This window comes from Amycolatopsis stemonae, assembly GCF_054781455.1.
The window spans coordinates 395095-452765 of the sequence record NZ_BAAGUJ010000004.1 but is presented as its reverse complement, the minus strand read 5'-3'; the positions used below and the strand labels follow the sequence as shown (position 1 = coordinate 452765).

General features: G+C 71.7%; 51 protein-coding genes (2 of these 51 only partly in view). 14 read left to right on the top strand and 37 right to left on the bottom strand.

Translation table 11 applies throughout. The annotated features are described in order from the left end of the window. Positions 1-433: the start of a glycoside hydrolase family 15 protein gene (locus ACYVLJ_RS17880; RefSeq protein ID WP_460439436.1), read on the bottom strand. The gene continues 1787 nt to the left of window position 1, outside the view; only the first 433 of its 2220 coding nucleotides appear in the window; it begins with the start codon at positions 431-433; its stop codon lies beyond the left edge, outside the window. A gap of 256 nt (positions 434-689) precedes the next feature. Continuing rightward, positions 690-1385: a TetR/AcrR family transcriptional regulator gene (locus ACYVLJ_RS17875; RefSeq protein WP_460439435.1), complete on the bottom strand. Its 696-nt coding sequence runs from the start codon at positions 1383-1385 to the stop codon at positions 690-692. 87 nt (positions 1386-1472) lie between these two features. Between ACYVLJ_RS17875 and ACYVLJ_RS17870 the strand changes: the two genes are divergently transcribed. Continuing rightward, entirely contained in the window at positions 1473-2465 is a 993-nt protein-coding gene (locus ACYVLJ_RS17870; protein ID WP_460439434.1) for an aldo/keto reductase, read from the top strand. Position 2466: 1 nt separating this feature from the next. On the opposite strand, the gene ACYVLJ_RS17865 is transcribed toward ACYVLJ_RS17870, so the two are convergent. The 14 genes from ACYVLJ_RS17865 to ACYVLJ_RS17800 form a co-directional block, all read right to left on the bottom strand. Further along, a complete protein-coding gene (locus tag ACYVLJ_RS17865; protein WP_460439433.1) occupies positions 2467-3570 on the bottom strand; it encodes a glycerate kinase in 1104 nt (367 codons plus the stop codon). Beyond that, complete coding sequence (locus ACYVLJ_RS17860; RefSeq protein WP_451973011.1) at positions 3567-3944, bottom strand: allophanate hydrolase-related protein; 378 nt, start codon at positions 3942-3944, stop codon at positions 3567-3569. Before ACYVLJ_RS17860 ends, ACYVLJ_RS17865 begins: the two co-directional genes overlap by 4 nt. A gap of 10 nt (positions 3945-3954) precedes the next feature. Next, complete coding sequence (locus tag ACYVLJ_RS17855; RefSeq protein ID WP_460439432.1) at positions 3955-5406, bottom strand: NCS2 family permease; 1452 nt, start codon at positions 5404-5406, stop codon at positions 3955-3957. A 109-nt stretch (positions 5407-5515) separates the two neighbouring features. After that, positions 5516-5998: a nucleoside deaminase gene (locus ACYVLJ_RS17850; RefSeq protein ID WP_460439431.1), complete on the bottom strand. Its 483-nt coding sequence runs from the start codon at positions 5996-5998 to the stop codon at positions 5516-5518. A 1-nt stretch (position 5999) separates the two neighbouring features. Then, on the bottom strand, positions 6000-8291 hold the full coding sequence (pucD, locus tag ACYVLJ_RS17845) for a xanthine dehydrogenase subunit D (protein ID WP_451973017.1): 2292 nt from the start codon (positions 8289-8291) through the stop codon (positions 6000-6002). Beyond that, the gene (locus ACYVLJ_RS17840; protein ID WP_460439430.1) at positions 8288-8758 is read right to left on the bottom strand and encodes a (2Fe-2S)-binding protein; all 471 of its coding nucleotides are present in this window, start codon (positions 8756-8758) and stop codon (positions 8288-8290) included. The genes pucD and ACYVLJ_RS17840 overlap by 4 nt, the downstream gene beginning before the upstream one ends. After that, a complete protein-coding gene (locus ACYVLJ_RS17835) occupies positions 8749-9618 on the bottom strand; it encodes an FAD binding domain-containing protein (RefSeq protein ID WP_460439429.1) in 870 nt (289 codons plus the stop codon). Before ACYVLJ_RS17835 ends, ACYVLJ_RS17840 begins: the two co-directional genes overlap by 10 nt. Positions 9619-9812: 194 nt before the next feature. Next, a complete protein-coding gene (gcl, locus tag ACYVLJ_RS17830) occupies positions 9813-11501 on the bottom strand; it encodes a glyoxylate carboligase (RefSeq protein WP_460439428.1) in 1689 nt (562 codons plus the stop codon). Between the two features lies 1 nt (position 11502). Next, on the bottom strand, positions 11503-12390 hold the full coding sequence (locus ACYVLJ_RS17825; protein ID WP_460439427.1) for an NAD(P)-dependent oxidoreductase: 888 nt from the start codon (positions 12388-12390) through the stop codon (positions 11503-11505). Further along, entirely contained in the window at positions 12387-13199 is an 813-nt protein-coding gene (locus ACYVLJ_RS17820) for a hydroxypyruvate isomerase family protein (RefSeq protein WP_460439426.1), read from the bottom strand. Before ACYVLJ_RS17820 ends, ACYVLJ_RS17825 begins: the two co-directional genes overlap by 4 nt. Positions 13200-13339: 140 nt before the next feature. Beyond that, complete coding sequence (locus ACYVLJ_RS17815) at positions 13340-14197, bottom strand: 2Fe-2S iron-sulfur cluster-binding protein (protein WP_460439425.1); 858 nt, start codon at positions 14195-14197, stop codon at positions 13340-13342. Beyond that, entirely contained in the window at positions 14194-15936 is a 1743-nt protein-coding gene (locus ACYVLJ_RS17810; protein ID WP_460439424.1) for an NAD(P)H-dependent oxidoreductase subunit E, read from the bottom strand. The genes ACYVLJ_RS17815 and ACYVLJ_RS17810 overlap by 4 nt, the downstream gene beginning before the upstream one ends. 2 nt (positions 15937-15938) lie before the next feature. Continuing rightward, a complete protein-coding gene (locus tag ACYVLJ_RS17805; RefSeq protein ID WP_460439423.1) occupies positions 15939-17852 on the bottom strand; it encodes a molybdopterin oxidoreductase family protein in 1914 nt (637 codons plus the stop codon). Between the two features lie 13 nt (positions 17853-17865). Beyond that, a complete protein-coding gene (locus tag ACYVLJ_RS17800; RefSeq protein ID WP_460439422.1) occupies positions 17866-18861 on the bottom strand; it encodes a 2-dehydropantoate 2-reductase in 996 nt (331 codons plus the stop codon). Between the two features lie 260 nt (positions 18862-19121). Between ACYVLJ_RS17800 and ACYVLJ_RS17795 the strand changes: the two genes are divergently transcribed. Then, the gene (locus tag ACYVLJ_RS17795; RefSeq protein WP_460439421.1) at positions 19122-19859 is read left to right on the top strand and encodes a GntR family transcriptional regulator; all 738 of its coding nucleotides are present in this window, start codon (positions 19122-19124) and stop codon (positions 19857-19859) included. 31 nt (positions 19860-19890) lie between these two features. On the opposite strand, the gene ACYVLJ_RS17790 is transcribed toward ACYVLJ_RS17795, so the two are convergent. The 4 genes from ACYVLJ_RS17790 to ACYVLJ_RS17775 are packed head-to-tail and all read right to left on the bottom strand — an operon-like array spanning position 19891 to position 26408. After that, positions 19891-21267, bottom strand: coding sequence for an OFA family MFS transporter (locus ACYVLJ_RS17790; protein WP_460439420.1), 1377 nt, complete (start codon positions 21265-21267; stop codon positions 19891-19893). Positions 21268-21282: 15 nt separating this feature from the next. Further along, positions 21283-23427: an acetate--CoA ligase family protein gene (locus tag ACYVLJ_RS17785; RefSeq protein ID WP_460439419.1), complete on the bottom strand. Its 2145-nt coding sequence runs from the start codon at positions 23425-23427 to the stop codon at positions 21283-21285. Next, positions 23428-24657, bottom strand: coding sequence for a formyl-CoA transferase (gene frc, locus ACYVLJ_RS17780; protein ID WP_451973317.1), 1230 nt, complete (start codon positions 24655-24657; stop codon positions 23428-23430). A 14-nt stretch (positions 24658-24671) separates the two neighbouring features. Further along, positions 24672-26408: a thiamine pyrophosphate-binding protein gene (locus ACYVLJ_RS17775; RefSeq protein ID WP_460439418.1), complete on the bottom strand. Its 1737-nt coding sequence runs from the start codon at positions 26406-26408 to the stop codon at positions 24672-24674. A 269-nt stretch (positions 26409-26677) separates the two neighbouring features. On the opposite strand from ACYVLJ_RS17775, the gene sucC reads away from it, so the two are divergent. Genes sucC through ACYVLJ_RS17760 form a run of 3 tightly spaced genes read left to right on the top strand, consistent with a single transcriptional unit; the run spans position 26678 to position 29490 of the window. Further along, a complete protein-coding gene (gene sucC, locus ACYVLJ_RS17770; RefSeq protein WP_460439417.1) occupies positions 26678-27823 on the top strand; it encodes an ADP-forming succinate--CoA ligase subunit beta in 1146 nt (381 codons plus the stop codon). A gap of 3 nt (positions 27824-27826) precedes the next feature. Continuing rightward, positions 27827-28708, top strand: coding sequence for a succinate--CoA ligase subunit alpha (gene sucD / locus ACYVLJ_RS17765; RefSeq protein WP_460439416.1), 882 nt, complete (start codon positions 27827-27829; stop codon positions 28706-28708). After that, positions 28708-29490: a LysR family transcriptional regulator gene (locus ACYVLJ_RS17760; protein ID WP_460439415.1), complete on the top strand. Its 783-nt coding sequence runs from the start codon at positions 28708-28710 to the stop codon at positions 29488-29490. The genes sucD and ACYVLJ_RS17760 overlap by 1 nt, the downstream gene beginning before the upstream one ends. Here the strand turns inward: ACYVLJ_RS17760 and fdhD are convergent. The 3 genes from fdhD to ACYVLJ_RS17745 form a co-directional block, all read right to left on the bottom strand. After that, positions 29478-30311, bottom strand: a complete 834-nt coding sequence (gene fdhD, locus ACYVLJ_RS17755; protein ID WP_460439414.1) for a formate dehydrogenase accessory sulfurtransferase FdhD — start codon at positions 30309-30311, stop codon at positions 29478-29480. The two genes, ACYVLJ_RS17760 and fdhD, sit on opposite strands and share 13 nt — an antisense overlap. A gap of 1 nt (position 30312) precedes the next feature. Next, the gene (locus ACYVLJ_RS17750; protein WP_460439413.1) at positions 30313-31614 is read right to left on the bottom strand and encodes an OFA family MFS transporter; all 1302 of its coding nucleotides are present in this window, start codon (positions 31612-31614) and stop codon (positions 30313-30315) included. Positions 31615-32126: 512 nt separating this feature from the next. After that, entirely contained in the window at positions 32127-32537 is a 411-nt protein-coding gene (locus ACYVLJ_RS17745) for a histone-like nucleoid-structuring protein Lsr2 (RefSeq protein ID WP_451973054.1), read from the bottom strand. A 218-nt stretch (positions 32538-32755) separates the two neighbouring features. Between ACYVLJ_RS17745 and ACYVLJ_RS17740 the strand changes: the two genes are divergently transcribed. Then, the gene (locus ACYVLJ_RS17740) at positions 32756-33655 is read left to right on the top strand and encodes a class I SAM-dependent methyltransferase (RefSeq protein WP_460439412.1); all 900 of its coding nucleotides are present in this window, start codon (positions 32756-32758) and stop codon (positions 33653-33655) included. A gap of 14 nt (positions 33656-33669) precedes the next feature. Here ACYVLJ_RS17740 and dinB read toward each other — a convergent pair whose 3' ends face one another. Continuing rightward, positions 33670-34860 (bottom strand): DNA polymerase IV, encoded by a 1191-nt coding sequence (gene dinB, locus ACYVLJ_RS17735; protein ID WP_451973058.1) that lies wholly within the window; start codon positions 34858-34860, stop codon positions 33670-33672. 156 nt (positions 34861-35016) lie between these two features. Here dinB and ACYVLJ_RS17730 point away from each other — a divergent pair, with 156 nt between their 5' ends. After that, positions 35017-35436: a hypothetical protein gene (locus tag ACYVLJ_RS17730; protein ID WP_451973060.1), complete on the top strand. Its 420-nt coding sequence runs from the start codon at positions 35017-35019 to the stop codon at positions 35434-35436. A gap of 30 nt (positions 35437-35466) precedes the next feature. Beyond that, positions 35467-35985, top strand: coding sequence for a 2'-5' RNA ligase family protein (locus tag ACYVLJ_RS17725; RefSeq protein ID WP_451973062.1), 519 nt, complete (start codon positions 35467-35469; stop codon positions 35983-35985). Here ACYVLJ_RS17725 and ACYVLJ_RS17720 read toward each other — a convergent pair. The 5 genes from ACYVLJ_RS17720 to ACYVLJ_RS17700 form a co-directional block, all read right to left on the bottom strand. Further along, on the bottom strand, positions 35969-37054 hold the full coding sequence (locus tag ACYVLJ_RS17720) for a hypothetical protein (RefSeq protein ID WP_451973064.1): 1086 nt from the start codon (positions 37052-37054) through the stop codon (positions 35969-35971). The genes ACYVLJ_RS17725 and ACYVLJ_RS17720 overlap by 17 nt on opposite strands. A gap of 9 nt (positions 37055-37063) precedes the next feature. Further along, a complete protein-coding gene (locus ACYVLJ_RS17715; RefSeq protein WP_451973066.1) occupies positions 37064-37654 on the bottom strand; it encodes a hypothetical protein in 591 nt (196 codons plus the stop codon). A gap of 19 nt (positions 37655-37673) precedes the next feature. Continuing rightward, complete coding sequence (locus tag ACYVLJ_RS17710; RefSeq protein WP_451973068.1) at positions 37674-38108, bottom strand: XRE family transcriptional regulator; 435 nt, start codon at positions 38106-38108, stop codon at positions 37674-37676. A gap of 81 nt (positions 38109-38189) precedes the next feature. Beyond that, positions 38190-39278 (bottom strand): helix-turn-helix domain-containing protein, encoded by a 1089-nt coding sequence (locus ACYVLJ_RS17705; RefSeq protein WP_460439617.1) that lies wholly within the window; start codon positions 39276-39278, stop codon positions 38190-38192. Positions 39279-39546: 268 nt separating this feature from the next. After that, entirely contained in the window at positions 39547-41679 is a 2133-nt protein-coding gene (locus ACYVLJ_RS17700; protein WP_460439411.1) for a discoidin domain-containing protein, read from the bottom strand. A 213-nt stretch (positions 41680-41892) separates the two neighbouring features. On the opposite strand from ACYVLJ_RS17700, the gene ACYVLJ_RS17695 reads away from it, so the two are divergent. After that, on the top strand, positions 41893-42825 hold the full coding sequence (locus ACYVLJ_RS17695; protein WP_460439410.1) for a DUF1996 domain-containing protein: 933 nt from the start codon (positions 41893-41895) through the stop codon (positions 42823-42825). Then, positions 42822-43343: a DUF305 domain-containing protein gene (locus tag ACYVLJ_RS17690; RefSeq protein WP_460439409.1), complete on the top strand. Its 522-nt coding sequence runs from the start codon at positions 42822-42824 to the stop codon at positions 43341-43343. Before ACYVLJ_RS17695 ends, ACYVLJ_RS17690 begins: the two co-directional genes overlap by 4 nt. Before the next feature lie 131 nt (positions 43344-43474). Here the strand turns inward: ACYVLJ_RS17690 and ACYVLJ_RS17685 are convergent, their stop codons facing one another. The 3 genes from ACYVLJ_RS17685 to ACYVLJ_RS17675 all read right to left on the bottom strand — a co-directional run bounded on the left by ACYVLJ_RS17685 (position 43475) and on the right by ACYVLJ_RS17675 (position 48959). Next, positions 43475-46681, bottom strand: coding sequence for a TIM-barrel domain-containing protein (locus tag ACYVLJ_RS17685; RefSeq protein WP_460439408.1), 3207 nt, complete (start codon positions 46679-46681; stop codon positions 43475-43477). A gap of 216 nt (positions 46682-46897) precedes the next feature. Beyond that, the gene (locus ACYVLJ_RS17680) at positions 46898-47833 is read right to left on the bottom strand and encodes a hypothetical protein (protein ID WP_460439407.1); all 936 of its coding nucleotides are present in this window, start codon (positions 47831-47833) and stop codon (positions 46898-46900) included. Positions 47834-47927: 94 nt separating this feature from the next. Then, positions 47928-48959 carry a LacI family DNA-binding transcriptional regulator gene (locus ACYVLJ_RS17675; RefSeq protein ID WP_451973082.1) on the bottom strand — a complete coding sequence of 344 codons (1032 nt, stop codon included), beginning with the start codon at positions 48957-48959 and terminating at the stop codon, positions 47928-47930. A 121-nt stretch (positions 48960-49080) separates the two neighbouring features. Here ACYVLJ_RS17675 and ACYVLJ_RS17670 point away from each other — a divergent pair, with 121 nt between their 5' ends. The 4 genes from ACYVLJ_RS17670 (at position 49081) to ACYVLJ_RS17655 (ending at position 51826) form a co-directional block, all read left to right on the top strand. Beyond that, the gene (locus tag ACYVLJ_RS17670) at positions 49081-49470 is read left to right on the top strand and encodes a hypothetical protein (RefSeq protein ID WP_460439406.1); all 390 of its coding nucleotides are present in this window, start codon (positions 49081-49083) and stop codon (positions 49468-49470) included. Between the two features lie 10 nt (positions 49471-49480). Then, positions 49481-50557: a sensor histidine kinase gene (locus tag ACYVLJ_RS17665; protein WP_460439405.1), complete on the top strand. Its 1077-nt coding sequence runs from the start codon at positions 49481-49483 to the stop codon at positions 50555-50557. After that, positions 50554-51162, top strand: a complete 609-nt coding sequence (locus ACYVLJ_RS17660) for a response regulator (protein ID WP_451973088.1) — start codon at positions 50554-50556, stop codon at positions 51160-51162. The genes ACYVLJ_RS17665 and ACYVLJ_RS17660 overlap by 4 nt, the downstream gene beginning before the upstream one ends. 67 nt (positions 51163-51229) lie before the next feature. Then, a complete protein-coding gene (locus ACYVLJ_RS17655) occupies positions 51230-51826 on the top strand; it encodes a mycothiol-dependent nitroreductase Rv2466c family protein (protein WP_460439404.1) in 597 nt (198 codons plus the stop codon). Between the two features lie 3 nt (positions 51827-51829). On the opposite strand, the gene ACYVLJ_RS17650 is transcribed toward ACYVLJ_RS17655, so the two are convergent. The 5 genes from ACYVLJ_RS17650 to rhaI all read right to left on the bottom strand — a co-directional run. Then, the gene (locus ACYVLJ_RS17650; protein ID WP_460439403.1) at positions 51830-52588 is read right to left on the bottom strand and encodes an NPP1 family protein; all 759 of its coding nucleotides are present in this window, start codon (positions 52586-52588) and stop codon (positions 51830-51832) included. 161 nt (positions 52589-52749) lie between these two features. After that, a complete protein-coding gene (locus tag ACYVLJ_RS17645; protein WP_460439616.1) occupies positions 52750-54135 on the bottom strand; it encodes a rhamnulokinase in 1386 nt (461 codons plus the stop codon). A 5-nt stretch (positions 54136-54140) separates the two neighbouring features. Beyond that, a complete protein-coding gene (locus tag ACYVLJ_RS17640; protein ID WP_460439402.1) occupies positions 54141-55562 on the bottom strand; it encodes an arabinose isomerase in 1422 nt (473 codons plus the stop codon). Between the two features lie 10 nt (positions 55563-55572). Then, on the bottom strand, positions 55573-57591 hold the full coding sequence (locus tag ACYVLJ_RS17635) for a bifunctional aldolase/short-chain dehydrogenase (protein WP_460439401.1): 2019 nt from the start codon (positions 57589-57591) through the stop codon (positions 55573-55575). Positions 57592-57593: 2 nt separating this feature from the next. Further along, positions 57594-57671: the end of an L-rhamnose isomerase gene (gene rhaI / locus ACYVLJ_RS17630; protein WP_451973098.1), read on the bottom strand. 1086 nt of this gene lie beyond the right edge of the window; 78 of the gene's 1164 nt are visible here — the last part of the coding sequence; its start codon lies off the right edge, out of view; its stop codon occupies positions 57594-57596.

Sequence of the window (57671 nt, the reverse complement as noted above, 5' to 3'; positions counted from 1 at the left end):
TGTTCGTGACCAGCGTCGAACGTGCCGGGTCTGTCACGTAGTCCGTTGTGATGCGGTACTTGCCGCTCTTCGCCGTGTTCGTGATCGTGTACTGCAGGGCCTTTTCGTCGGGCATCGTCACGACGTGGTTCGTCGCGTCGCGTTCCAGGTCCACGAACGTGCTTCCGTCCGTGACGACGTACTGCATGTCCTGCATGTTCGGGACGTCTGCGCGGGGGTAGAAGACCTCCGACGTCACGCCGTCGGCGACGGTGAACCAGACTGGGCTGGTTGTCGTTGACGTGCCCAGGGCTGATTTGTTGCCGGTCGCCCACGAGGCTCCGCCGCCGCAGCAGTCCGTCGCCGTGCCGGTCGCGAGGGCCGTGCCGGGGAGGGCTCCGGCCAGGAGGAGTCCTGCTCCCGTGCAGGCCAGGATCGCTTTCCACCTGATCATCTCGGACCTCCGACGGCGTTGTCGTTAATATGTTGTGGGCCGCAACATATTGCGGGACGTTCCGGTGACAGGCAATGTCCGATCGGTCTTTATCGATTAAGTCCGTTGCCTCGTGGCCGCACCCCCGAAGCTGTGAGTGTGACTACGGCCGGCAGCACCGCGTCAAGGCGGGAAAGCGTGCCTTGACCCGGCGTTGCCGGCCGTGTTGCGGCTTCGGATCGGGGTTGCGGGGAGGGCTGGGCTGCCGCGGGTCGCGCTAGGCGTTCGCGATGCGGTCCAGCCATTCGGCCAGCAAGGTCCGCTCCGCCTCCGTCAGCGTTGTTGCGCCTTCTAGGCCTGCTCGGAGTGCGATTGCCCGCTCTGGCAGCGCTGAGTCCGGCTCCTTCTCGGCTCCGGTCAGGATTCTTGCCAGGACCGTCTCCCTCGCCGTTGACGACAGCTCCGGGTCGCGCTCCTCGGGTGGGGTTGCGATCAGGGACAGCACCACGCCCATTCCTGTGGCGTGGACCAGTTGTGCCGCGCGGTCGACACTCACCCGCAGCCTGCCCGCTGCTGCCACTCGCTCCACTATCGCGTGCAGCATTCCTTCCGCTTCGCGTGCCGCCGGTGACGTTCGGCCCGGGCGTGCGTCGCCGTACATCAGCACGTAGAACTCCGGGCGGGATACGCCGAACTCGATGTGCAGGTCCCAGCCCCTGCGGAGGTCTTCCACCGCGTCGCCCGTCGAGCCCATGGCACGCTTGCTTTTCAGGTACTCGTCGAATCCGTACGCCGCTACCGCGTCCAGCAGGCCGTCCTTGTCCCCGAAGAGGCGGTACAGCGCCGGGGGCTGGACGCCCGCCGCCGCGCTCACTGCGCGCGTCGAGAGGCCGTCGCGGCCCTCTGCCGCCAGCAGTGCGGCCGCCGCTTCGAGGATTCGCTCGCGGGTGTCCGCCGCCGTCTTCGTTGCCATGGTTCCGATGATAACAAGACCTGGGTAGCAGCCGTTCGATATCAGTGCTACCTTTACATAGGTATCGACGGAAACAGGGAGAATCCTATGCGTACCCGCACCCTCGGGCGGTCCGGTCCGGCCGTCAGCGCCCTCGGGCTCGGCCTGATGGGCATGTCCGACCTCTACGGACCCGCCGACGAAGCCGAGTCGGTCGCGACCATCCACGCCGCCCTCGATGCCGGGGTCACTCTGCTCGACACCGGTGACTTCTACGGCATGGGCCACAACGAGCTCCTGCTGCGCGACGCGCTGCGTGGCCGTGCTCGCGACCAAGCCGTGATCAGCGTCAAGTTCGGCGCCCTGCGCGGGCCCGACGGCAGCTGGCTCGGCTACGACAGCCGGCCCGAAGCCATCAAGACGTTCCTCGCCTACAGCCTGCGGCGGCTCGGCACCGACCACGTCGACGTCTACCGCCCGGCGCGGCTTGATCCCGGCGTGCCGATCGAAGACCAGGTCGGCGCGCTCGCCGAGCTGGTGCAGGCCGGGTACGTCCGCCACATCGGACTGTCCGAAGTGGGCGCGGACACCCTGCGCCGCGCCGCCACGGTGCACCCGATCTCCGACCTGCAGATCGAGTACTCGCTGCTGTCCCGCGGCATCGAGGCGGAGATCCTGCCGACCGCCCGGGAGCTGGGCATCGGCGTCACCGCGTACGGCGTGCTCTCACGCGGGCTGCTCAGCGGGCACTGGACGCCGTCGCGCGAGTTGTCCGCGGGGGACTTCCGCGGCCACAGCCCGCGTTTCCAGGGCGAAAACCTCGATCGCAACCTCGCGCTGACCGAGGCGCTCGGCAAGCTCGCCGAAGCCAAGGGCGTCACGACCGCGCAGCTCGCCATCGGCTGGGTCGCCGCGCAGGGCGAGGACGTCGTTCCGCTCGTCGGCGCCCGCACCCGTGCCCGGCTGGCCGAGTCCCTGGGCGCCGACCTCGAGCTGACGGACGACGACCTCGCCGAGATCGAGGCCGCCGTCCCGGCCGACGCCGCCGCGGGCGACCGCTACGCCGCCGCGCAGCTCCAGCTGCTGGACAGCGAAAAGTAGGTCACGGGCCTCGCACGTGGTCCACGGCCACCCGGTGGGCGAGGCGACGCAGCAGCGGGGCCGCCTCCGCCATGCACCGTGACGGGTCCGGTTCCAGGTCGGTCAGGGCGTAGGCGGCCGAGATGCCCGCGTCCGCCAGCTCCACAGCGGACAGCTGGCAGCGTCCGGACACCGCGACGCACGGAATGCCCTTCGCCGCCGCGGCGCGGGCCACCCCCGCCGGGGCCTTGCCGGACAACGTCTGGCCGTCGAGGGAACCCTCGCCGGTGACGACCAGGGCGGCGCCGGCCAGGGCCGCGTCGAACCCGAGCAGGTCGAGCAGCAGCTCGATGCCCGGGCGCATCCGGGCACCCAGCGCGGCCATCGCCGCGAAGCCCACTCCCCCGGCCGCGCCCGCGCCCGGGGACTCCGCGAACTCCGGTCCGGCGTAGGACGCCCAATGCCGCAACGCGGAGTCGAGCGCCTCGACGTCGTCCGGGGACGCGCCCTTCTGCGGGCCGTAGACGTGCGCCGCCCCGCGCGGCCCGTAGAGCGGGTTGTCCACGTCGCTCGCCAGCTCGATGTCCACTCCGGACAGGTCCACTTCGGACAGATCGAGCGAGGCGAGCCGGGACAACGCCGCGCCACCGGGCGGGAGGTCGCGGCCGGCGCTGTCCAGGAGCCGGGCACCCAGCGCGGCCAGCATGCCCGCGCCGCCGTCGGTGCACGCGCTGCCGCCGACGCCCAGGACGAACCGGCGGCGGCCGGCCAGCACCGCGGCGGAGAGCACGTCGCCCGTGCCGGCGCTGGTCGCGGTGAGCGGCGCCGGTGCGCCCGGCAGCCGGTGCAGCCCGGACGCCTCGGCCAGCTCGACGACCGCCGTATCCCCCCGCACGGCGTAGGACGCGGTCACCAGCGCGCCGGTCGGGCCGCGCGCCGGGACGCGCACGCGGCGGAACCCGGCGGCGACGGCGGCGTTGACCGTGCCGTCGCCGCCGTCCGCCACCGGGAGGGTCTCCACCGCGAGGCCGGGGTGGACGTCGGCGAGGCCCGAAGCCACCGCCGACGCCACCTCGGCCGCGGTGAGCGACCCCTTGAACTTGTCCGGCGCGACGAGGACGTTCACGCGCTCGCCTTGTACGCCCGCCAGTCGCCGACCTCCGTGATGTCCCGCAGCGCGACGTGCGAGGTGTAGGGCCGCCGCAGCAGCATGGCGAACGCCGAGCTGCCGTCGGCCAGCTCCACCACGCCCAGCTCCAGCTCGTGCGGCTCGGACGGCAGCACCCTGTCCCGCAGGTCGTCCAGCGAGACGTCGTACACCTCGCCGGTCACCTCGGCACCGCCGTGCGACACCGGGTACAGGGCCGGGCACTGGTCGCCGACGGCGTAGAACCGGTACTTCGGCGCCGTGCGCGCGGCGCCCACGAACGGCGAGCCGTCGAGCAGGTGGTGCAGCGGTTCGCCGCGCATGGCGCCGCCGTTGAAGAACATCAGGGCCACGGGGATCTCCTTAGCGGAAGAGGGCTTCGACGCCGTCGACGGCGAAGTACACCGCGAACACCAGCGCCAGCAGGGAAAGCAGCCAACCGGCCTCGCGCCACTTGCCGCGGCCGATCTTGATCAGCACGAACGCGATCAGCCCGGCGCCGACGCCGTTCGTGATCGAGTAGGTGAACGGGATCAGCGCGGCGGTGAGGAACACCGGGATCGTGTAGTCCGGGTCGTTCCACGGGATGTGGCGGCACTGCGCGACCATCATGCCGCCGATGACGACCAGCGCGGGCGCCGCGGCCTGCGCCGGGACGACCCCGGCGAGCGGGGTGAACAGCAGCGTCCCGGCGAACAGGAGCCCGGTGACGACGCTCGCGAGGCCCGTCCGGGCGCCTTCGCCGACACCGGCCGCGGACTCCAGGAACACCGTGTTCGGCGACGAACCGGTGACGCCGCCCGCGATCGCGCCCGCGCCGTCGACCAGCAGGATCCGGCCCATCCGCGGGACCTTGCCGTTCTCGGACAGCCCAGCCTCGTCGGAAACGCTGGTGATCGTGCCCATCGCGTCGAAGAACCCGGACAGCACCAGCGTGAACAGGAACACCGTCGCCGCGAGCGCACCCGCCGAGGCGAACCCGCCGAACAGGTCGATGTGGCCGAGCAACCCGAAGTCGGGCGCCGCGACGACGTGGTCGGGCAGGGCCGGGGTGGTCAGGCCCCAGCCCCCGACGCCGAACGCCTCGTGCAGCACGACCGCGAGCACGGTGGCCACCCCGATGCTGATCAGCACCGCGCCCGGGACCTTGCGGGCCATCAGCACGATCATCAGCAGCAGCCCGAAGCAGAACACGACGATCGGCCAGCCGTGCAGGTGCCCGCTCGCCCCGAGGCGCACCGGGACCGTGGTCTGCGCCGCGTCCGGCACCCGGGTCACGAACCCGGCGCTGACCAGACCGACCAGGGCGATGTAGAGCCCGATCCCCACGGTGATCGCCATCTTGAGCGGCCGCGGGATGGCGTTCATGATCCGCTCGCGCACCCCGCTGACCGCCATCAGCACGATGCAGACGCCTTCGAGCACGACCAGCCCGAACGCCTGCGCCCACGTCATCGACGGGGCCATCTGGAACGCGACGATCCCGTTGATGCCCAGGCCGGCGGCCAGCGCGAGGGGCGCGTTGCCGACGACCCCCATCAGGATCGTCATCACGGCGGCCGCCAGCGCGGTCGCCGTGGTCACCTGCGCCGCGGAGAGCCGGGCGCCGGTGATGTCGGCGGAAGCGCCGAGGATCAGCGGGTTGAGCAGCACGATGTAGGCCATCGCGACGAACGTCGTGACGCCGCCGCGGACTTCACGGCCGATCGTGCTCTGCCGGGCGCGCAGCTCGAACAGCCTGTCGAGCAACGAGCGGCGCCCGGGTGGTCCGGGTACTTCGTCGACTACTGGGGTGGGGACTTCGGTCTGGGTCATGCGTCCTGCCCTTGCCGGTGGGTGTGCTCGGCCAGGCCGAGGCACAGCGCCGTGCCTGGGCGAGCGGGACGTTCGATTCGGTGGTGCTCCGGTCAGCTGGCCTTGTGGGTCAGTAGTCGGTGCGGTCGGCCTTGTCGAGCCAAGCCGCGAAGGGGGCGAAACCGTCCTTTGCGGACAGTCGCGTCACGGGGACCGTCCAGGTGTCGCGCGGGCGGTCGAAGAGTTCGTAGAAGGCGCGGTCGTCGAAGCCGGCCTTGGCGGCGTCGTCGCGGTCGGCGGCGAAGACGACCTTGTCCACGCGCGCCCACAGCGCCGAGGACAGGCACATCGGGCACGGTTCGCAGCTGGAGACGAGCACGCAGCCGTCCAGCTTGAAGTCGCCGAGGGCCTGGCAGGCCGCGCGGATCGCGACGACCTCGGCGTGCGCGGTCGGGTCCAGGTTCGCGGTGACGCGGTTGACGCCGGTGGCGATGATCTCGCCGTCGCGCACGATCAGCGCACCGAACGGGCCGCCGCCGTTCGCGACGTTGGTCTCCGCGATGCGGACGGCTTCGTCGAGCCATCCGGTTTCGACGGACAGGGACACGGTCATCTCAGACTCCGGTGATGTGCTCGGGGCGGATGGGGACGCGCGGCAGCTCGAGGCCGGTGGCCGCGCGGATGGCGTTCGCGATCGCCGGGGTCGCCGAGATCGTCGGGGGTTCGCCGACACCGCGGACGCCGTAGGGCGCGTGCGGGTCGGGGCGCTCGAGGACGTCGACGCGCATCGGCGGCATGTCGAGGATGGTCGGGATGAGGTAGTCGGTGAACGACGGGTTCCGGACTTTGCCGTCTTCGACCAGGATCTCCTCCATCACGGCGAGGCCGAGGCCCTGCGCCGAGCCGCCGTGGATCTGGGCGACGACGGCGTCGGGGTTCATGGCCTTGCCGACGTCCTGGGCGCAGTCGAGCTGGACGACCTTGACCAGGCCGAGGTCGACATCGACGTCGACCACCGCCCGGTGGGCCGAGAAGCCGTATTGGACGTGCGCGTCGCCCTGCCCGGTCTCCGGGTCCAGGGGGTAGGTCTGGCGGTGGTGGAACTCGCGGGTCTCCTCGATCGCGGTGTCGCCGAGCAGCTCGGCCAGGTCCGCGACGACCTCGCCGTCGGCCGCGACGACCTTCCCGCCGACCAGGGACATGCCCTCACCCGGCACCCCGAGCCGCGCGTAGACGGCCTCGGCGACCGCGCGGCAGGCGTTGCGGACCGCGCCGCCGGTGACGTACGTCTGCCGAGACGCCGAGCTGGAGCCCGCGTCGCCGACGCTCGTGTCGGCCGGGTGCACGCTGACCCGGGTCAGGCCCAGCTCGGTGCGGGCGATCTGCTGCTGCAGCGTGACGAGCCCCTGGCCGACCTCGGCCGCGGCGGTGTGCACCATCGCCACCGGCTCGCCGCCGAGCACCTCCAGGCGGACGCGGGCGGTCGAGTAGTCGTCGAGGCCTTCGGCGTAGGAGATGTTCTTGATCGTGACGCCGTAGCCGACGCCGCGGACGACACCCTCGCCGTGGGTGGTGTTGGACGCGCCGCCGGGCAGCTCGCGGATGTCGCGCTCACCGGCCGGCTCCGGCGGCAGCGGCAGGTCGCGCAGCCGCTGCACCAGCTCGGCGACCGGCGCCGGGAAGTCGACCACCTGGCCGGTGACCACAGTGGACCCTTCGCTCAGCGCGTTCAGGATCCGCACTTCCGCCGGGTCCATGCCCAGCGCCGCGGCGAGCTTGTCCATTTGGGACTCGTAGGCGTAGGTCGGCTGGACCGCGCCCAGCCCGCGCATCGCACCGCACGTCGGGTTGTTCGTGTAGACGCCCCAGCCCTCGATGTGCGCGTTCGGCACGTTGTACGGGCCGACGCTGAGCGTGGTCCCGTTGCCGACCACGACCGGGGTCTTCGACGCGTACGCGCCGCCGTCGAAGTACATCCGGGCCTTGACGTAGACGAGCTTGCCGTCGCGGGTGGCGCCGTGCTCGTAGTACATCTTCGCCGGGTGGCGGTGGACGTGCCCGAAGAACGACTCGAGCCGGTTGTAGCTCATCTTCACCGGACGGCCGGTGCGCAGGGCGAGCATGCACGAGTGGATCTGCATGGACAGGTCCTCGCGGCCGCCGAAGGCGCCGCCGACGCCGGACAGCGTCAGCCGCACCTTCTCCAACGGCAGGCCGAGGGCTTTCGCCGTCTGGCGCTGGTCGACGTGCAGCCACTGGGTGGCCAGGTAGAGGTCGACGCCGCCGTCCTCGGCCGGTACGGCGAGACCCGACTCGGGGCCGAGGAACGCCTGGTCCTGCATGCCGATCTCGTAGACGCCGGAGACGACGACGTCCGCGGTGACGGTCGGGTCGCCCTTGACGATCCGCTGGTGGCGGACCAGGTTCCCGCCTTCGTGCAGCTTCGGCAGCGTGTCGTCGTGCGCGGCGCGTTCGGGGTCGGTGATCGGCTCGAGGACGTCGTACTCGACGACGATCTCCTTGAGCGCCTGCCGCGCGATCTCCGGGTGGTCGGCCGCGAGAATGGCGATCGGCTCGCCCTGGTAGCGGACCAGGTCCGCGGCCAGCGCCGGGGTGTCCTGGTACTTGAGGCCGTAGACGTTCTCACCGGGGACGTCCTCGTGCGTCAGCACCGCGTGCACGCCCGGCTGGGCCAGCGCGCGGGAGACGTCGAGGCGGACGATCCGGGCGTGCGGGTGCGGGCTGCGCAGGGTGGCGCCCCACAGCATGTCCTCGTGCCAGAGGTCCGAGCTGTAGGCGAACTCGCCGCGGACCTTCAGCGTGCCGTCCGGGCGCAGCGGGCTCTCGCCGATGCCACCCGCGATGGTGTCGTGCAGCTCCTGCGGGGAGCGGGCCGGCGCGCTCATCGGACGGCCTTCTTCGCGGCCGCGTCACGAACCGCGTCGAGGATCTTCTCGTAGCCGGTGCAGCGGCAGAGGTTGCCCGCCAGGGCCTCGCGGATCTCGACGTCGCTGGGGTCCGGGACGCGCTCGATCAGGTCGTGCGCCGCGACCAGCAGGCCGGGCGTGCAGAAGCCGCACTGGACGGCGCCGCGCTCGACGAACGACTCCTGCACGGGGTCGAGGGCCTCCCCCGCCGCCAGGCCCTCGACCGTGACGACCTCGCGGCCCTCGGCCTGCCCGGCCGCGACCAGGCACGCGCACGCCGGAACGCCGTCGAGGTACACCGTGCAGGAACCGCATTCGCCCTGCTCGCAGGCGTTCTTCGAGCCCGGCAGGCCGAGCCGCTCGCGCAGCACGTAGAGCAGGCTTTCGCCTTCCCAGACGTTGTCCGCCCGGCGGTGCTCGCCGTTGACGGTGACGTTCACGCGCACTTCGCGCTCCCTCCGCAGTATTCGGTCCAGGCCCAGGTCAGCGTCCGGCGCGCCATGACGCCCAGCGCGTGCCGCCGGTACGCGGCGCTCCCCCGGACGTCGTCGATCGGCGCGGCGGCCCCGGCGACCAGGTCGCCGAAGCGGCGCTTCACCGAGTCGTTCAGCGCCTTCGGGGCGTCCCAGTCCAGCTCGCCGGCCAGGAACTCCTCGGCTTCGAGGGCCCGGCGCGGGGTGGGTGCGGCCGAGCCGACGCCGGTGCCCACCCGCCGCTCCCGCGGGTGCAGCGCCAGCCCGAACGCCGCGACGGCGATGACCATGGCGTTGCGGGTGCCGATCTTGCTGAACTGCTGCGGCCCGGTGGCCGGTTCGAGCAGCACGGACGTGATCAGCTCGTCCGGCTCCAGGACGTTCCGCTTGACGCCCAGGTAGAAGTCCTTCGCCGCGACGATCCGGGTGCCGCGCACCGACGCGATCTCGACCTCCGCGTCCGCCGCGAGGAGCGCCGGGTGTGAGTCGCCCGCGGGCGAAGCTGCGCCGAGATTGCCCCCGATCGAGCCGTGGTTGCGGATCTGCGGGGACCCGACGGTCCGCGAGGCCATCGCGAGGCCGGGCAGCTGCGTGCCGAGTTCGGTGATGATCCGGGTGTAGGGCACGGCCGCGCCGATCCGGATCCGGCCGCCGTCGGTGCCGTGCTCGTGGAGCTCGGCCACGCGGCCGAGGTCGAGCAGGGCGGCCGGCCGGCGGTGGTCGAAGTTGATTTCGACCATCACGTCGGTGCCGCCGGCGATCGGGACCGCACCGGGGTTCGCGGCACGCGCGGCGAGCGCGTCGGCCAGCGAGGCGGGTCGGAGGAATTCCACTGTGGACGTCCTTTCGGGGCTGCTTCGGGAAGAAGTAGACACGCTCGGGTGTGGCCGGGACCACGGCAAAACCCCTGAAAGACGGGTGAATTTACGGCCCTCGTTTGTACTTTCCGACAACCGCTTGATCGACGGCGCGGAAAGGCCGCCGCGCGAGGTCGGGGTCTCGCGCGGCGGCCGTGGTCACGCGGGCGTCAGGCGGGTTCGAACTCCTTGACGGCGTCGAGCGCGGCGCCCATGGCGGCGTTGCCCTCCCGCTCGATCATGATCTCCACCAGGACCGGCCGGCTGGTGCGCTCGGCCTCCTTGCGAGCCCACTCCAGCGACGTCCGGATCTCGCCGGGCTCGAGCACGCGGGTGCCCGAACAGCCGTAGGCCTCCATGATCTTGACGTTGTCCGTGCCGTTCGCGTCGTAGTGGATGTCGACTTCGAAGTTCATGTCGTAGCCGGACTCGGCCTGGCGGATCAGGCCGAGGTACTCGTTGTTCAGCATGATCAGCACGAACCCGACGTCGTACTGGGCGGCCACCGCCAGCTCCTCGACGAGGAACTGGAACGAGTAGTCCCCGACCACGCCGACGACTTCCGCTTCCGGCTTGGCCTTCTTGACGCCGATCGCGGCGGGGATCTCCCAGCCGAGCGGGCCGGCCTGGCCGCAGACCTGGTAGTGGCGCGGCTTGTGCGCCTTCTGGAACTGGCCCGACCAGATCTGGTAGAGCCCGATCGCCGTGACGAAGTAGGTGTCCTCGCCGAAGGTTTCGTTGATCTCCTTGAAGACCCGCGGTGCCTTGATCGGCAGGGTGTCGAAGTCCTCCCGGCGGGGAAGCGCTTCCTTCAGTTCGCCGATCCGGCCGACCCACTCGCGCCTCGGTGCGGTTTCCCGTGCTTCGAGGGCCGTCAGCAGCGCGTCGAGGAACTCCCGCGTGTCCGAGACGATCCCGAGGTCGGGGCCGAACACCTTCCCCAGCTGGGTGGGCTCGATGTCGACGTGGATGAACTTCCGGTCGCCGCGGTACACCGACAGCTCGCCGGTGTGCCGGTCGCCGAAGCGCGCGCCCAGCGCCAGCACCAGGTCCGACTCCAGGAAGGCCGCGTTCGCCCAGCGCTGCGACGTCTGGATGCCCGCCATCCCGGCGAACAGCTCGTGGTCCTCGGGGAAGCTGCCCTTGCCCATCAGCGTCACCTGGACCGGGACGTCCAGGCGCTCGGCCGCGGCCCGGAGCTGCTCGCTCGCCTCGCCGAGGACGACGCCGCCGCCGGCCAGGATCAGCGGTCGTTCGGCCGCCAGGAGCATGTCGAGCGCCCGCTCGACCCGCGCGGACGCGGGCTTCACCGCCGTCACGGGCAGCGGCGAGTCGATCGAGGAGTCCCACTCGATGTCCTGCTTCTGGACGTCGATCGGGAGGTCGATGAGCACCGGGCCCGGTCGCCCGGACCGGGCGATCCGGAAGGCCTCGCGGAAGATCCACGGCAGCTGCGCGGCCTCCTTGACCTGCACCGCCCACTTCGTGACCGGCTTGGCGATCTCGACGATGTCGACGGCCTGGAAGGCTTCCTGGTGCAACTTGGTCGTCGCCGCCTGGCCGGTGATGCAGATCATCGGGATCGAGTCCGCGTGCGCGGTGTAGAGCCCGGTGATCATGTTCGTCCCGGCCGGGCCGGACGTGCCGATGGCGACGCCGACGTTGCCGTTCGTCCGGGCCCAGCCGTCGGCCATGTGCGTCGCGCCTTCTTCGTGGCGGACGATCAGGTGCTGGATCGCCCGACCCTGTAGGGCGTTATACAGCGGGAGGATCGCCGCGCCCGGGCAGCCGAAGACGGTGTCGACGCCTTCGCTTTCCAGGACGTCGACGACCGCCTGCATCGCGGGGATTCTGGGCATGTCACACCTCCGCCGGGACGCGGCCCGACAACTGTTCGACGACCTTCAGCAAGGCCGAGTGGTCCAGGGAGCCGTACCCCATGGCACGGCCGGCGGCGACGAGCTGGGCGACCAGCCCGGTCAGCGGGAGCGCGACGTCGGCCTGCCGGGCGGCGGCCAGGGCGATCCCCATGTCCTTGTGGTGCAGGTCGATCCGGAACCCGGGCGCGAACTGGCGGTCCACCATGGACCTGCGCTTGAGCTCGAGGATCCGGCTGCCCGCCAGGCCCCCGGCGAGCACGTCGAGACCGGTGGCGGCGTCCACACCGGACGCTTCGAGCAGCACGATCGCCTCGGCGACCAGGCCGTAGATCCCGCCCACGACGAGCTGGTTGGCGGCCTTCACGACCTGGCCGGCGCCGTGCGGGCCGACGTGCACGACGGTCTTGCCGACGGCGTCGAGCACGGGCTTGGCGGCGGCGAAGTCCTCTTCCGATCCGCCGACCATGATGGACAGCGACGCCTGTTCGGCACCCGCCTGACCACCCGAAACCGGCGCGTCGAGGACACGGATCTTCTTGTCCCGCGCGGCTTCCGCGACGGCGATCGACGTCTCGGGCCGGATGGTGCTCATGTCGATCAGCAGCGTGCCGGGCCCGGCGACGTCGAGGACGCCGCCCGCGGCCAGCACGACCTCCTCGACCTGCGGGTGGTTCGGCAGCATCGTGATCACGACGGCCGCCCCGGCCACCGCGTCCGCGACACTCGACGTGGCGCGGCCGCCGGCGGCCTGCAGCTTCTCCCCCGCGGCCGCGTGGACGTCGTAGCCGCTGACGTCGTGCCCGGCCGCGACCAGGTGCGCGGCCATCGGCGCGCCCATCACGCCCAGTCCGATGAATCCCAGTTTCATGCTCGTCCCCTTCGGGTTTTCGGCAGCCACTCCAGCGACGTGAGGGTGTCGGGCTCCGGGACGTACTCGATCCCGACGAACCCGTCGTAGCCGGCGTTCTGCAGCTTCGCGAGGTGTCCCTCGGTGTCCAGCGAGCCGGTGCCGGGCTGGTGGCGCCCGGGTGCGTCGGCGATCTGCACGTGCCCGATCCGGGCGATGTGCCGGGTCGCCAAGGCGTCGAGGTCGTCGCCGTTGACTGCCAGGTGGTACAGGTCGGCCAGCAGCCGCACGTTGTCGCGCCCGAGGTCGTCGAGCACGGCCACGGCGTCCGCGGCGGTCTTGAGCGGGTAGCGGTCCGCGCCGGAGAGCGGTTCGAGGACCAGCTGCGCGCCGATCTTCGCGGCGCCCTCGGCCGCGTTCGCGAGCTGGACAAGGGCCAGGTCGTCCTGCTTGCCGGGGTCCTCGCCCTCGAGCCGGTTGCCGTAGAGCGCGTTGAAGCTGCGGCAACCGGTGCGTTCGGCGATCCCGAGCGCGACGACGAGGCTGTCGGCGAACTCGGTTTCGCGCCCGATCCACGACACCAGGCCGCGCTCCCCCGCCGCCATGTCGCCGGCGTAGAAGTTCAGCCCGCGCAGCCGGACGCCGTCCAGGCTCTTCACGAACGCGTCGACCTCGTCGCGCGCGGGGGCCGCGGTGTCGAACGGCCACCAGTACTCGACGTCGGTGAACCCGGCTTCCCGCGCGGCGGCCGCCCGGTCGAGCAGCGGGACCTCCTTGAACAGGATCGACAGGTTGGCGACGTACGGCAGGGAGTGCCCTTCTTCTGGCATCGCGTCCTCAAATTTCGCTATCCGGAATTTTTCTTTCGCATATCGAGAATAGCCGCTGACCTGCGTCGCGGTCAACGCCCGGCACGACGAAGGCGCCGCGACTCGTCGAGCCACGGCGCCTTCGCGCGATCCGGGTGCCGCTACCGGTTCTGGACGTGCTGCCAGCCGAAGCGGCCCTTGATGCAGAGGTTGCCGTGCGTCACCGAGCTGTCGTGCGGCGACGTCACCTTCACGATCTCGTTGTCCTGGACGTGCAGGGTCAGGGTGCAGCCGACCCCGCAGAACGTGCAGACGGTCGTGGTCTCCGTCTGGCGCGACTCGTCCCAGGTCCCGTCCTCGCGCTTGTCGTACTCGCGCTTGAAGCTCAGGGCACCGGTCGGGCAGACCTCGACGCAGTTGCCGCAGTAGACGCAGGCGCTGTCCGGCAACGGGTTCGAGAACTCCGTCGAGATCCGGGCGTCGAAGCCGCGGCCGGCCACGCTGATGGCGAACGAGTTCTGCCACTGGTCGCCGCACGCGTCGACGCACTTGTAGCAGAGGATGCACTTCCCGTAGTCCCGGACGTACAGCTCATTGTCCACAAGGGCCGGTTGCGCCACCGTCGCCGCCTCCGGGCCGAACCGCGCCGGATCGGCGCCAGCCGAGGCCATCCACTCCGCGACGCCGGGAGTGGTCGAGAGATCCGTCGCCGAGGCCAGCAGCTCCAGCACGACCTTCCGGCTGGTGCGGGTCCGCTCGGAGTCGGTGCGCACCACCATGCCCGCCTCGGCCTTGCGGGAGCACGACGGCACCAGCGTCCGCGAGCCCTCGACCTCGACCATGCAGACGCGGCAGGCATTGGCCGGTTCGAGGGTGTCGCCGTAGCACAGCGTCGGGATGTCCTTGCCCGCCGCCGTGCACGCGTCGAGGATCGTCGAGCCCTCCGGGACCCGGACCGCCTCACCGTCCACAGTGAACTCGACCAGCCGTCGCGGGATTCCGATGTCCACAATGGTCATTGCAGCGCTCCCAGCCGGTCGATCGCGGATTCGATGGCGTTCCAGGCGGTCTGGCCGAGCCCGCAGATCGACGAGTCGCGCATCACCTGCCCGACTTCACGCAGGAGCGGACGCTCGTCCGACCCGGCGGACAGCACCCGCCGGATCGCCTCCTCCTGCCGCACGGTCCCGAGCCGGCACGGGACGCACTGCCCGCACGACTCGTCGCGGAAGAACTCCGCGATCCGGAGCAGGAACCCGCCGAGGTCGGCGAGGTCGTCGAGCACCAGCACGACCCCGGAGCCGAGCGTTGTCTTCGCCGCACGGGCATCCTCGAACGTGAGCGGCAGGTCCAGCTCGTCGGGCCGGACGAACCCGCCCGCGGCGCCGCCCAGGAGGATCGCGCGCAGGGAGCGCCCGTCGGGCACTCCCCCGGCCAGGTCGAGCAGAGACCGCAGCGTCGTGCCGAACGGCACTTCGTAGACGCCCGGCCGTTCGACGTTCCCGGACAGGCAGAACAGCTTCGGCCCGGCTGACGCCTCGGTGCCGATCGCCCGGTAGGCAGCGGCCCCCTCGGTGAGGATCAGCGGGACGTTCGCCAGCGTCTCGACGTTGTTCACCACGGTCGGCCTGCCGAACAGGCCCTGTTCGACCGGGAACGGCGGCTTCGTGCGGGGTTCGCCGCGGAAGCCCTCGATCGAGTTGAAGATCGCGGTCTCCTCGCCGCAGATGTACGCGCCCGCGCCGCGGCGGATCTCGATGTCGAACGAGAACCCCTCGTGGCCCATGATGTCCTCGCCGAGGAACCCGCGCTCGCGGCAGACCTCGAGGGCGTTGCGCAGGAGCCGCAATGCGCGCGGGTATTCGCCGCGCAGGTAGACGTAACCGTGGGACGCGCCGATCGCGTGGGCGGCGATCGTCATCGACTCCACCAGTGCGAACGGGTCGCCTTCGAGGAGCACGCGGTCCTTGAACGTGCCGGGTTCGCTCTCGTCGGCGTTGCACACCAGGTAGTGCGGCCGCACGGGCTGCCCGGCCGTCGCGGACCACTTGCGGCCGGTCGGGAACGCCGCGCCGCCGCGGCCCAGCAGGCCCGAGTCGGTGACCTCCCGGATGACCGCCGCCGGACCCATCCGCAGCGCGTTCCGCAGGGCCGCGTAGCCGCCCGTGGCGCGGTAGTCGTCCAAACTGGACGGGTCGACCACGCCGACGCGGCGCAGCAGCCGCAGTCCGTCCTTCTGGTGGATCACCGGCGGCGAGCCTTCGCCTGCGGGAGAACGCTGCGCGGCCAGCACCGCCGACGCGCCGGTCGCGGGCGCGACCAGCTCCGTCGTGGCGGGATCACCGGCTTGGAACGTCAGCGCCGCGGGGGCCCGTTCGCAGACGCCCAGGCACGGGCTGCGCAGCCACGTGACCCCGCCGCGTGCCTTCCCCGCGGCGCCGACGTGCTCGGTGAGGACGTCGCACACGGTGTCCGCGCCCTTGAGCCGGCAGGCCAGGTCGGTGCACACGTGCACTACTCGTTCAGGACGCTCGTCCAGCGCGAACAGGGAGTAGAAGCTCGCGACGCCGTACGCGTCCGCGGGTGGGACGTGCAGCGTCTCGCAGATGAGGTTGAGCGCGCCCTGGCTGATCCAGCCGACCCGGTCGTTCACCGCGTGCAGCGCGGGCAGCAGCTGGTCCCGCCCGCCACCGGCGAACTCCGCGACCGCTTCGCGTTCCTCCCGGGTCGCGACCGCGTCGAGGAGTTTGAGGTCCACCGTCAGACCGCCAGCTTCTCGACGCGGATCGCCGCGGCCTTGTACTCCGCCGTCCCGGCGATCGGGCAGGTCGCCTCGATGGTGATGATGTTGACGTCGATCTCGTCCGGGAAGTGGAAGGTCATGAACGCCAGCCCCGGCTTCAGCCCGGTGTCGAGCCGGACCGGGGCGACGATCTCGCCGCGTCGCGAGGAGATGCGGACCAGTTCGTCGGGTTCGACGCCGAGCGACCGCGCGTCCTCCGGGCAGAGGTCCAGGGTCTCGCCCTGCCGCAGCGGCGACGGGAACCCGCCGGACTGGACGCCGGTGTTGTAGGAGTCGAGGCGCCGTCCGGTGGTGAGCCGGATCGGGAACTCCTCGGTGAGCAGGTCGACCGGCGGGCTGTGCTCGAGCACCGTGAACGGCGCCGGGCGGCCGCGCTCGGCCGGATCCTCGGCCCACAGGCGCCCGTGCAGGAACGTCGGTTCGAGGGTGTCCTCGGTGTAGCAGGGCCATTGGATGCCACCCAGCTCTTCGAGTCGCGCGTAGGACATCCCGGCGTGCATGGGGGACAGCGAGCGCAGTTCGTCCCAGACCTCCTGGCCGCCGGCGTAGTGCCAGTCGTGGCCGAGCCTGCGTGCCAGCTCGGAAAGCAGCTCGATGTCGTCGCGCGCGCCTTCCGGTGGTTCGAGGGCCTTGCGGACGCGCTGGACGCGGCGTTCGGAGTTGGTGAACGTGCCCTCGCTCTCGCACCACGCCGCCGACGCGGGCAGCACGACGTCGGCCAGCTGCGCGGTCTTGGTCAGGAAGATGTCCTGGACGATCAGGTGGTCCACGGTGGACAGCCGTTTGATCGTGTGTTCGCAGTCCGCTTCGGACTGGACCGGGTTCTCGCCGATGACGTACACGCAGGTCAGATCGCCGCGTTCCATCGCGTCGAGCATCTGCGTCAGGTTGAGCCCCTTGTGCGGCGGGATCGACGAGCCCCACGCGGCGTCGAACTTCGCCCGCACGTCCGCGTCGAGGATGTCCTGGAAGCCCGGCAGCCGGTCCGGGATGGCGCCCATGTCGCCGCCGCCCTGGACGTTGTTCTGCCCGCGCAGGGGGTTCAGCCCGGCGCCGTAGCGGCCGACCTGCCCCGCCAGCAACGCGAGGTTGATCAGCGCCAGGACGTTGTCGGTGCCGTTGTGGTGCTCGGTGATGCCGAGGGTCCACGACAGCTGCGCGCGGTCGGCGCGGGCGTAGGTGTGGGCCAGTTCGCGGATCAGCTCGGCGGGCACCCCGGTCGTCTTCTCCGCGACCTCCGGCGTCCACGGCTCGACCGACGCCGCGAACTCCGCGAACCCCTCGGTGGCACGTTCGATGAACGTCGTGTTCGCGAGTCCGGAGTGGATGATCTCGCGGGCGATCGCGTGCGCCAGGGGGATGTCCGTGCCGACTTCGAGCTGCAACTGCCGGTGCGCCCACTTCGCGGTGCTCGTCTGCCGCGGGTCGACGACGAAGAGCTTCGCTCCCTTGTGGACGGCCTTCAGCACGTGCTGGAAGAAGATCGGGTGCGCCTCGCGGGGGTTGCCGCCCCAGATCACGATGACGTCGGCGTCCTCGATCTCCTGGTAGGACGACGTGCCGCCGCCGCTGTCGAACGCCCGCGCCAGCCCGGCGACGCTCGGCGCGTGGCAGGTGCGGTTGCACGAGTCGACGTTGTTCGTCCCGATCACCGCGCGGGTGAACTTCTGCGCGACGAAGTTCATCTCGTTGGTCGCCCGGGCGCACGAGAACATCCCGAACGCCTCGGGTCCCTTGGCGTCCAGGGTGCGGCGGATCCCCTCGGCGGCCCGGTCCAGGGCTTCGTCCCAGGTGGCCGGGCGCAGCACTCCCGAGTCGCGCACCAGGGGCCGGGTGAGCCGGACGTACGGTTCGGTCTTCTTGCGCTTCACGGGCACCTCCGGTTCAGTGCGCCCCGACGGGGACGGGCGAGTTGCTGGTGTGGTCGAGCAGCGAGATCGCGGCGTGGACGTGCCCCAGCGCCGGCGCGGGCACGCCGGTGAGGCCGGCCAGCTCGACGACCGCCCCGATGATCGCGTCGATCTCCAGGGGCTTGCCCGCTTCGAGGTCCTGCAGCATCGACGTCTTGTGGTGGCCGACGCGCCAGGCGCCGTCGATGCGCTTCTCGACCGAGACACCCGGGTCGCTGCCCGCCGCGCGGGCGATGGCGAGGGTTTCGGTCATCATCGTGGCGACGAGCGCGCGCGTGTCGGCGTGCTCGCACATCTGGGCCATCGTCGCCCGGGTCAGCGCCGAGAGCGGGTTGAACGCGACGTTGCCCATCAGCTTGATCCAGATGTCGTCGCGCAGCCGGGCTTCGACCGGGGCCTTGAGCCCGCCGGCGATCATCGCCGCGCTGAGCACCTTGCAGCGCGCGGAGATTGCGCCGTCCGGCTCACCGAGGGAGAACCGCGTGCCTTCCAGGTGCCGGATCACGCCCGGTTCTTCGATGACGGTGGAGCAGTAGACGACGCAGCCGATCGCGCGTCTCAGCTCGAGGACGTCGGTGACCGAGCCGCCCGGGTCGACCGTCTCGACGCGGTGCCCTTCGAGCGGATGCCCGGCCAGGCCGTGGAAGTACCACCACGGGATGCCGTTCTGCGCGGCGACGACCGCGGTCTCCGGGCCGAGCAACGGCGCGAGGAGCGGTCCGCACGTGGCGTAGGAGTTGGCTTTGAGGCCGAGGAAGACGAAGTCCACTTCGCCGACTTCGGCCGGGTCGTCCGTGACGTGCGGGTGCGCGGTGAAGTCGCCGCGCGGGCTCAGCACCCGGACGCCGTGCTCGCGCATCGCGGCGAGGTGGGCCCGCCGGGCGATCAGGTGCACCTCGGTCCCGCCGCGGTGCAACGCGGCCCCGACGTAGGCGCCGATCGCCCCGGCGCCGAGAACAGCCACCTTCATGATGTGCCTCCCACTTCGGTCGAGCACGTGATTGCATACAGTATCCTGGATCCTCCCGGGTGACCAGAGGTCTCGCCCAGCGCGACACCGCACCACCCGGGAAGCCCAGCCGAGACCGGCAAACCGGACACATCGGGTCACGACATGGATCCACATCGGGCGAAATCGCCTCGGCGGGGTGAGAATCCGGGATTTTGCATACCAAAACCTGTATCCTGAACGGAGAGATCGTCGCGTTCCTCTCCCCTTCGAGGTGTCCCGTGAGCCAGCCCGCTTCCCCGCTCCCAGACCGCGGCCCGTCCGGCCGCCGCACGGCCAAGGGCTCGCTCAGCTCGACCGCCGCCAAGCGCGTCGAACGGCCCGCGCCGCTGCGGCAGGTCGTCTACGAAGCCCTCGCCGAGCTGATCATCAACCGCACCCTCGAACCCGGGCAGCACCTGGTCGAAGCCGACCTGGCCGAGTACCTCGGCGTCAGCCGGCAGCCCGTCCGCGAGGCCCTGCAACGACTCCAGAGCGAGGGCTGGGTCGACCTGCGTCCCGCCCAGGGCGCCTTCGTGCACCTGCCGACCGACGAAGAAGCGGACCAGCTGCTGAGCGTCCGCAGCGTGCTGGAGACGCACTCCGCGAAGCTCGCCGCCGGCCGGGCCACCGAGGAGGACGTCAAACGGCTCTGGGAACTGCAGAAGACCGGCGTCGAGGCACTGGCCGAAGAGGACACCGAAGGCCTGGTGGCCGCCAATGCCGCCCTGCACACGTTTATCACCGAGCTGTCCGGGAACGCCGTGCTCGCGGAGCTGATCGGGCTCGTCGACCGCCGGGTCCGCTGGTACTACACGCCGATCGCCCGGCCTCGCGGGCAGGACGCCTGGCACGAGCACGAGGAGCTGATCACCGCGATCGCCGACCAGGACGCCGACGCGGCCGAGAAGATCATGGCCAAGCACACCGAACGGACCCGCCAGGCCTACCACGAACGTCCGGAGGCTCCCCGATCCTGATTGAGGCAGGACCGGGGAGCGGGTAACCGGATCAGCCGCCCGCCGCGGCGGACGGCCGCGCCACCAGCTCGGTTTCGGCGAGCTGGTGGCGTGTCCGGCCGGGCTGGCGCAGGAACAGCGTCAGCACCGCGGACAGGAGCGCGATGCACCCGGCGAGGACGTACGCGCCGGTGTAGCCCCACGCGCTGATGACGCCCGCGGCGAGCCCGCCGCCGCCGACGCCACCGACCAGTTTCGCGCTGTAGACCAGGCCGTAGTTCGACGCGTTGTTGTTCTCGCCGAAGTAGTCCGGTACGAGCGCGGCGAACAGCGGGTAGAAGGCACCGCCGCCGAACCCGGTCAGGAACGCGAACACCATGAACAGGACCAGGCTGTGCGTGTTCCCGGCGTACAGCACGCCGAACTGGGCGGCGGCCGCGATCACGAGCACCAGCGTCAGCGTCTGCTTGCGCCCGAGCTTGTCCGACGCCCAGCCGACGACCGCGCGGCCGGTGCCGTTCACGATCGCCAGCACGCCGGCCGAGGACGCCGCGACGAAGGCGCCGAAGTGGCTCTCCTTGGCGAACGGCACCTGGAAGTTGATGCCGAACAGCGAGACGCCGCCGATGATCACCAGGCACACCCACATCAGCGGGAGCATGCCGGTCCGGATCGCCTCCATCGGCGTGAACTGCCGGACCGCCGGCGGGTTCTTGCTCAGCGTCTTCACGCCGGTCTTGCCCTTGGCCCAGGTGAGCGGGTCGACCTCCTTCGGCCACCAGCTCTTCGGCGGGTCCTTGAACAGGAACCCGCAGACACCGACGACGACCAGCATGTAGAGGCCGATCCCGTCGAGGACCCCGGTGACGTTCTCGTGCCCGAGAAACGCGCTGAACAGGTAGATGAACGGCACCGAGCCGTAGGCGAAGCCGCCGTTCACGAACCCCGTCCGCGCGCCGCGCTTCTCCGGGTACCACTTGCCGACCATGTTGATGCAGGTCGCGTACACGAGCCCGGCGCCGGTGCCGCCAAGGACCGAGTACCCGGCGAACGCCAGCGTCAGGTTCCCGCTGTGCGCGATGGTGAAGTAGCCGATGCCGCTGAACAGGGCACCGAGCAGCATCGCCGTCTTGGCCGAGACGACGTTGCGTTCCCGGAGCCGGCCGGCCGGGAACGCCACCCCGGCCTGGAACACCGCCCAGATGCTGGCCAGCCAGAACGCGTCGGACAGGGACCAGCCGTACTTCTCTTCGAGGGTTCCTTCGACGGCACCCCAGCCGTACTCGAACACGCTGACCGCCATCATGGCGATCCAGGGCAGCCAGACCATCCAGCTGCGCGAGCGCCCCATGATGTCCTGCGGGGACTCGCCTACCCGGTAGATTCTCCCGTTCTCGTCGACTATCTCCTGGTAAGTGGCTGCGGTCATGAAAGTTCTCCTTCGTCAGCGTTGACTCAGGTTCGAAAGCAGCCCCGCGGCCCGCGCCCAACGATACTTCGCGCCGAGCACGGCCACGGGCTTCTCGGTGGTGTACGGGTACGCGACGACGCCGCGGTCGTACAGGTGGTCACTCGCCTCCTCGACTTCGACGTCACCGGACAGGGACGCGACAACGGGCTTGTGGATCCCCTTGGCGCGGTACTCTTCGACCACTTCGGACACGAGTTCCGCGAACACCATCGGCGGGGTGACGATGGTGTGCCAGTAGCCGAGGATCAGGGCGTGGATGCGGTCGTCCTCGAGGCCCAGCGCGATGGTGTTGCGGTAGGTCGACGGCGGCTCGCCGCCGGTGATGTCGACCGGGTTGCCCGCCGCGCCGAACGGCGGGATGAACTTCCGGAACGCCGTGTCGAGGTCCGGCGGGATGTCCATCAGGGACAGTCCGTTGTCGACGCAGGCGTCCGAGAGCAGCACCCCGGAGCCGCCGGCACCGGTGATGATGACGACGTTCTCGCCCTTCGGCGTCGGCAGCAGAGGGATGCCGCGGGCGTACTCGAGCATGTCGTTCAGCCCGGGCGCCCGGATCACGCCGCTCTGGCGGAGGATGTCGTCGTAGACCTTGTCGTCGCCGGCCAGCGCGCCGGTGTGCGAACTGGCCGCCTTCGCGCCCTGCGACGTCCGCCCGGCCTTGAGCACGACGACCGGCTTGCGCTTCGAGACCCGCTTGGCCGTCTCCGCGAACGAGCGGCCGTCCTTGAGGTCTTCGAGGTGCATCGCGACGAGCTGGGTGTTGTCGTCCTGCTCGAAGAAGGTGAGCAGGTCGTCCTCGTCGATGTCGGCCTTGTTGCCCACGCCGACGATCGAGGACACGCCCATCTTCGCCGAGCGGCTGAACCCGAGGATCGCCATCCCGATGCCGCCGCTCTGCGACGACAGCGCCACCCCGCCCTTGACGTCGTAGGGCGTGCAAAACGTCGCCGACAGGTTCTCCGGCGTGTAGTAGTAGCCGTAGATGTTCGGCCCGAGGATGCGGACGCCGTGCTTGCGCGCGATCGCGACGACCTCGTCCTGCAGCTCGATGTTGCCGGTCTCGCCGAAGCCGGACGGGATGAGGATCGCGCCCGCCACGCCTTTCTTGCCGGCCTCCTCGAGCGCGGCCGGGACGAACTTCGCCGGGATGGCGAACACCGCGACGTCGACGTCTCCGGGGACGTCGGAGATGCCGGCGTACGCCTTGCGGTCGAGGATCTCGGCGGCCTTGGGGTTGATCGGGTGGATCTCGCCCGCGTAGCCGCCGTTGACCAGGTTCTTCATCACCGAGTTGCCGATCTTCCCGGCCTCGGCGGACGCGCCGATCACCGCGATCGACGCCGGCTTCATGATCCGGTTCATCGACGCCAGGATCTCTTCCTGGGTGAACCGGTACGGCTCCTTCGCCGCGTCCGAGTCGACCAGGATCCGGACGTCGACGGCGGTGGCGCCGCTCGCGGTGGCCAGCACCGGGTTGAGGTCCACTTCGGACAGCTGCGGGAAGTCCGTGACCAGCTGCCCGAGGCCCGTGATCACCGCGGCGAGGGCGTCCCGGTCGACCGGGTCGGCACCGCGGACGCCACGGAGGATCTCGGCGGCCTGGATGCCGTCGATCATCGACAGCGCTTCCTCCGTGCTCGTCGGCGCGAGCCGGAACGTGACGTCCTTGAGCACCTCCACCAGCACGCCGCCGAGGCCGAAGGCGACGACCTTGCCGAACGTCGGGTCGGTGACCGAGCCGATGATCACCTCCTGGCCCTCGGTCAGCATCCGCTGGACCTGGACGCCGAGGATCTCCGCGTCGGCGTTGTACGCCCTGGCGTTCTCGACGATCTTCGTGAAGCCGGTCCTGACCGCGTCGGGATCGCTCAGCCCGACGAGCACGCCGCCGGCTTCGGTCTTGTGCAGGATGTCCGGTGAGACGACCTTGAGCACCACCGGCAGGCCGATTTCCGCGGCGTGCGTGACGGCGTCGTCCGCCGTGGTCGCCAGCCGCTCGGCCGGGGTCGGGATGCCGTAGGCCTCGCAGACCGCACGCCCCTCGGGCGCGGTCAGGGCGGACCGTCCCTCGGCCGCCGCCTGGTCGAGGATCTTTTCGACCGCCGCGCGATCCGCCACTCAGATCACCCCCGCCGCGCGGAACTTCTCGAGCTCCGCTTCGCTGTAGCCCAGTTCCGCCAGTACTTCGTCGTTGTGCTCGCCGAGCAGCGGTGACCGTTCGATCTCGACCGGCGAATCCGACAGCTTGAGCGGGCAGCCCACGGTCTTGAAGCTGCCGCGCTCCGGGTGCGGCACCTCGACGACCGAGCCGAGTTCGGCCAGGGTCTCGTCCTCGATCAGTTCCTTCGTGGAGAGGATCGGGCCGCACGGGATGTTGTGGGCGTTGAGCTGCTCCATGACTTCCCACTTGGTGTGCTTCTCGGTCCACTCCTCGACGAGGGCGAACATCTTGTCCAGTTTGGACAGCCGGACCTCCGGGGTGGCCCACGCCGGGTCCTCGGCCAGCTCACCCCTGCCGATCAGCCGGGCGAGCGGGGCCCAGCCGGGTGGCTGGACGATCACGTAGATGTAGTCGTTCGGGCCGCCGGGCGCGCACTTCACCGCCCAGCCAGGCTGGCCGCCGCCGGAGGCGTTGCCCGAGCGCGGGACCTCGTCGCCGAACTGGTCGTTCGGGTACTCGCCGAGCGGCCCGTGCGCCAGGCGCTGCTGGTCGCGCAGCTTGACGCGGCACAGGTTGAGGACGGCGTCCTGCATGGCGACCTGGACCCGCTGGCCGCGGCCGGTGGACGTCCGCTGGTACAACGCGGCGAGGATGGCGGCCACCAGGTGGATGCCGGTGCCGGAGTCGCCGATCTGCGCGCCGGTCGCGGTCGGCGGTCCCTCTTCGAAGCCGGTGGTGCTCATCGCGCCGCCCATGGCCTGCGCGATCACTTCGTAGGCCTTGAAGTCGGCGTAGCGGCCGGGGCCGAAGCCCTTGATGGAGGCGTAGATCAGCCGCGGGTTCAGCGCCGAGAGCTTCTCCCACGGGTACCCGAACCGGTCGACGACGCCCGGGCCGAAGTTCTCGACCAGGATGTCCACTCCGGACACGAGCTTTTCGAAGACTTCCTTGCCCTCATCGCTCTTCATGTTGAGCGTGATGCTGCGCTTGTTGGCGTTCAGCATCGTGAAGTACAGGCTGTCGACGCCGGGGACGTCCCGCAGCTGGCCGCGGGTGATGTCGCCGCGGCCGGGGGTCTCGAGCTTGATCACGTCCGCGCCGAGCCAGGCGAGCAGCTGCGTCGACGACGGACCGGACTGCACGTGCGTCATGTCGAGGACGCGGACGCCCTCCAATGCCTTGCCCATGCGTTGGCCTCCGCTCACTTGTACATGGTCTGGTTCATGGTTCCGGGCGCGTACACGTCGGGATCGACCCAGACGTTGATCAGCGAGGGCTTGCCGGATTCGCGCGCCCGCAGCAGCGCCGGCCCGATGTCGGCGGGGTCGCGGACCTCTTCGCCGTAGCCGCCGAGCATCCGGGCGAACTCGTCGTAGCGGACGTCGCCGAGGGTGTTGCCGACGCGCTCGCGCGGCAGGCCGTACTTGGCGGCCTGGCCGTAGCGGATCTGGTTCATCGACGAGTTGTTGCCGACGATCCCGACGAACGGCAGGTCGAACCGCACGAGCGTCTCGAAGTCCCAGCCGGTGAGGCTGAACGCCCCGTCGCCGAAGAGCGCGACGACTTCCTTGTCCGGGCGCGCGTGCTTGGCGGCCAGGACGAACGGGACACCGACGCCGAGTGTTCCGAGTGGACCGGGGTCCATCCAGTGGCCGGGCGACTTCGGCTGCACGACCTGGCCGGAAAAGGTGACGATGTCGCCGCCGTCGCCGATGTAGATCGAGTCTTCGGTGAGGAACTCGTTGATCTCGTGCACCAGCCGGTACGGGTGGATCGGGCTCGCGTCGGAGTGCTGCAGCGGCAGCCGCTTCTGCTTCGCCTTCTCCTCCACGGCCTGCAGCTCTTCCAGCCAGACCTTGCGGCCGACCGAGCCGTTGTCGGCGCGGCCGGACGCGGCCTCGGCGACCGCCGCGAGGACCTGGCCGGCGTCGCCGACGATGCCGAGGTCGACGTCGCGGTTCTTGCCGACCGTGCGGTAGTCGAGGTCGATCTGGACGACGGTGGCGTCCTTCGACAGCCGCTTGCCGTAGCCCATCCGGAAGTCGAACGGTGTCCCGACGATGACGATGACGTCGGCGTTGTCGAAGGCGTACCGGCGCGAGAGCTGGAAGTGGTGCGGGTCGCCGGGCGGCAGCGTGCCGCGGCCGGCGCCGTTCATGTACGCCGGGATGTTCAGCGTGCGCACCAGGTCGGCGGCGGGCTCGGTGGCCCTTGTGGTCCAGACCTGGCTGCCGAGCAGGATGGCCGGCCTCTTCGCGTGCACCAGCAGGTCGGCGAGCTTCTCGATGTCGGCCGGGTCGCCCGCGTTCCTCGTGGACGCGCGGTAGCGGCCGGCCTCGGGAATGCGTGCCTGCGCCAGCGGTACGCGCGCGTCGAGGACGTCACGCGGGATCTCCAGGAACGACGGCCCGGGCGCGCCCGCGTAGGCCTCGCGAAACGCCATGCTCACCAGGTCCGCCACCCGGGCGGTGTGCGGCACGGTGGCGGCGAACTTGGTGATCGGCGTCATCATGTCCACGTGCGGGAGGTCCTGCAGGGACCCCATCTTGTGCTGGGTCAGCGCGCCCTGGCCGCCGATCAGCAGCATCGGGCTCTCCGCGCGCAACGCGTTCGCGACGCCGGTGACGGCGTCGGTCGTGCCCGGCCCGGCGGTGACGACCGCGCAGCCGGGCTTGCCGGTGATCCGCGCGTAGCCGTCGGCCGCGTGCGCCGCGACCTGCTCGTGCCGGACGTCGATGACCTCGATGCCTTCGTCGACGCAGCCGTCGTAGATGTCGATGATGTGCCCGCCGCACAGGGTGAAGATGGTGTCGACGCCTTCGGCTTTGAGGGCCTTCGCCACCAGGTGGCCGCCGGATATCCCGGCCGGCGCGGGCTCGGCGCCGTTCGTCGCCTGGGCACTCTCCCCCGCGGTGGTGCCGGTCGTGGTCAGCGCCATTGCTCAACTCCTCTGGTCCGCCGCCGGATCTCTCTTGTCCGGCGCTCCGTCATCCGCCCCGCACGTCGCCGCTCCCCTGTCCGTCGAGGTCAGCGGCCTCTTCGCGGCAGACTGTAGATTGCATACCGTATGGGGTAGGCATATAGTCACTCTTCAAGCAGCCCGTGTCCAGGGCCATCCGCAGGGTTTTTCCGGGGCCTCGATCCCGCCCCCGCGGACCACCACTTCACGCCCTTGCCCTGCCCCCGTCACGGAAAGGACGCCCCCGCATGGACCTCTTCGAGCACGAAGCCCGCGACCTCTTCGAGAAGCACGGCGTACCCGTCCCCCGCGGCCGGGCGGCCGCCGATCCCGCCGCGGCCCGCTCGGCCGCCGCCGAGCTGGGCGGCCCGGTGGTGATCAAGGCCCAGGTGAAGACCGGCGGCCGCGGCAAGGCGGGCGGGGTCCGCGTGGTGCGGACCGCCGACGACGCCGAGCAGGCCGCGGACGACATCCTCGGCATGGACATCAAGGGCCACACCGTGCACCGCGTCCTGGTGACCGAAGCGAGCGAGATCGCCGACGAGTACTACGTCTCCTTCCTGCTCGACCGCGCCGGGCGCACGTTCCTCGCCATGGCCTCGGTCCAGGGCGGGATGGAGATCGAAGAGGTCGCGGCCACCACCCCGGACGCGCTGGTCCGCGTGCCGGTCGACCCCCTGGCCGGGGTCGACGCTTCCGCCGTGGCGGCCGCGTTCCCGGCCCCCGTCCGCGCCGAGGTCGCGGGGGTCGTCGAGAAGCTGTGGGACGTGTTCGTCGCCGAGGACTGCACCCTCGTCGAGGTCAACCCGCTGGCGAGCACCGCTACCGGGATCGTCGCTCTGGACGGCAAGATCACGCTGGACGACAACGCGTCCTTCCGCCGCGCCTCGGCGTTCGACGATCCCCTGGACGGCGACCCGCTCGAACGGGAAGCACGTGCCAAGGGCCTCAACTACGTCAAGCTCGACGGCGACATCGGCGTCATCGGCAACGGCGCGGGGCTGGTCATGTCCACTTTGGACGTCGTGGCGGCCGCCGCGGCCGAGGCGGGCGCCCGCGGCCCGGCGAACTTCCTCGACATCGGCGGCGGCGCGTCGGCCCGGGTGATGGTCGACGGGCTGACCGTGATCCTCGGCGACCCCCAGGTGCGCAGCGTGTTCGTCAACGTCTTCGGTGGCATCACGGCCTGCGACGCCGTGGCGACCGGGATCGTGCGGTCGCTGGAGATCCTCGGCGACCGGGCCACGAAACCGCTGGTCGTCCGGCTCGACGGGAACAACGTCACCGAAGGCAGGCGGATCCTCGCCGACGCCGGCCACCCCCTGGTCACCGTGGTGGCCACCATGGACGACGCCGCCCGCGAGGCGGCGAAGCTCGCGATCGCGGAGGTCTGAACCGTGGCGATCTTCCTGGACGAGACCAGCCGGATCGTCGTCTCCGGCATCACCGGCTCCGAAGGCGCCAAGCACACCCGGCGGATGCTGGCGGCGGGCACGAACGTCGTCGGCGGGGTCAACCCGCGCAAGGCCGGGCAGCACGTCTCGATCGGCTCGGCCGAGCTGCCGGTGTTCGGCAGTGTCGCGGAGTCGATGGCGTCGACCGGCGCCGACGTCTGCGTGCTGTTCGTGCCGCCACCGTTCGTCGAAGACGCGGTGATCGAAGCGGTGGACGCCGGGATCGGGCTCGCCGTCGTGATCACCGAAGGCGTCCCGGTGCACGACACCGCGCGGCTGTGGTCGCACGCCGTGGCCGCGGGCGGGCGGACGCGGATCATCGGCCCGAACTGCCCGGGCATCATCTCCCCCGGCAAGGCGAACGCCGGGATCATCCCGGCCGACATCACCGGCCCGGGCCGGATCGGCCTGGTGTCGAAGTCCGGCACGCTGACCTACCAGCTCATGCACGAGCTGCGCGACATCGGGTTCTCCACCTGCGTCGGCATCGGCGGCGACCCCATCATCGGGACGACCCACATCGACGCCGTCGAAGCGTTCGAAAAGGACCCGGAGACGGACCTGATCGTGCTGATCGGCGAGATCGGCGGCGATGCGGAAGAGCGCGCGGCCGAGTTCGTGCGGGCGAACGTGTCGAAGCCGGTCGTCGGGTACGTCGCCGGGTTCACCGCGCCGGAGGGCAAGACGATGGGCCACGCGGGCGCGATCGTCTCGGGCTCGGCCGGGACGGCGTCGGCCAAGAAGGAAGCGTTGGAGGGCGCGGGAATCCGCGTGGGCCGGACGCCGGGCGAGACGGCGGCGCTCGTGCGCGAAGTGCTCGGCTGATGGAACTCCGTCAGCTGGCGGTGGTGGTGGCGGTCGCCGAGGAAGGCGGGTTCACCGCGGCCGCCCAGCGGCTGCGGACCGTCCAGTCGACGGTGTCCACAGTGGTCCGGGCGCTCGAGCGGGACCTCGGCGCGCCGCTGTTCCACCGCACGACGCACCGGGTCGTCCTGACGCCCGCCGGCGAGGCGTTCCTGCCCGCCGCGCGGGCGGCCCTCGAAGCGGCGGCCCGGGCCCGCGCGGCGGTGTCGCCCGTCGGCGGCCGGGTCCGGCTCGGCGTGCGCCCGGGACTGCTGGCCGATCTGCACCGCGTGCTGACGGCGCTCCGGAACGTCCACCCGGGACTCGCGGTCGAGGTGCGCCAAGTCGCCAGTGCCGAACAGGCGGATGTCACCTTGACCCTCGCGCCGTGCTCCGCCGCTTCGGCGACCCTGCTGCCCGGCGAGGAGCTGGTGCTCGCGACCGCGCCCGGCGGCGCCTGCCCGGCACCCGCCGACCTCGGCGATGTGTCCCTGGTGGACTTCCCACCGGGCTGGGCGATCCGGGAGGCGGTCGACCGGGCGTTCCCCGGCCGCCGCGTCGCCCTCGAAGTCGACGACCTCGGCGTCGCCTCCGACCTGGTGCGGGCCGGGCTGGCCGCGTGCGTGCTCCCGGCGTCGGCGGCGGCGCGGTTCCCCGACCTCACCGTCCGGCGGTTCGACCGGCCACCGCCCTGGCAGCTTGCCGCGGTGCATCCGGCCGACGTCACCCCCGCCGTGAAGGCCCTGCTCGGTCAGCTCGGCTGAAGACCCAGGCGGTCCGGTCGCGTGTAGACGTTCATCGACGAGCCGCGCAGGAAGCCCACCAGCGTAAGGCCCAGCTCGGCGGCCAAGTCGACGGCCAGCGACGACGGCGCGGAAACCGCTGCCAATAACGGAATCCCGGCCATTGCCGCCTTCTGCACCAGTTCGAACGATGCCCGGCCGCTCACCATCAGGGCCGTTCCGGACAGGGGCAGCTTGCCGTCCCGGGTCGCCCAGCCGACCACTTTGTCCACGGCGTTGTGGCGGCCGACGTCTTCGCGCAGGCACAGCAGCTTCCCGTCGGCGTCGAAGAGCCCCGCCGCGTGGAGGCCGCCGGTGCGGTCGAAGACCCGTTGCGCCGCCCGGAGTTCGTCCGGCAGCCGGGAGAGCGTCGCCGGGTCGGTGCCGAACGGGTCGGTGCCGACCGGCCACCGCACCGTCGTGCGCACGGCCTCGAGGCTCGCCTTGCCGCACAGCCCGCACGAGGACGTCGTGTAGAAGTTCCGTGCCACCGTGGCGTCCGGCGGTGCGACGCCCGGGGCCAGCACGACGTCGAGGACGTTGTACGTGTTGCCGCCGTCGACGGTCGCGCCCGCGCAGTAACGGATCGAATGGACGTCCGAGGCCGCCCGTACCACGCCTTCGCCGACCAGGAACCCGGCGGCGAGGTCGAAGTCGTCACCCGGGGTGCGCATGGTGATCGAGAGCGCTTTCCCCGCGACCCGGATCTCGAGCGGCTCCTCGACGGTGAGCGTGTCCGGGCGCGCGGTGTGCCCGCCGTCGTGGACGCGCAGGATCCGGCGCCGGCTCGTCATCCGCCCCACGTCAGACCGCCGGAAGCAGCGACTTGGGCCGGCCCGGCTGGGTCAGCCGCCCGGACAGCACCGCGCCGGCCAGGCTCAGCACGCCGGCGGCGGCGAACGCGCCGACGAATCCGTGCGAAGCGACGACCAGCGCCGCCAGGCCGATCCCGACGACCGCGCCGACGGCCTTCGCGGAATAGAGGATCCCGAAGTTCTGCGCCGCCGACTCCTCCCCGAAGTACTCGCGCACCAGGCCGACGAGCAGCGTGTAGCAGCAGCCGTTGCCGAGCCCGGCCAGCGCGACGCCCAGCAGCAGGCCGACCGCGTGCCGGTGTTCGCCCGAGGAGAAGAGGACGAACTGCGCGACGCCGCCCGCGAGCAGCGCGAACCGCAGGATCCGGTGCCGGCCGAGCCGGTCGGCGAGCCGTCCGATGAGCACCCGGCCGCTGCCGGTCGCCGCCGCGAGCAGGGCCAGCGCGGCCGCGGCGAGCGCCGGCCCGCTCCGCTCGGCGACGAACGTCGCCAGGTAGGCGAGGTCGAACAGCAGCACGGCGGCCGCGAGCACGACGACGAGGTACAGCGCCAGGGTCGTCCGGCAGCGGAACAGCTCCGCCGGCCGGTAGTGCCGCACGGCCGGACGCCGGTTGTGCGTCTTGTCCAGCGCCCAGGCGCGCGGCTCGGGCGTCGCGGGCCACCAGTGCCGCGGCGGGTACCGCAGCAGCGCGGAACACCCGGCGATCACGGCGAAGACGACGGCCGCGGTGACGTCCAGGAGCACCGGACGCGCGACCGGCCAGGCGGCGGCGAGCACGACGAACGGCACGCTGCCGTAGGCGAAGGCGCCGCTCACGATGCCCGCGCTCGGCGCCGTCCGGTCCGGGAACCACGCGAGCACGGCGCCGAGGCAGGTGGCGTAGACCAGCCCGGTGCCAAGTCCGCCGAGCACGGAATAGCCGACGAACACGGTGAGCAGGCTGTTCGCGTGGCCGAGCGTCACCAGCCCGGCGGCGCACAGCACCGCGCCGGCGGCCATCGCGGCCCGAGCCGGCAGCAGACCGCGCTCCCGCAGCCACGCGGCCGGAAAGGCCGTCCCGGCCTGGCAGATCGCCCAGACCGCGAGCGACAGGACGATCCCGCCGAACGTCCAGCCGTGCGCCCGGCCGAGGGCCGGGACGAGCGCGCCGAAGCCGTACTGCTGCACCCCGGCCGCCAGCATCGCCGCGGCCGCGAGCCAGGTGATCCACTTCCGCGGCCGGCCGAGCAGCTCACGGTCGGACTCGCCGACGCGGTAGCGCCGTCCGTAGACGTCCCGGACCTCCGCCATCGTGACCGCCTCCTCGGACTCACAACTGAAGATTGTATGCAGTATGGAGTAGTCCGAGTGTGCGCCTGTCGAGGCCGGTTGTCTACAGGGTCATCGGGAAGACGACGGAGAAAGCGCTTCGCGGCGCGAGAGGAGGCGGCCCGGTGACCATCGAGGGAGGAGGCGGCCACCGGGCCGTGCTCCGGCGCGGTACCGGCCGCGCGGAGCACTTGACAGTCTGGCCATCGGAGCCACCCTCCGACAAGCTTTACCGGCCGGGAAATGTCCGGTTGCCGTGGCTTTTCCCGCCGACGGCGCGATTCGTGGCGGAAACCGCGCACGGGAACGGATCCCGGCCACAGTGGCCCGCGGAAGATCCACACGGGACGCGGGCGTCGCGGCCGGGCGGCACGAGGGTGCCGCCGGGCCGCGGAAGACGGTTGCGCACGCCGGGATCCCCAGCCCGGTCGCGCGAACCGGATCCCGCCGCGGTCACGCCCGGGGCGGCCGCGCGGGGTTGACGAGTTCCGGTGTCAGGACTTCTTGCGCGAAGCCCGCTTGCGCGCCGGCTTCGCCTCGGCCGGTTCGGCCGCCGACGCCTGGTCCGCTTCGAAGCCCGCGATGATCTCGCTCGACAGGCGGCCGCGCTCGGCGACGTCGTAGCCGTTGGCCTGCGCCCACTCGCGGATCTGGCGGTTGCGCTCGCGGTCGGTGCCCGAGCCCGACGAGCCCGACAGCGACTGCCCGGTCGCGAGGCGCACCTTGCGACCGCCCGTCCGCCGCGCGGCGGCGACGTAGCGCGCGAGCTCGTCCCGGAGCGCGGAGGCGTTGTCCTCCGACAGGTCGATTTCGTACGTCACCCCGTCGAGGCTGAAGGGGACGGTCTGCGAAGCCTCACTACCGTCGAGGTCGTCCACCATCTCGACGTGCACCCGTTGCGCCATGGTTCGTCGTTCCTCATCTTCTCCAGAACACGGTCGGACTGACCCTAACCTGTCGAATCCCGTCCGGCACGCGCGACACCCGTGAAGCGTCCACAATGGCCGCCCGGGCGGCTGCGCCGCCAGTGTCCAGGGTGACCGCAACCAAGCCGGAATGCGCGCTGTCTTGTCGGAGATTTGTATTTGTGATATGCTCGAAATCGAATCGGTACCGTGGCACCATGACCGCTGCCGATTTTCCCGCTATCGCTCCCCGCATCAGCCGCACGGCCTTCACCGCGGCCGCCGCGCGGGCCGCACATTTGCTCGTCGACGCCGAACCGATCATCTTCTCCGACCCCCTCGCGGCACCCCTCCTGGGCGAGCGCGCCGAGGAACTCCTCGCCTATCACCACAACCACGGCACCCATCCCGTCCTGGCCGGCGCCCGCGCGCAGGCCGTGTGCCGCAGCCGGTTCACCGAAGAGCGGCTCACCCGCGCAAATTCCGGTATAGACCAGTATGTCATTCTGGGCGCCGGACTCGATTCGTTCGCCTATCGGACCCCGCCGGGCCGATTCCGCGTCTTCGAGGTCGACCACCCGGGCACCCAGGCCGCCAAACGGGAACTGCTCGACCGCGCCGGCCTCACGGTACCGCCTTCGGTCACCTTCGTCCCGGTCGACTTCGAAGCCGATCCGCTCCGGGAACGGCTCGTCCAGAGTGGACTCGACCCGTTTCGCCCCGTGTTCGTCAGCTGGCTCGGTGTCACCATGTACCTGACGCGGAAGGCGATTCTCGCCACATTGACGGATCTCGGCGGTTTCGCCCCCGGATCGGAAATCGTGACCGATCACCTGCTTCCCGCGGAACTGCGGGACGAGGCCGGAAACGGCTACGCCGAAGCCGTCGCCCCGGTCGCCGCCGAACAGGGCGAGCCGTGGCGCACGTTCCTCTCCCCCGCGGCCGTGGCCGGACTGCTGACGGAGGCCGGTTTCGAAGTCGTCGAACAGGCCGGCCAGCGCGAGAGCGTCGACGCCCGGACGTGGCACCGGACCGACGCGCTGGCGCCCGCCGCCCTTTCCGCGCTGGCACACGCCCGTATTCCGGAGCCACCCGGAATGACCGCCTCCGGAAACTGAACGCCATTCGGACGTCAATCGGGCAACAGTGGCACTTCGAGGTCGTCCGGACGGCCCAGCAGGACCGCCCGGGTGACCGCCGCCTTCCCGAACCGGTCCCGCACGGCGTCCAGCGCCGAGTCGAGCTGGGTCGCCCGTTGCCGTTCGAACGGCAACGACAGCTGGAAGGGATCCTCGTCGGCCAGGTTGGACAGTGCCGCGCCCAGCAGGGTGATCCCGCGGTCGGCGATCATCGGCAACGCGGCCACGAGCAGGTGCCGCGCGGCACCGAGCAGCACGCCGGTGCCCGCGGTCGGCTCGTTCAGCGTGTACGAGCGCGTGACGCGGGCGAAGTCGGCGAAGCGCAGGCGGATCGTCACGGTCCGGCAGACGCGGCGGGCCGCGCGCAGCCGGCGGGCGATCCGATCGATGAGCGCGACCAGCACGACATCGAGCTCGGCCGGGGTCCGCCTGCCGCGCCCGAGGGCCCGTTGGGCGCCGATCGACCGGCGCCGCCTGCCGACTTCGACGCGGCGCGGGTCCCGGTTGTGCGCCAGGTCGTGCAGGTGCCCGCCGGCCGCCCGGCCCAGCATGCTTACGAGGTCGACCGGCTCGGAGGCGGCCAGCTGGCCCACGGTCGTGATCCCCCGCGCGTGCAGCTTTTCGGCGGTGACCTTGCCGACGCCCCAGAGCGCGCCGACCGGCAGCGGGTGCAGGAACTCCAGCTCGGCGTCGTGCGGCACGACCAGCAGGCCGTCCGGCTTGGCCACCCGGCTGGCGACCTTGGCGAGGAACTTCGTCCTCGCCACCCCCACGGTGATCGGCAGCCCGGCGCGCTCGGCGACGGCGGCGCGCAGCCGTTCGGCGATGCGGCTCGGCCGTCCGCCGATCCTGGTCAACCCTCCGACGTCGAGGAAGGCTTCGTCGATCGAGAGGCCCTCCACCCAGGGGGTGGTGTCGTGGAAGACCTCGAACACGGTCTTGCTCGCGGCCAGGTAGGCCGACATCCGCGGCGGCACGACGACCGCGTCCGGGCACAGCCGGCGGGCCTGCGCACCCCCCATCGCCGTGCGCACGCCATGGGCCTTGGCCTCGTAACTCGCGGCCAGGACCACCCCGCCGCCGACGATCACGGGGCGTCCCTTCAACGCCGGGTCGTCGCGCTGCTCGACCGACGCGTAGAAGGAGTCGAGGTCGGCGTGCAGGATGGGCCCCTCGTCGGTCATAGAACATATGTTCGCATACCCGCGCGCCGAAGTCCGCTCGTCCGCCCGCCGCGACCCCCCTGCCGCTGACCGAAATTGAGCGTTTTCCCGGTTGTCGGGCCCGTGTTACCGGGCTCACACTTCATCTCAGCGATCAACCCGACGACTGGGGACGACATGACCGAGAAGTGCCGGTGCGGCGACCACCACGCGTGGGCCAGCCCGAACCCCGAGGACCGGCCCGCCGCGCCGCGGCAGCCGCTGCTGGCCTCGACCCTGGCCCGCGAAGACCACGCCGAAGACGCCGGCCGCGTCGACCCGACCGACCGCGTGACCTGCCGGACGCACCGCCGCTGGCTGCACGACTGCGTGTCCTCCCCGATCCACACCAACCCGGCGATCGGCTACCGCTGGTGCCGCCGCTGCGACCACCAGGCCCTGGTGGCGGTCGACGAGCTGAGCGGCGACGTGACGATCCGCTGCGGGCTCTGCGGCCGGAGCCCGCGCAGCCGCGCGAACCTGGAGCTCGTCGAACTGTGCCGGCGCAGCCTCGCCCTGGCCCGCAGCGGCCGGTTCCCGGAAAGCGCCGTCGCCTGACCGCCCCGGGCCGGCTGTCATGATGCGGGGGTGCCCGAACCCGGAACCACCGCGCTGGTGATCCTGCTGCCCGATGCCGAACCCGTGCTGGCCGCGGCCCGGCGGGTCGACCCCGCCCTGGTCCGCCCCGGCCTCCCCGCGCACGTCACCGCGCTCTACCCGTTCCTGCCGGACGCCTCGCTCACCGACGAGGTGCTGGCCGCGGTCCGCTCGCTCGCCGTGGACGTCGCGCCGGCCGAGGTGCGGCTCGCCGAGTTCGTGACGGCTCCCGGTTTCGCGGCGATCCCCACGCCGTCGCTCCAGCCGGTCACCGACGCCGCGTGCGCGCGGTGGCCGGACATCCCGCCCTACGGCGGCCGGTTCGGACCACGCCCGCCGGCGCACGTGACCGTCGCGATGGGCGGTGAAGACGAGACTCTCGCGCGGGTCGCCGGCGAAGTGCGGCCATTGCTGCCACTGAACGTCCGAGCCGACGCGCTGCAGCTCGTGGCGCTGACCGAGCGGGGCTGGGAACCGCGGCTCGAAGCGCCGTTCAGCGCGCCGGCCTGACCACCTCGTCCGCCGTGGCGCCCTCCAGCTTCCGGTACGCCCGCGCGATCGCCCGCAACCGCGCGACGTCCGCGGCGAACGGCTCCGCCCCGGCGGCGGGCGGTTCCTCCTCCCCCGGCTCGTCCGGCAGCGCCCGCACCAGCCGCGCCGCCGCGGGCGCCGCCAGGTCCGGCGTCACCCCGGCCAGGATGAGGCCGTCGTTGGTCTCGCTCATCGCCGTCAGCAGCCGCTCGCGGCGCGACGGCCCGCCCGGGTCGATGCGGACGATCTCCGGGAACCGCCGCGTCAGGTGCGCGCGCAGTGGCCGCAGCAGGCGGAGCGTCTTCGCGTCGCGGCGCCCGGCGGCGATGCCCGGGATCGACGGGATCGTCAGCCCCAGCACGATCAACAGCACCGAGACCGCCGGGAAGCCGACGTCCAGCGCACACGGCAGCGTCGAGAACGGGCCGCTGCACAACGCCTTCACCGGGTGCTCGGCCTGGAGCGCCCCGATCGTCGCGACGACCTTCCCCGCGAGGTAGGCGACCGCGAACGCCGACGCCAGCAGCAGCAAGGCCAGCCCGGCGCGCAGCGCGCCACCGCTCGCGCGGATCGTCACCGCCGCCACCACGCCGATGTCGAGGACCGCGAACCCGAGGTAGACGGTGTAGGCGAAGACGTAAACCACCAGCGTCGGGTGTGTGCGGTACAACTCGTCGAACACGCCGATGCCGCGGGGCAGCCCCGGCGTGCTGAAGAACGTGACGACGAGCAGCGCCAGCGCGACGCCGAGCGCGACGAGCCGGGTGCGCCGGCCGCGGTCGCGGGTCCCGCTGATCTCGGCGACGGTCAGGCCGATCCCGTACGCCGCGACCATCGTCGCGAGGTTCGACAGCAGCCGGCCGAGGCTCGGGTAGATCTCGCTCTCGAAGAGCTGCGCGCGGTTGGAGAGGAAGCAGAACGCCGCGCCGAGCGCGATGAGCGAGACGGCCAGCCCCGCACCAGCGCCGGTGCGGCGGGCGCGGACCGCGCGCCAGATCCCGGCGAACAGGGCGAACAGCCCGACTCCGACGAACAGAATGTCGATCACGAGACGCGACTATCCCAGGAGAGCCGCGAGCCGCCTAGCCTGCTCCGCCGCCCGGCCGGACGCACCCGGCTGAACGGCGGGCGGTTCGCTCGTCGCGGCGCTCATCAGCAGCACGGCGATCAGCTCCGCCTCGTACTCGTCGGTGCCCGTCGTCACGCGGGTGAGCAGGTGCGACAACGCCTGCGGCGCGAGGTCCGGGGCGAGCTGCGCGGCTTCGGACTCCGACAGCTGGCAGGCCCCGGTGTGCGCGCACAGCATGTGGGCCAGCTCGTGGGCGATGATGTGGTCCTGGTGCAGCGCCGACGTGTGCTCGACGTAGGCGATCAGGTCGTAGTCCGGGCGGGCCTGCCAGGCACCGGACGGCCGCCCAGGCCGGTACTCGACCGGGACGAGGTCGATCTCCCGCCCGCGCCACGCCTCGAGGCCGTCGACCCAGGCGTTCATCGACCACGGCCGCGGCACCGGGACGGCGGCGAGCACCGTCCGGACCCGCGCCCGGGCGCCGGCCCGGAGGTCCGCCAAGCCGCGCTCGTCGATGGGTCCTCCCCGCTCACCGGGCGCCAGCCGGGTGCACCGGGGCGCGATCACGGACGAGGTCATCGTAGCCGACCGCCGGCAGTCACTCCGGCTTCCGCCGCCGGCCGTCCCGGCGACGGTTCTCGTCGTAGCCGGCCAGCTGGTCGAGCAGCGCCGTCACGGTCTCGCGGTCCCGCGGCGAGAGCCGCATGGCCCGCTGGGCGAGGGTGCGCGCCTCGCTGTCACGCCAGGCCACGACGTCCTCGACCTGCTGGTCGACCTGCCCGGCGACCTGGTCGTCGAAGAAGTACGTCACCGGCACGCCGAAGAACTGCGCCAGGGCCTGGATGTGCGAGCGCTTGGGATCCTTGCGAGCGCCGACGGCGAGCTGCTGGACGTGCGTCGCCGACATCGTCACGCCGGTCTGTTCGGCCACGCCGGTCGCGATCTCCCGGTAGGAGTACGGCTTGCGGTCCGGCGGGTGCACGGTCGCGATCAACCGCGTCAGCCGTTCGGCGAAACTGCGCTCCTCGCTCACCACACACCACTCTCGGTCAGGAAACGTGACACTCGCCAGCGTAGCTGTTCCGTAAACTTGACACAGTCTGTCCCGGAAAGACTACGATACCCCCGTCCGGTGTTTCGAAAACGGGACACCGGAACCCGGGGTGGCGCAGCGGCCGCGGGGTGAAGTCACGTGGCCGCTGGGGGTGGCCACGCGCCCAGCCCCGTTCCCGCCGCGCCGCCCCTTGCTTACGCCGCCGCCCTGCCTAGCGGACCCCTTCGCTGTGCCTAGCGGGTTCGACGCGCAGGCCCGCGCTGCACCCGGCGCAGGACGCCATCGCCGCCGTGGCGAGGCTTTCGGCAGTGCCGTTCGCGCGGTTGGACGGCCCGATCGCGTGATCGGGCGCGCATCTCGCGTGATTGGAGAGGCATCTCGCGTGATTGGAGAGGCATCTCGCGTGATTGGAGAGGCATCTCGCGTGATTGGAGGGGCATCACGTGTGATTGGAGGGGCATCACGTGTGATTGGAGGGGCATCACGGGTGGTGGGTGGTTTCGCTTGGCTGTTCGGACAGGAGGCGGCGCAAGGCCGCGGGGTCTCGCCGGTGTGGTCGCGGACTGTGCGGGTCAGGTGGGCCTGGTCGGCGAAACCCAGCTCGGCCGCCAAGGCCGCCAGACTCCGCTCCCCCGCCTCCAGCCTGTCCAGGGCGCGGCCGACGCGGACTCGGTTGCGGTAGCGCGTCAGCGAGACACCGAGTTCCTGCGGGAAAGCGCGGCTCAGCCGGTACGGCGAGATCCCCAGCAGCTCCGCGAGCGGGAACAGGCCGGCCGCCTCCGGGACGTCCGCCGCGAGCGCGTCGCGGGCCCGGGCCACCAGGGTGGCCGCAGTGCCAGGCCGAGGTGAAGCCTGAGTGCTCGCCCGGGCCACCAGTGCGCCGCCGGGCCGCGATGACGCCTGCGTGATCGCCCGGCCCACCAAGACCAGAAGCTGCTCCGCCAGGGCGTAGTCCGGGTCGGCCGCCGAGGCGACCGCGCGGCGGTGGGCGAGTTCGAGGGCGGCGTCCGCGTACACCGTCGTGCGCGCGGCTCGGTCGCCCGCCAGGTGGTGCCAGCGGTCCGCGCCGAACGTCACCGCCGTGCAGACGTCTCCGCCTGCCGGGTGGGCGAAGCTTTCCTCCTCGCCCGGTTCGGTCAGGTAGGCCATCGCCGGGTCCGCGTCCGCCACCGTTCCGCGGGCGCGGCGGCGGAACCGGCCCCGGCGCACCAGCACCATCCGGTGCGCGGTCGCCACCTCCGGCGACGACCAGCCGGTGTGGTCGTCCCGGCAGCTGACCACGCTCAGCGCGTACCCCGGGCCGGACGCGACTTCCACCGATTCACGCACGGCCCGGACGCTACGCCGGGGGTCCGACACTTTCCGCGACGACGCATGGCCAGCCAGGATCCTGGTTTCCAGCGCGTCGCCGGGCTGATCAGCTGCGGTAGACGCCGAACTCGTACAGCGAGTACCCGTACCCGGTGCCGCGCTGCGTCGCGTACATCCGCACGTACCGAGCCGTGGCCGAGATCGCCAGGTCGTCGGCGCCGCCGTCGCCGGAGGTCGTCGAGTACACCGAGCGCCAGTTCGCCGCGTCGTCGCTCACCTGGATCTCGTAGGCCTTCCCGAACGCGGCCTCCCAGACCAGCTGGACGTGGTCGAACGACTGCCGGCTGCCCAGGTCGACCTGCAGCCACTGCGGGTCGGCCCAGGCACTCGCCCAGCGCGTCGCGGTGTCGCCGTCCGTCGCGGCCTGCGGCGGGTACGGCGCGCCCGGGCCGTCGGCCTGGTAGGTCGACGCCGTCGTCGCCGCGCCGCGGGCCAGGTTCGTGCCCGGCACCGGCGGGGCGACCACGCGCAGCGAACGCGTCTCGATGCCGACGTTGCCGTGGCCGTCCCGGGCGTAGAGGTAGAGCTTCCAGACGCCCAGCTGCTGCGGCGCGGTCACGGTGAACGGGCCGGTGCCGGTGAACCGGGCCGGGATCAGCCCGGCGGCGTTGTTGATGTACTTGCTGTTGTAGCCCATGGTGTACGTGATCGGGTCACCGTCCGGATCGGACACCCCGGCCGTCAGCGTGAACGTCGAACCGGCCGGGACGTCGGTGACGCGGCTGAGGTTCATCGACGAGATCACCGGCGGCGTGTTGCCGCCCGTCTGTCCACTGTAGAGCTTGCGGACGGCGTACCAGGACAGCCGTTTCTCGTTGCCCGTGGTGATGTTGAACCAGACGCCGCCGAAGTCGCCTTCGGTGCCGTAGTGGAACAGCGTCGCGCCGAGGGCCACGCCCGGGTGGGCCAGCACGCAGTTCCACGCGGTGCCGTACCCGTCGCGCTTCTGCTGGTCGGTCGGCTCCGCCGGGACGCCGTTGACGTCGTTCGGGACCTCCCACTCGCCGGCCGGGCCGGTTTCGGTGATGATGTAGGGCTTTGTGTAGCCGCCGTTCAGCCAGTCCTGCTTCACCTGGCAGACCTGGGCGTAGGAGTTGACGGAGTACAGGTCGAGGCTCGGCGCGTACGCCTTGTAGTACGGCCACGCGCCGGTCCACGCGTCGGTCGAGGTGACCGGGTGGTTCGCGTCGATGGCGTGGATCGCCTGCGCGGCCTGCTCGACGAAGCGTGTGTAGGCGATCCGCTCCTGCTCGAGCTGCGTGCCGGAGTAGCAGTTCTGCATGCCGAGGATCGACTCGTTGCCGACGTTCCACATGAGCACGCCCGGGTTCGCCTTATAAGCAGTCACCCACTTCTGGATCTCGCCGAGCATCGTGGTCTTGTAGTTCGTGTCGGTGGTGTAGTCCACGCAGCCACCGCTGCCCGGCCCGCCGCCGGGCTGCAGCCAGAAGCCCGCGACGACCTTGATCCCGTTGGCCGCGGCGGCGTCGAACAGCGGCTGGCTGGTGCCGTCGGTGCCCCAGGTGCGGACGGTGTTGACGCCGATCGAGTGCAGCTCCGGCATCCGCGTCCCCGCCTCGCTGACCGGCGGGCCCCAGGTGAGGCCCTTGACGGTCCACGGGGCGCCGTCGACCGACAGCTGCCAGTTGCCCTGGCTGCCGGTCACCTTTGTGACGCCGGGTCCGCCCGGCGTCGACGTGCCAGGGGTGCCGCTGACCTGGAACTCCCAGAGCGAGTAGCCGTAGCCGCCGACGCGGTGGGTGCCGTAGAGGCGCACGTACCGGCCGTGGCCGGTGACGGCGAGGGTCTGCGTGCCGCCGGTCGCCGTCGTGGTGCTGTACACGGTCTGCCACGACGTCGCGTTGTCCGAGACCTGGATTTCGTAGGCGGTCGCGTATGCGGCTTCCCAGTTCAGGGTGACCTGGCTGATGTCGGCGGACGCGCCGAGGTCGACCTGCAGCCACTGCGGGTCGCTCCAGGCACTCGCCCAGCGGGTGCCGGGGTCGCCGTCGACGGCGGCGGACGCCGGAGTGCCCGCGCCTTCGGTGCTCGACGCGGTCGCCGGTCTGCCTTGGGAAAGCACGGTCGCGGCGTGCGCCGGGGACGGGCCGGCGAACAGGCCCAGCACGAGCAGGGCCACCAGCGCCGGGACGGCACGGAGGAGCGACGGTCGGTCCACGTTGACTCCCGTACGAAAGGGGACGGAGATTGGAGAGCGCTCTCCGGCGTGACCGATGGTTCGGCACGGCGCCCCGCGTTGTCAAGATTCGGGCCGCAACTCGACAATGCCTGTCCGGCGGTCGATCCGGGTACTCCTTGACACGGTGACGGCTCGGTGCGCATGCTGTGGGAGAGCGCTCTCCCACCCTTGGCCCCTCACCGTGGAGGACCCTTGGCACCGAAACTCGCGCTCCTCGCCTGCACCGCCGCCACCGTGCTGGCAGGCGCCTTCCTGACCGCGGCCACCTCGTCGCCCGCCGGCGCGGACAACCTGGTGACCCACCACGAATTCCAGGTCAACTGCTCCCCCAGCCACCACCAGCCGGACGACCCGATCGTCTTCCCCGGGTTGCCCGGCGCGTCGCACGACCACACGTTCCTCGGCAACAAGACCACCAACGCGGCGACCACCCTGCAGTCGCTGCAGGGCGCGGGCGTCGGCGCCACGACCTGCCTGGCGCCGGACGACCTGTCCGCGTACTGGTTCCCGACGGTCTACAACGGGAACCAGGTCGTGCTGCCGAACTTCGCCCAGGTCGTCTACTACAAGGCCGGCATCCTCGACTACACGAAGGTCGTGCCGTTCCCGCCCGGCCTGCGCTACGTCGCCGGCAGCGTCACGGCGACCCAGGACGAGTTCCAGCACGCGCCCGGCGCCATCGAGGGCTGGGAGTGCGGGGACAGCTTCCACAACTGGGACATCCCCGTGCACTGCGTCGACGGCAGCCAGCTCAACATCCGCTACCAGGCCCCGAGCTGCTGGGACGGCGTCCACCTCGACTCGGCCGATCACAAGAGCCACATGGCGTACCCGGACCGGGCCACGCTGACGTGCCCGGCCGACCACCCGGTGGCGGTGCCGATGCTCGAGTTCAAGATGGCGTTCCCGGTCAGCGGCGACATGTCCGGTGTCCACCTGGCCAGCGGACGCGGGTACTCGTGGCACTACGACTTCTTCAACGCGTGGGACCCCGAGACGCTGGCGGCGCTGGTGACGCACTGCATCAACGGCGGCCTGCAGTGCGACCCGCGCGGGTTCGACCTCTACAAGCCGGACCGCGGCACCGTGCTCGGGCCGAACTACCGGCTGCCCGGCCGTCCGTGAGGCGGCTGCTCCTGGGGGCGGTGGTGGCGCTGACCACGGGCGGGTGCGCCACCGCCGTCCCCCCTCCGGCGTCGCCGTTCAACCCGACGGACGTGGCGTGGCTGCAGCTGGTCGTGCCGATGACGGAGAACGCGGTCTCGGCGGCCCGCCTGGCGCCGGAGCACGCCGCCAGCGCCACGATCCGCACGGCCGCCGGCTCGGTCGCGGCGCCGTCCGAACGGCTGCTGGCCCGGTTGAAGGCGGCGCGCGACCGGGCCGGGCTCCCGGCCGCTGACGTCCACAGTGGACACCACATGCCCGGGATGGTCACCTCGGCCGATCTCGTGGCGCTGCGGACCGGCTCCGGCCCGGAGTTCGACCAGCGGCTGGTCGCGCTGTTGCGGGCGCACGCGGCGCAGCTGGTCGTGCTCGCGAAGGGCGAGCAGACCTCGGGCGCGGACGCCGAGACGAAGCGGCTCGCCGGTGACGTCGGCGCCGAAGGTATCCGGCAGGAGCAGGTGCTCGCGAAAGCGGGTTGAGCACGAAGACGACGGCCCCGCCCGGGGCCGTGGAGGCCACCGACCCCACAGGGTGGCCGGGCCGGCGCCGTCGAGGCCACCACCCCACGTGGTGGCCTCGACGGCCATTACCGGCTCCGCCCGCCGGTAGCTCAGTACGTGACGGTCACCGGGCCCCGCCCGGCGTGCGCCGTCACCGTCAGCGTGTTCGTCGCCGCGTCCCACCGCCACGCCGACGACGGTGCCCAGCCGTCCCCGACCCGGACCTGGGCGGGCTCCGACGTCACGCCGAGGAACTTCACCGTCCACTCCCGCGACGCGACCTGGGACCGGCCCTCGCACGGAGACACCGTCACCGTGTGCGCTCCGCGCCGCTCGGTGTAGGTGATCCGGGTCGTCGAGCTGTGCTTCGACGACGAGCCGTCGTCCTCGTACAGCGAGAACGACCCCGGCGCACCCGGCGCGACCGTCACCGTCGCCCGGTCGAGCGGGTTCTGGACGTCGTTCGCGACGTCCGCCGTCCGGGTCACGGTGATGCCGCCCGCGCGCACGAACACCGGCATGGTGCCGAGGTCCGACGTCACCTGCTGGGTGGACCCGCCGGTGTAGGTCTTGCCGGAGAAGTAGTCCGTCCACTGGCCCGGCGGGAACCAGACCGGCGTCGTCGCCGACGTCCCGGGGGACGTCACCGGCGCCACCAGCATGTCCGGCCCGTAGAAGTACTCGCTCGACGCCGCCGCGTAGGCCGCCGGGTCGTCCGGGTACTCGACGTAGGTCGGCCGGACCACCGGGACACCGGTCGTCGCCGCCTGCTGGGCCAGCGTGTAGGTGTAGGGGACGAGGTTCTCGCGCAGGTTGAGGAACTTCGTCGCCGACGCCTTCGCCGCGTCGCCGTACTGCCAGGGCAGCCGGTCGCTGTGGTTGCTGTGCAGCCGGTCGATCGGCTGGAACGTGCCGAGCTGCACCCAGCGCGCGTACATGTCGTCGGGCAGCTTGGCCGTCTGGTGCTGCTGCCCGCCCGAGGTGTAGGTCTCGCTGCCGCGCAGGCCGGTCGTGTCGTTGTGGCCGCCGATGTCGTGGCTGATCGCCGACAGGCCGGTCGCGGCCGACTCGGCCGGGGTGATGCCGACCTCCATCCGCAGCGTGCCCCACGTCGACGACGTGTCGCCGGTGAAGTGGACGGTGCTGCGCTTGTCCGCCCACGGTCCCGTCGACAGGCCCACCGGGCCGCCGTAGCCGCCCGCCTGCAGCGAGCCGTACGCCCGCGACGTCACGAAGCCCCGCTCGATCGCCGGCGCGGACAGGTCGGCGTACTTCTGGTTGATGAACGAGTCCGGCGTGACGCCCTGCAGGCTGGACTTCGAGCCGTCGCAGCACCAGTCGAGCCACCAGAAGTCGTTGCCCTGGCCGGTCATCTGGCCGTGCAGGTCGAGGTACGCCTTGAGCTGGTCGGGGTCGCCCCAGTCGAAGACGTAGCAGTCGGTGCCGCAGTTCGACTTCGCCAGCTTGCCCTTCGCCGTCGCCTGCGCGCGGGCGAACTGCGGGTCCGAACCCATGATGCTCGGGTGGATGTTCAGGGTGTTGTGCAGCCCCTGGGAGTGCGACCAGGCGAAGAACGCGGCCGGGTCGGGGAACTTGGCCGTGTCGAACTGCCAGCCGTTCCAGGTGTCCGGCGCCTTGAAGTCGGTGTCGGTCACGAGGACGTCCAGGGGCACGCCTTCGCTGCGGAAGCGCGGCAGGATCTTGTCGCGGTAGTCGGCCGCGGTGCGGTCGATGTACTCGGAGTACCAGACGCCGTAGGCCCAGCGCGGCAGCAGCTCCGACGGCCCGGTCAGGGTCGCGAGGTCGCGCAGGCCGGCCTTGTAGTCGTGGCCGAAGGTGAAGACGTAGCCGTCCTGGTACGGGTTCCCGCCGTGCGACGGCCGCTGCGTGACGGCTTCGGTCCGCGTGTCGTACAGCGCGGACGGGCTGTCGTCGAGCAGGTACCAGCCGTCCTGGTGCAGGAGCCCTTCGGTGAGCGACGGCGTCCCGTTGTCGCCATTGACCCCGTCGAGGCCGCGGCGGTACCCGCCGAGCGTCAGGTGCGGCTGCGGCGCCGCGGCACCGGTCCTGGTGACCGCGACGGTGTCGAGGTTGACGTGGCAGCTGGTGTCGTCGGGGCAGCCGAGGACGACGTCGTTCGTGCCCGCCTTGAGGTCGACCGGGACCGACGCGGCACCCCACGTGTTCCAGTCGGCGGTGGCCGGCAGGCTCAGGGTGCGGGTGACGCCGTTGGCGGCGGCCGTCGCGGTCCGGGTCTGGTGCAGGCCGTCGCCGCCGGTGCCGTTCGCGTACCGGACGTCCAGCTGGTAGGTGCCGGCGGCCGGGACCTCGACGACGCGGTGGGTCAGCGACGAGCCGCGGTTGAGCTCGGCGACGAACCCGCGGCCGGCGTACCCGGTGTGGTCGGTCGCCACGATCGCGGTCCCCGCGCGGAGCCCGGCTTCCGCCTCGCAGCTGACATCCAGGGCGCAGCCGGTGAACGCGCGGGCCGACGCGGGCGGGAACGGCGCGCCGGCGGCGAGGACCGCGAGCGCGTCGATGTTGACGTTGCCGGAGTCGCTCGCGGTCCGCTCGAGGCGGACGCTGTGGCGGCCGGCGCCGAGGGTGACCGGGACCGAGGCGACGGCCCAGCTGTTCCAGTCGGCCGTGGCGGGCAGGGTCAGCTTCTGCGCGGTGCCGCCGTCGACCGACACGCTCAGGGTGCGGGTGACGTGCTGGCCGTCGCCGCCCTGGCCGTTGGCGAACCGGACGGTCACGGCGTAGGTGCCGGCGGTGGCGGCGCTGACGTCGGCGGTGGCCGAGGTGCCGGTGCTCTCGAAGCCCGCGAGGAAGCCCTCGCCGGTGTAGCCGGTGTGGTCCGTGGCGATGCCCAGCCCGTCGGCGGTCAGGTCCTCGGCCTCGCACAGCGAGCCGACCGCGCAGGTCAGGTGGTGCCACGGCGCGGCGGTCACCGGGGTCGCGCCGGCGTTCGCGCGGATCTGGAGGTTCCCGGCGTCGAACGGGCCGGAGTCCAGCTTGTAGGTCAGGGTGGTCGCGCTGGTGCGGATGGTCAGCACGCCGTTCGCCGTCGTGGACGTGAACGGCGGAGGCGTGAACGAGCCGCGGCCGATGGCGTTGAAGGTGGCGGCGTCGGTGAAGTGGCCGTCACCGGCGTACTCGGTGCGGATCAACGTCGGGGACAGGACTTGGAAACGCGCGTTCCCGGCCGTGACGGCCGCGCGCGCGGGCCCGGCGGCGGCCGGGGCGGCACTCACGACGGCGGCGGCGACGGCCAGGACGCTCACCAGGTGGAGGGATTTCGCTGTTCTCGTCCGCACGGCGGAACTCCGTTCCGGTCAGGGGACCCGGCAGTTTTACAACGTTGGAAAAGCCGGTTCCGATCTGAGCACAGGCGACGGGCCGATGTCCAGACCAGTGAGCGGAACTGTCCGGACAGGCCGGGCTCTTTGCCCGGCAGGCCACGCACAAGGACGCCTTCAGCGCGTTCGATGCGCTGAAGGCGTCCTCGGCCGGATCAGGGTGGAGCCCGGCCCCTACTTCACCGCGATGTAGTAGTCGCGGCCGAGGTTCGACTGCGTGCCGTCGGCGGTCCGGCTGTAGACCTCGATGGGGTAGAACCCCGACGCGCCGGGGGTGAAGGTGAAGCTCGCCCGGCCGTCGGCGCCGGCCGGGACGACGGTCGGGTTGTCCCAGTCCCAGTAGAGGTAGTAGACGTACTCGACCACACCCGGCGTGCGCGGGGTCAAGCTGAAGACGCCGGCGACGCCGGGGCCTCCGCTGCTCACGGAGTCCGGGTAGTCGGTGCTCGCCACCAGTGGCGCGTCACTGGCCGTGTAGGTCGTGCTCGCGATGCCGGACGTCAGCCCCGCGCCGGTCGTGCTCCACACCTTGAGCGTGTGGGAACCCAGGTTCGCAGTGACGATGTCCGCGGACGCGGTTCCGTCGGCCGAGGCCGCGACGGTGGTCCCGGGCCCGTTGTCGACCAGGTAGGTGTAGGAGACGACATCGGGTATCCCGGGCGAGAAGCGGACCTCGGCCGGGACTCCGACGCCGGTCTCCCGGGGCGCGGTGACCCGGGGCTCGGTCGACTGCACGTAGAAGTGGTGGACGTGCTGAGGCGACCGGTTGCCCGCGCCGTCGACGCTCGCCACGTAGAGATCGTTGGGGCCGGAAGCCTGCGGGGTGTAGGAAACCGTCGCCGACCCGCCGGGGTGGTCCGCCGCCACGAAGGTGCCCGCCGGATCGGTGGTGCCGTAGGAGAACCCGACGACCGCGTCGTCGCCGTGGGCGTCGAAGGTGAACGAACCCGGGATGCCGGCCCCGGGGTGCCAGGCCCCGTCGTCGGGGTACTCGGCCGAAGTCACGGTCGGCTCGGCGATCGCGGTGGCGGCACTCGCCTGGGCCGGCACGGCGATCGACGCCAGCACCCCGGTGACCACGAGCACGGTGAATCTCTGACGAACTCTCATGCGAATCCCCCCAAGAGTGCAGCAAGCTGTCCGCTCAAGCTAAGCACAATCCCCTGCGGGAGCGCCGGGAATTCGATCCCGGCGCACAACCCGCTCAGGCCGAGTCGCGGACCACCAGCTCCGGGTCGAAGATCACCGACTCCGCGCGCAGCGACGGGTCGGCCATGCGGTCGAGGACCATCCGGGCCATCGCCGCGCCCATCTCCTCGACCGGCTGGCGGATCGTCGTGAGCCGAGGCCGGCAGCTCAGCGCCACCCGGCTGTCGTCGAAGCCGACCACGGCGACGTCGTCCGGGACGCGCCGGCCCGCTTCCCGCAGCACGGTCAGCGCGCCGTACGCCATCAGGTCGTTGGCCACGAACAGGCCGTCCAACGCGGGTTCTTCGGCCAGGAGGCGGTCCATCGCGCGTTCGCCGCCGTGCTCGGTGAAGTCGCCCTCGGCGACCGCCACGTACGCGTGGCCGTGGCGGGCCATCGCGTCGCGGAAGCCCGCCAGCCGGTCCTGGCCCGCGGGGGTGCCCGCCGGGCCCGCGATCGTCGCGACCCGCCGGCAGCCGCGCGAGACGAGCCGGTCGGCCGCCAGCCGGGCGCCGTCCTGGTGGGCGACGTCGACGTAGCAGACCGGGGCCGGGCGGCCCGGGCGCGCGAACAAGGCCGTCGGGACGCCCGCGTCGGTCAGCGTGCGCGGCAACGGGTCTTCGGCCGGGTGCAGCGAGATCAGCAGCACCCCGCTCACCTGCTCCTGCCGCAGCTTCGGCACGAGCTTCGCGCGTTCCTCGTCGCTGTCGACGAGCATCAGCAGCGGGTGCAGCCCCCGCGGGCGCAGGTGCGCGACGACGCCCTCGACCACCCGGCCGAAGAACGGGTCGCCGAACACGCCGCCGGTGAACGCTTCGACGTGCCGCTCGGGCTCCGACACCACCAGTGCCACCGCGCCCGTGCGGCGGGTGACCAGCGAGCGGGCCGCGCGGTTCGGGACGTACCCGGTGGCCGCGATCGCGCGCTCGACGGTCTCCCGGAGCTTCGGGTCGACGTTGCGCACGCTGTTGACCACGCGGGACACGGTGGCCCGGGAGACGCCGGCGACCCGCGCGACGTCCTCCAGGGTCGGCGGCTGCGTCGTCACCCGTCCTTTGTAGCACGCTGTGAGAGCGCTCTCCCAGCACCGCGCCGATGACAAATGTCATGGATGGCCGCTGAGCGACGGCACTGCCGCCGGAAGCCCCCTCGCGACGAGCATTTCCGGCATGACAACGACCCGAACCGAACCCGCCGGCTTCCGGCCCGTGCTGCTGCTGACCGGCGGTTACGCCGCGCTTTCCGTGCTGACCCTCGTCGCGATCGTCCTGTTCCGGAACAACCACGCCATGGTGACCGACGCGGTCTGGGTGCGCGCCACGATCGTCGTCGCCAGCTCGCTGCTGACGTTCGCCTTCGCCCGCAGCGCGGCCCGCGGGTCGCGCAAGGGCCTGCTGCGGCTGCGGATCGTCTCCGCCGTGATGCTCGTGGCGATCGCCGTCATCGTCGTCCTGCCCGGGCTGTTCCCGGTGTGGCTGCGCGCCGAGCAGGCCGTCTGCGGGCTGCTCCTGCTCAGTGTCACCGTGCTGGTCAACAGCAAGCGGCTGCGGGCCCGGTAGCGTCCCGCCCATGGACACGACGACGCCGGCGGACGTGCAGCGGTGGGTCCGCGGCTGGCGGCTGATGCTGCTCGACGCGGGCATGCTCGTCTACCCGGCGGTGACCGTCCCCGGCGTGCTGAAGTACTCGGCCGGGCCGGCCGCCGTGGCGGGCTGCGCGATCGTCGCGGTGTTCGTCGGCTGCTACCTCGCCGCGACCCGGGCGGCGGCGCACCGGGCGGCGCGCCGGTTCTGGGCACTCCTGGGGGTGCTGACCGTCCTGTTCGCCGCCGCGCTGCCCTTCGCCCACGCCGACGCGTTCTTCCTCGCCACGGTCGCGGTCTCGCTGGCGGTGCCGCGGCTCCCCCGCCACGGCCTCGCGTTGACCGCCTTCGCCGCGCTCACGGCGCTCGTGCTGCCCGGGGTGGTGTGGGACGACGTGGGCTGGACGCAGGCCGTCGCGCTGGTGTTCACCGTGCTGGTCGTCTACGCGTTCGCCGAGGCGGTCCGGGCCAACCAGGCGCTCGTCGAGGCCCGCGCCGAGGTGGCGCGGCTGGCGTCCGAAGCCGAGCGCACCCGGATCGCCCGCGACCTGCACGACCTGCTCGGCCACTCCCTCACCGCGATCACGGTCAAGAGCACGCTGGCGAAGCGGCTGGTGGCCGCCGACAGCGTCCGGGCGGGCGAGGAGATGACCGAGGTCGAAACCCTCGCGCGCCAGGCGCTCACCGACGTCCGTGCCGCGGTGTCGGGCTACCGGGAGGTGACGCTCGCCGGCGAGCTCGCCCGCGGCCGCGAGCTGCTGCGCGCGTGCGGGGTCGCCGCCGACCTGCCGACCGCGACCGACGTCGTGGGCCCGGACCACCAGGAGCTCTTCGGCTGGGTCGTGCGGGAAGGCCTGACCAACGTCGCCCGGCACGCGCGGGCGACGCACTGCGCGGTCACGGTTTCCGCGTCCACTGTGGAGGTTGTCGATGACGGCGTGGGCGGCTCGCCCGAAGAGGGGTCCGGGCTGGCGGGGCTGCGAGAGCGCGTCAAGGCGGCCGGCGGGCAGTTCCGCGCCGGGCCGGTGCGCCCGCGCGGCTGGCGGCTGCGGGTGACGGTATGACGATCCGCCTGCTGCTCGCCGACGACCAGGAGCTGGTCCGCCAGGCGCTGTGCGCGTTGCTCGCGCTCGAGGACGACTTCGAGGTGGTCGCGTCGGTCGGCCGCGGCGACGAGGTCGTCGGCGCCGCCCGCGAACACCGGCCCGACGTCGCGTTGCTGGACATCGAGATGCCGGGCCTGGACGGGCTCGCGGCCGCCGCGGTGCTCGCGACGCAGCTGCCGGACTGCCGGGTCGTCATGCTCACGACGTTCGGGCGGGCCGGCTACCTGCGCCGCGCGATGGACGCGGGCGCGGCCGGGTTCGTGGTGAAGGACGCTCCCGCCGACGCGCTCGCCGACGCGATCCGCCGCGTCTTCGCCGGCGAGCGGGTGGTGGATCCGGCACTGGCCGTCGCGACCCTGGCCGCGGGCGAGTCACCGCTGACCGCGCGGGAGCGGGACGTGCTCATCACGGCCCGCACCGGCGCGACGGTCGCGGAGATCGCGTCCCGGCTCTACCTGTCCGAGGGCACGGTCCGGAACTACGTCTCCGCGGCGATCACCAAGACCGGCGCGCGCAACCGCGTCGAGGCGGTGCGCATTGCGGACGAGCGCGGCTGGCTCTGATTGGCCCGGTCCGGCACGGCGGAATTGGCTCTTCTGCCGGGCCGATCCGCGGCCTAGCGTGACCCGGGTGAAAACCGTTGACCTCTGGTTCGACCCCGTTTGCCCGTGGGCGTGGATCGCTTCGCGCTGGCTCCTGGAAGTGGAGCGGGTCCGCGACGTCCGGACGCAGTTCCACGTGTTCAGCCTGGCTCTGCACAACGAAGGCCGCGAAGTCGACGCCTGGTACCGGGCCTGGCTCGACGAGCGCTGGGGCCCCGCGCGGGTGGCGCTGGCCGCCGAGCGGGCGCACGGAACCGAGGTGCTGCGCGACCTCTACACGGCGCTCGGCACGCGCATCCACCGGGACAAGGCGCCGGTCGGCCGCGCGACGCTGCTGGCCGCGCTCGCCGAGGCCGGCCTGCCCGCCTCCCTCGCGGACGCCGCCGAGTCGGACGAACTCGACGCGGACCTGCTGAAGGGCAACCGCGCCGCACTCGACCCGATCGGCGAAGACCTGGGCGTGCCCGCGATCCACGTCGACGGCACCGCGTTCTTCGGCCCGGTCGTCAGCCCGGCCCCGCGCGGCGAGGAGGCCGGCCGGCTGTGGGACGGCGTGCTGCTCGTGACCGGCACTCCCGGGTTCTTCGAGTTGAAGCGGGCCCGGACCGGGCCGGTCACGAGCTGAGCGTCACGCGTTGACGTCGAACGGGATCCCGCCCGGCTTCGCCTTGGCCAGGTTCCCGGTGAACTGGCCGTCCTTGATGCCGAAGGTGGCGCTGCCGAAGTCGGCGGCGACGAGCTTGTCGCGGAGGCCGGCCGGGTAGCCGTCCCAGCCGACGAGCGCCGGGTACTGCCAGGTGCCCCGGTGGTTCTCGGGCGGGTCGTCGTGGCCGTTGGCGGCGCGGAAGCAGTGCGTCGAGCCGCCGTCCTTGTGGTAGACGACCTTCGGGTGGGTGCCTTCGAAGAACATGCTCGCGCGGTCGTGCACGGCGAAGCCGCCGTGCTGCGACGTCGCCACGTACTCGACCTGGTTGTCCTTCACCCAGACGACGACGTGCTCCCAGTCGTGGCGGTGCCCGGCGCTGCCCGGGCCGAGAGAGGCCTGGTCCTTCTCGAAGTAGAGCGTGTACATGATCGCGCACCAACCGTTGTTGCACTTCTCGCGCGAGTAGGAGTTGGTGTTGCCGAGGTCCCAGGAGTCGCGGCAGTGGCCGTTGGTGTCGCCGCCGAGGGACAGACCGGGGGCGATGGCGCCGTCCGGGCCGATGGCCGGGGTCGGGTAGCAGCCGTCCTTGTCGTAGTCGAAGGCGGGCTGGAAGGTCTTCTCGAAGCCGGGGGCGTTGCCGGGCAGGGCACCGGGCGGATCGGCGGAGGCGGTCGCGGGGAAGGCCAGGGCCAGCGCGCACGCGGCGGCCACGGCGGTCGGGATGCGGGTTCGGTGCGCCATCGCGGTCCTCCCTCGTCACCGGTCGGAAAGTTTCCGACCGGCCGTGCCCAGGCTCGCGCCGGACTCCGAGGTCCGCAATGGTGCTTCGCGGACTTTGCCCGGAAGGCGCGGCCCGAAGAGGACTTCCGCGCATTCCGGCCCGGTGAACGGCACCCCGGCGCTCAGGGGGCCAGGCGGGCCTCGGCGGCGTCCCAGTCGCCACGGCCGGAAGGCTCGTAGTGGCGGACTTCCTGGGTCTCCCGGACCAGCGCGCGCATCGATGCCAGGTCCGGCAGGTCCTCCCCCAGCGCCCGGGCCTGGACCAGCACGTTGCCCAGTGCCGCCGCCTCGACCGGGCCCGCCAGGACCGGTACCCCGCACGCGTCCGCCGTCGACTGGCAGAGCAGCGCGTTGCGTGCGCCGCCGCCGACGATGTGGACCACGTCGACCGGGCGGCCCGTCACCCGCGAAGCCGCACGGATCGTCCGGCGGTGGGCCAGCGCCAGGCTGTCCACGATGCAGCGGACCACGGCCGCCCGGCCCGAAGGGACGCGCTGGCCGGTGGCGCGGCAAGCCGCCGCGATCCGGGACGGCATGTCGCCCGGGGGCAGGAACTCCGGCGCGTCGATGTCCACCACGGCCGCCAGTGCCGGCGAGGACGCCGCCGCGCCGAGCACGCCGGCGAGGTCCGAAGTGGACCACGTCCGCAGGGTCTCCGACAGCACCCACAGGCCCATCACGTTGCGCAGGAACCGGATGGTGCCGTCGACGCCGCCCTCGTTGGTGAAGTTCCCGGCCAGGGCCGCGTCACCCAGTTCCGGCGCCGGCAGCTCCAGCCCGGCCAGCGACCAGGTGCCCGCCGAGATGTACGCGAAGTTCGTCCCGGGGGACGCCGGGACCGCGACCACCGCCGAGGCCGTGTCGTGCGAGCCGACCGCGATCACCGGCAGGCAGGACAGCTCCGGCGCGGTGCCCACCACCGTGCCGGGGTCCCGCAGCGGCGGCAGCAGACGCGGCGGGATCCCGACCCGCGACGCGAGCGAAGTGGCCCAAGTCCGCGCTCGCACGTCGTAGAGCTGGGTCGTCGACGCGTTCGTGCGCTCGGCCCCGATCGAGCCCGTGAGCCAGTGGTTCAGCAGGTCCGGGATCATCAGCATCGTCGCCGCGGCCTCGAGCCGGTCGCCTTCGGACACCAGCTGGTACAGCGTGTTGAACGGCAGCTGCTGCAGCCCCGTGACGTCGTACAGCTCCCGGTCGGGCACCGGGACGGTGATCCCGTGCGTGCGCGGGTCGCGGTAGTGCACCGGGTTGCCGAGCAGCGCGCCCCGCTCGTCCAGCAGCCCGTAGTCGACGGCCCACGAGTCGATGCCGACGCCGTCGAGGGCCCCGGCTTCCCTGATCCCGGCCAGCGTCTCGCGGTAGAGCCCCAGGACGTCCCAGTACAGCACCGGTCCCGCCTGGACCCCGCCGTTGGCGAACCGCCGTACCTCCGCGACGTCCAGCACCGACGATCCGACGGTCCCGGCCATCACCCGCCCGCTGGACGCGCCCAGGTCGACGGCCGCCACCCGCTTCACGGGTCCACCACGGTCAGCTCCAAGCCGAGCAGGTCCGCGACGGCCGTCAGCTCGCCCGTGCGGTGGCCGGTGCCGAGGGCCCAGTGGTGCGCGATGCCGCTGGCCGACCAGGCGTCGGTCCACTCGCCGGGGTCGCAGCCGAAGTCGACGCGCGAGGTCGTGTTCCCGATCCGCAGCAGCGGGCCGGGCACGACGGTGCCTTCGGACGCGATGAGCGTGAACGTGCCGTCGCGGCGCTGGCCGAGCCCGCAGAGCGTCACCGGCCCGTGCTTGACGTCGAACTCGACCGAGACGCCCCAGCCGCGCTTGCCGTGGTAGACGCCGAGGCCGCGCAGCAGCGGCTTGCGCGCGCTGATGCCGAGGTGCGCCGGGCCGTCGTGGCCCATCTCGACCACGTTGTCGTGGAAGTTCAGCGCCTGCAGCTCGGTGAACGAGCCGCCCGCGCCGAGCCGGTCCATGACGAGCATGGCCAGGGACGTCCGCAGCTCGTACTCGCCGACCGCCGGGATGCCGCGCGCGGTGAGCAGGGACGCGCCGAGGATGAACCCGGCGCCGACGCGTTCGTGCGTCTCGCCGTCGAGGCCGCGGTGGTAGTAGGCCAGCGAGTCGAGGGCGAAGTCGTCGACGAGCCGGTCGAGCGCGACGGAAACCGTGGCACCCCAGGCGAAGTCTTCGTCCACTACGGACTCGTCCACAGTGAACACTTCGCGGGCGAGGTCCATCCGTTCCTTGGTCTCGGCGTCGGTGACCTGCTCGACGCGCACCCGCAGGTCGTCGATCTCCAGGATTTCGACGTGCCCGCCGAGCTGGCCGGACACCAGCGTCGGGTCGGTGGAGACGTCCATCATGCCCGGGTAGAGGTGCCCCAGCAGGCCGTGGCGGCCGTGCCGGAGCGCCGCCCGGACGCCGGCCGCCTTGATCCAGCGCTCGATGCGCGTCCACGCCCGCTCGTCCTCGAGGTACCCGGACACCGAGCGGAACTCGACGCCGAGGCGGCGGAACGCGTTGGCCATCTCCGGCAGCGGGCAGGCACCGCAGTAGGCCAGCCACGCGCCGGTGTCGAACGATTCGTGGTCCATCGACTCGGTGGGCTGCAGGTTGAGCAGCAGCACCGGCGCGTCCGAGCGCTGGGCGACCGGCGCGAGCATGCTGGACGTCAGGTACGTCGTCAGGAACCCGACGATCAGGTCGCACCCGGCGGCCCGCAGCTTCTCCGCCGCAGCCGCGCCTTCCCGCGCGTCGGAAACGAAGCCGACGTCGACGACTTCGCAGTCCAGTCCGGACAGCCGGGACGCGACCCGCCGGGCGGACGCCTCCAGGTGCGGCAGCAGCGAGGGGAACTGCGGCCAGTACGCGCCGAGGCCGCCCGCGACGAGGCCGACGCGGGTGCGGCGCGGCGTGATCCGGTGCAGGGTCATCGGTCCTCCTTCAGCGCAGGAACGCGGCGGCCACCCCGGCGTCCACGGGGACGTGCAGGCCGGTGGTGTGGGTCAGCTCGCCGCCGGTGAGGGCGAACACGGCGGCCGCGACGTGCTCGGGCAGCACCTCGCGCTTGAGGATCGTCCGCTGGGCGTAGAACTCGCCGAGCTTCTCCTCCGGCACGCCGTAGACGGCGGCGCGCTGGGCGCCCCAGCCGCCGGCGAAGATGCCGGAGCCCTGGACGACGCCGTCGGGGTTGACGCCGTTGACGCGGATGCCGTGCGCGCCCAGCTCGGCCGCCAGCAGGCGGACCTGGTGTGCCTGGTCGGCCTTCGCGGCGCCGTACGCGACGTTGTTCGGGCCCGCGAACACCGAGTTCTTCGACGAGATGTAGACGATGTCCCCGCCGACGCCCTGGTCGATCATCGCCTTCGCGGCCGCGCGAGCGACCAGGAACGAGCCCTTCGCCATGACGTCGTGCTGGAGGTCCCAGTCCCGTTCGGACGTCTCCAGCAGCGGCTTCGAAATCGACAGCCCGGCGTTGTTGACCACCAGGTCGAGGCCGCCGAACGCCAGCACGGTCGCGTCCACCGCGGCCTGGACGGCGGCGGCGTCGGTGACGTCGGCGGTGGCCCCGATGCCGCCGATGTCCGCGGCCACCTCCGAGGCGGCGTCGGCGTTCAGGTCGGCGATCGCCACGCAGGCGCCCTCGGCGGCGAGCCGCTGGGCGATGGCCTTGCCGATGCCGGACCCGGCGCCCGTGACGAGCGCGATCCGCCCGGCGAGGGGCCTGGGCTTCGGCATGCGCCGCAGCTTCGCCTCTTCGAGCGCCCAGTACTCGATCCGGAACTTCTCGCTCTCGGGGATCGGCGCGTACGTCGACACGGCCTCGGCGCCGCGCATGACGTTGATGGCGTTGACGTAGAACTCGCCCGCGACCCGCGCGGTCTGCTTGTCCTTGCCGAACGAGAACATCCCGACACCCGGAACCAGCACGATCGCCGGGTCCGCACCGCGCATCGCCGGGGAGTCCGGCGTGGCATGGCGTTCGTAGTAGGCGCGGTAGGAATCGCGGTACTCCGCGTGCAGCTCCTTCAGCCGCGCCACCACGGCTTCCACCGGTGCGGCCGCGGGCAGGTCCACGACCAGCGGCCGCACCTTCGTGCGCAGGAAGTGGTCCGGGCACGAGGTGCCCAGCGCGGCCAAAGCGGCGAGCTTCTCGCGGGCCAGGAACTCCAGCACGACATCGCTGTCGGTGTAGTGCCCGACGACGCGCTGGTCGGTCGAGGCCAGCCCGCGGATCACCGGCGCCAGGACCGCGGCCCGCGCGTGGCGCTCGGCTTCGGGAAGTGCTTCGAAGCCCGGAACGACCGGGCCGAACGGCTCGGCCACGCCACGAGACGCGAGGAACTCCTCGGCCGTCCGGATGATGTCGAGGGAGTTGCGCTCGCACTCTTCCGAGGTCGCCCCCCAGGCCGTGATGCCGTGCCCGCCGAGGATCACGCCGATGGCCTGCGGGTTGGCCGCCTTGACCGCGGCGATGTCGAGGCCCAGCTGGAACCCGGGCCGCCGCCAGTCCACCCACGCGACGCGGTCGCCGAAGCACTCCTTGGTCAGCGCGGCGCCGTCGGCCGCGGTGGCCAGGGCGATGCCGGAGTCCGGGTGCAGGTGGTCGACGTGCGGGGCCTCCACGAGCCCGTGCATCGCCGTGTCGATCGACGGCGCCGCCCCGCCCCGGCCGTGCAGGCAGTAGTCGAACGCGGCGACCATCTCGTCTTCGCGTTCGACGCCCGGGTAGACGTCCACCAGGGACCGCAGCCGGTCGAGCCTCAGCACCGCGAGCCCGCTTTCCTCGAGCGTGCCGAGGTCGCCGCCGGAACCCTTGACCCACAGGACGTCGGTGGGCGAACCGGTGACCGGGTCGGTCACCGCACCCTTGGCGGAGGTGTTGCCGCCGGCGTAGTTGGTGTTGCGCGGGTCGGCTCCCAGCGCGTTGCTGCGCGCGATGAGCTGCTCCGGCACCGTCATGCTCATGCTCCCCATCCGGCCTGCGTGCCGCCGGCCCGCTCGGCCACGATCTTTTCCTGGTACCCGCTGCGGTGGTAGGC

Coding starts and splice junctions, on each gene's coding strand:
- ACYVLJ_RS17875 (WP_460439435.1), bottom strand. CDS start 1,385: ATGGCAACGAAGACGGCGGCGGACACCCGCGAGCGAATCCTCGAAGCG.
- ACYVLJ_RS17870 (WP_460439434.1), top strand. CDS start 1,473: ATGCGTACCCGCACCCTCGGGCGGTCCGGTCCGGCCGTCAGCGCCCTC.
- ACYVLJ_RS17855 (WP_460439432.1), bottom strand. CDS start 5,406: ATGACCCAGACCGAAGTCCCCACCCCAGTAGTCGACGAAGTACCCGGA.
- ACYVLJ_RS17850 (WP_460439431.1), bottom strand. CDS start 5,998: ATGACCGTGTCCCTGTCCGTCGAAACCGGATGGCTCGACGAAGCCGTC.
- pucD (WP_451973017.1), bottom strand. CDS start 8,291: ATGAGCGCGCCGGCCCGCTCCCCGCAGGAGCTGCACGACACCATCGCG.
- gcl (WP_460439428.1), bottom strand. CDS start 11,501: ATGCCCAGAATCCCCGCGATGCAGGCGGTCGTCGACGTCCTGGAAAGC.
- ACYVLJ_RS17825 (WP_460439427.1), bottom strand. CDS start 12,390: ATGAAACTGGGATTCATCGGACTGGGCGTGATGGGCGCGCCGATGGCC.
- ACYVLJ_RS17820 (WP_460439426.1), bottom strand. CDS start 13,199: ATGCCAGAAGAAGGGCACTCCCTGCCGTACGTCGCCAACCTGTCGATC.
- ACYVLJ_RS17815 (WP_460439425.1), bottom strand. CDS start 14,197: ATGACCATTGTGGACATCGGAATCCCGCGACGGCTGGTCGAGTTCACT.
- ACYVLJ_RS17800 (WP_460439422.1), bottom strand. CDS start 18,861: ATGAAGGTGGCTGTTCTCGGCGCCGGGGCGATCGGCGCCTACGTCGGG.
- ACYVLJ_RS17790 (WP_460439420.1), bottom strand. CDS start 21,267: ATGACCGCAGCCACTTACCAGGAGATAGTCGACGAGAACGGGAGAATC.
- frc (WP_451973317.1), bottom strand. CDS start 24,657: ATGGGCAAGGCATTGGAGGGCGTCCGCGTCCTCGACATGACGCACGTG.
- ACYVLJ_RS17775 (WP_460439418.1), bottom strand. CDS start 26,408: ATGGCGCTGACCACGACCGGCACCACCGCGGGGGAGAGTGCCCAGGCG.
- sucC (WP_460439417.1), top strand. CDS start 26,678: ATGGACCTCTTCGAGCACGAAGCCCGCGACCTCTTCGAGAAGCACGGC.
- ACYVLJ_RS17760 (WP_460439415.1), top strand. CDS start 28,708: ATGGAACTCCGTCAGCTGGCGGTGGTGGTGGCGGTCGCCGAGGAAGGC.
- ACYVLJ_RS17750 (WP_460439413.1), bottom strand. CDS start 31,614: ATGGCGGAGGTCCGGGACGTCTACGGACGGCGCTACCGCGTCGGCGAG.
- ACYVLJ_RS17745 (WP_451973054.1), bottom strand. CDS start 32,537: ATGGCGCAACGGGTGCACGTCGAGATGGTGGACGACCTCGACGGTAGT.
- ACYVLJ_RS17740 (WP_460439412.1), top strand. CDS start 32,756: ATGACCGCTGCCGATTTTCCCGCTATCGCTCCCCGCATCAGCCGCACG.
- dinB (WP_451973058.1), bottom strand. CDS start 34,860: ATGACCGACGAGGGGCCCATCCTGCACGCCGACCTCGACTCCTTCTAC.
- ACYVLJ_RS17730 (WP_451973060.1), top strand. CDS start 35,017: ATGACCGAGAAGTGCCGGTGCGGCGACCACCACGCGTGGGCCAGCCCG.
- ACYVLJ_RS17715 (WP_451973066.1), bottom strand. CDS start 37,654: ATGACCTCGTCCGTGATCGCGCCCCGGTGCACCCGGCTGGCGCCCGGT.
- ACYVLJ_RS17705 (WP_460439617.1), bottom strand. CDS start 39,278: ATGGCCTACCTGACCGAACCGGGCGAGGAGGAAAGCTTCGCCCACCCG.
- ACYVLJ_RS17680 (WP_460439407.1), bottom strand. CDS start 47,833: ATGAGAGTTCGTCAGAGATTCACCGTGCTCGTGGTCACCGGGGTGCTG.
- ACYVLJ_RS17670 (WP_460439406.1), top strand. CDS start 49,081: ATGACAACGACCCGAACCGAACCCGCCGGCTTCCGGCCCGTGCTGCTG.
- ACYVLJ_RS17665 (WP_460439405.1), top strand. CDS start 49,481: ATGGACACGACGACGCCGGCGGACGTGCAGCGGTGGGTCCGCGGCTGG.
- ACYVLJ_RS17660 (WP_451973088.1), top strand. CDS start 50,554: ATGACGATCCGCCTGCTGCTCGCCGACGACCAGGAGCTGGTCCGCCAG.
- ACYVLJ_RS17650 (WP_460439403.1), bottom strand. CDS start 52,588: ATGGCGCACCGAACCCGCATCCCGACCGCCGTGGCCGCCGCGTGCGCG.
- ACYVLJ_RS17640 (WP_460439402.1), bottom strand. CDS start 55,562: ATGACCCTGCACCGGATCACGCCGCGCCGCACCCGCGTCGGCCTCGTC.
- ACYVLJ_RS17635 (WP_460439401.1), bottom strand. CDS start 57,591: ATGACGGTGCCGGAGCAGCTCATCGCGCGCAGCAACGCGCTGGGAGCC.